Raw genomic sequence first — 57,671 nt, forward strand, 5'->3', positions numbered from 1 at the left:
CAGAATACATCAGTGACCCGGCTAAACCTGTTCCTTATACGGAAGATGTGCATTTCGGCCGCACCCGCGAATACATGACCGATGACCAGCGCTTCGCCAGCCGCCGGCCCGATGTGCTGGTTTTCCAGACGCCTGTATTGACGGAAGACCTGACCCTTGCAGGCCCCATTACCGCAGACCTCAAAGTGAGCATCAGCAGCACAGACGCCGACTTTATTGTAAAAGTCATTGATGTTTTCCCCGATGACTTTAAATATGCTGAAGGCAGTACTTACCCGATGGGTGGCTACCAGATGCTGGTCCGTGGTGAAATCATGCGGGGAAAATTCAGGAAAAGCTTTGAGAACCCGGTCCCGTTCAAACCAAACACGCCTGATGAGGTGAAATATTCCTTACCGGATATTGCCCATACTTTCAAAAAAGGGCATCGCCTGATGATCCAGGTGCAAAGCAGCTGGTTCCCGCTGATGGACAGGAATCCGCAGCAATTCATGAATATTTATGAGGCGAAGGACAGCGATTTCAAAAAAGCAACGATCAGGATTTTACACAATAGCGCGAATGCATCCGCTATATACCTGCCAATAATAAAATAGCAACAGATATTTCTCAGGCAAAATCCGGGAGCACTGCTTCCGGATTTTTAGTTTACTCAAACGATTGCCTCACTGCTACTGCTGGTTTTGTAGTATTTTCCCGTCCCGAACTGTTATTGTCAAAATACCCGATATGCGAAAAATCTTATTAGCACTTTCCATTTGTTGCGGCCTCTTTGCCCAGGCGCAGGAATCACCCATTGCTATTGTACCGGAACCGGTAAGTATTGTTATGCCTGCTACTGCCGGCAGGTATTTGGTCTCCCCTGCTTCCAAAATCGGCCTGGCAGGAAAGGGACTCGAAAATTCTGCTGACTTTTTTAATGAATACCTGCAGAAAAGTTTTGGTTACAAACTCGACGTTAAGAGTCCCGGCAAAAAAACGGATATCATCCTTACATTGTCAAGGACTTCCAACCCGGTTTCCGGCGCATACACCTTATCGGTAGATACTAAAGGAATTACAATTTCGGGGCATGATGAGCTTGGTGTCTTTTATGGTATCCAGACTTTACTGCAATTGATCCCGACTGCTGAAACCAACCATACATTACCAACGCCATTTGTAAATATCAGCGACTACCCAAGGTTTGCTTACAGGGGACTGATGCTGGATGTTGGCCGGCATTTCTTTGATGTAAATTTTGTAAAGAAATATATTGACTTCCTGGCCCTGCATAAAATGAATTATTTCCACTGGCACCTAACTGATGACCAGGGCTGGCGCATCGAAATAAAAAAATACCCTAAGCTGACAGAGAAAGGCGCCTGGCGGAATGGCACCATTATCGGCAACTATCCCGGTAAAGGAAATGACAATACCCGCAGCGGCGGCTTCTATACACAGGAAGAGATTAAAGACATTGTGAAATATGCAGAGAAGCGCTATATCACTATTATCCCTGAAATAGAAATGCCGGGACATGCTTCTGCTGCCATCGCGGCCTATCCTGAACTAAGCTGCTTCCCTGATGAAGCGACCAAAACCTATTACTTTAACCCCAATAGTGCCTGGGCAGGAGATTCCACCGGGAAACAGGTTCAGCAAATCTGGGGCGTATGTAGAGATGTGTTCGTGCCTTCAGAAAATACATTTAAGTTCCTGGAAGGGGTGCTCGATGAAGTGATCGCTTTGTTTCCTTCCAAATACATTCATGTTGGTGGTGACGAATGCCCAAAGGACAACTGGAAAAGATCTGAATTCTGCCAGCAACTGATGAAGGAAAAAGGACTTAAAGATGAGCATGCCTTACAGAGTTATTTCATCCAGCGGATGGAAAAATATATCAATAGCAAAGGCCGCAGTATTATTGGCTGGGATGAAATCCTGGAAGGCGGCCTCGCACCAAATGCTACCGTAATGAGCTGGCGCGGGGAAGATGGTGGAATAGAAGCAGCTAACTCCGGCCACAATGTGGTCATGACACCAAACACTTATGTGTACTTCGATTATGCGCAATCAAAAAAAGAAGATTCGGTTGTAATTGGTGGTTACCTCCCACTGGACAAAGTTTATAATTACGAACCCCTGCCAACTGCACTGCCGGCTGACAAACAAAAGTTTATCCTGGGTGCCCAGGCCAATGTGTGGACCGAATACATGGACAACCCTTCAAAAGTGGAGTACATGATTTTCCCGCGGATGAGCGCACTGAGTGAAGTGCTCTGGAGCCAGAAAGAAAAACGCAGCTTCGCAAACTTCCAGCAAAAGCTTCCGTTACAGATAAAAAGATACCTGTTGTGGGGCATCAATTACAGCAAAGCATTCTATGAACCCCAGGCAGACGGGGCATCGGTTAAATAAATAACATAATTTCGTTCACTCAACAAATAAATATAGCCATATGAGCATGGTCGATTCATTTGAAAAAATTCCTGTTAAGATTTTCGACAACATCAAACAGGGATCTGTTTTTATTGCAAGGGAAATTGCTGCCATCATCAGGCAGAAACAGGCGGAAGGTAAAAAATGTGTACTCGGACTGGCTACCGGTTCTTCCCCAAAATCAGTATATGCCGAATTAGTGCGCCTGCACCGCGAAGAAGGACTGAGCTTTAAAAATGTCATCACCTTCAACCTCGATGAGTACTATCCTATCGATAAGGATGCCCTTCAGAGTTATAACCGCTACATGAAGGAGCAATTGTTCAACCATGTAGATATCGATCCTGCAAATATCCACATCCCCAATGGTGAATGGCCGAAAGAATTTATCAAGAAATACTGCCATGAATACGAAAGCACCATCGAAGCAGCCGGCGGGATTGATGTGCAGATCCTTGGTATCGGTAATAACGGCCATATCGGCTTCAATGAACCGGGATCAAGCCGTTTTTCACGCACCAGGCTGATTACCCTTGACAATTCAACCCGGATTGCCAATTCTTTTGAATTTGCCAATATATCGCAGGTTCCCCGCCTTGCAGTTACGATGGGTATTGATACCATAATGAAGGCCAGGAAGATTTACCTGATGGCCTGGGGACCAATGAAAGCACCGGTTATCCAGAAAGCAGTGGAGGAGCATGTAACTGAACAGATCCCGGCTTCCCTGCTGCAACAACATAATGACGCTATATATGTGCTGGATGAGAGCGCGGCCAGTGAACTGACCCGTTTCCGTTCACCATGGCTTACCGGCGATATTGACTGGAACCCAAAAATGATCAAAAAGGCAGTGGTAAGCATGGCCCTGAAACTGGGAAAGCCAGTACTGGCCCTTACCAACAGCGATTATAATGACCATGGCCTGGGCGATTTGCTGGTTGAACACGGTGATGCCTATGAGATCAACCTGCAGGTATTTTACCTGCTCAGGGACAGCATTACCGGCTGGCCTGGTGGCAAGCCCGATGTGAACATCCCGACCCATCCTGAAAGGTCTTTACCGTACCCCAAGAGAAGCCTCATTTTCTCCCCCCACCCCGATGATGATATCATTAGCATGGGGGGCACCTTCATGCGTTTGCACGACCAGGGGCATGAAGTGCATGTGGCCTACCAGACCAGCGGGAACATTGCAGTAACTGATGAATTCGTAACCCGCTTTATAGACTTTGCGGTTGGCTTTGAAGAGATTTCAGGAATAGACTCCAGTAGGTCACGCGACATCCTGGCTGAAGCGCAAAAATTCCTTTCCAGTAAAAAAACGAGCGAAAGTGATACTGCGCAGATCAGGGCCATAAAGGGACTGATTCGCCGTGGTGAAGCAAAAGCTACCTGCCGTTATGTGGGCATAAAAGACGAACATATCCATTTCCAGAACCTTCCCTTTTATGAAACCGGGCGGGTAGAGAAAAAACCAATGGGTGAAGAAGATGTGCAGCTTACTGTTGAATTATTAAAGCAGGTAAAGCCACACCAGATTTTCGCTGCGGGCGACCTTGCAGACCCGCATGGCACACACAAGGTTTGCCTGGATGTTATTTTCGAATCTATGCGCAGGCTGAAAGCTTCCGGCGAAGAGTGGGTTAAAGATTGTTGGGTTTGGCTCTATAAAGGCGCATGGCAGGAATGGAATATTGAAGAAATTGAAATGGCAATACCCATGAGTCCGGACCAGGTGATGAAAAAGCGTTTCGGCATATTTATCCACCAGTCGCAGAAAGATATGGTTCCTTTTCAGGGTTCAGATTCGCGCGAATTCTGGCAAAGGGCCGAAGACAGGAATGGCAATACGGCAAAGCTTTACGCACAACTGGGATTAACACAGTATGCTGCGATGGAAGCTTTTGTAAGGTGGCACTATTGATTATCAATGCTTAAAATCGTTTAATTCGCAAATTCCGGTTCCGGGAATTTGGAAAATAAATGGGGTTTCCCTTATCTTTGCACTCCCTTAACGGGAACGGCTCCGTAGCTCAACTGAATAGAGCATCTGACTACGGATCAGAAGGTTTCAGGTTTGAATCCTGACGGAGTCACATAGAACAGGAAAGGCTTTCAAGAGATTGGAAGCCTTTTTCATTTCTAACTTTCCGGCACGATTCCGACATTTCTGCCATTTATTTCATTTTACAAATCCTGACATATACAATAAATGCCATCTATTTAAAGGTGTTTTCCAGGTAACCCTACCTGAAGCTTGCCTTTATAGATTCGAACTTATTATTTTAGATGATCTCTTATATTGCTTAAAACCTTAGCCATGTATCAAATCAACATCTATGCCGGTGTAAGATTTTCCACTGACAAGGGTATATGTGATGCGATAGAAGAGCATAGCGTAAAGGTAGCCATGCTTCTGAATTTGCCAGAAGAATGGTATCTTAACCTAAACCTAATTCCAAGCGTAAACTACTTACAACTGCATTGCTGGGGAGCTTCTTCTTTGTCTTTTTAAGTTGCTTTCCTGACCAATCACAGATTTCAAGATTGGAGTCTGAAAATGCCCAATTAAAGGAAAAAATTAAAGTTCTGGAGGATAAAATAGTCAAACTAGAATTTCCGCCTATTGCAAAAAAAGCAGCAGTAAAGTCAAAAAAGAAAAAAATAAAAGCCACTGATCCGCTATTTCTCGAAGCTTCCATTCCTCAAACTGAAAATAACGCACTTGTAAAAGATCCTGCCCTCAACCTTCTACTCCAGCAACTCAACCTACACCAAGGCAAGCTTCAGCAAGGTCAAGCCAATTATCGGGGCATTGCAATGCAATTACTAAAAAAGGAACAAGGTGTATCAGAAGCGCCAGGTCAGGAGGATATTGCTTGCTGGCAATATGGTGGATAAAAACAGCCTCAGGTGAAAACAGCCAGGCCATCAGGAAAAAATGAGTAATTAATATTCGTAAATGGCCTCCAGCAATAAAACCATGTTTCGCCCTACTTATATCACTGTCCTTACTTTTAACAAACTTGAGGTGTTCCCAATTGACATATATATGATTTTGGAATTTTGATGGCCGCCAATTATCTTGCCGGAATAAACCGTTCACTTGAAAATGCAATCCCCCGTATTTCTGGCCTTATTGTTTTTTTCTTTATCAGCCATGCTGGTCAGTTCCTGTAAGAAAGAAAAGCAACCTGCTATTGCAACACCGGGTATTTATATGAAACTAGATAGTCTTTATCGTGCTTTTCCTGATAACGATAGGGCAACTCGCAACGAGTTGGCAGGTGTTTACACACTTACCATTGCTGCAGCAGAAGAACCAAGGGAAATCAGCATCACCTTATATTCAAACCAGTGGAATTTTGATTCTGGAAAAGTGTATCATACTGCGGTCCCGGAGTTACCAGGTGTAACTAATTCTATCCTTTATTGTCCGGATGCCCCGGTGTACTACGATTGCGCTGAATCAGTTCCGCCATCCTGGCAGAAACCGCAGCTTACCGTCAGCATCACTGAATCAAATACTGAATATGTAAAAGGAACTTTCAGTGGATTTATATTCTTAAAGTCTTTAACTGGAACCAGAAAGAAATCAACAATCACTGACGGTCGCTTTTATGTGCGTTTCCCTCATTAATTAATTACGTATATTGTATATGAAAGCAGGATCAGGCTTGAAAGGCTAGTCCTTCTTTTCTATTTCACCCTACTTATAACGTCGACCGGTATCCGGTTTCTTGGGCTTCAATGCTGCAAGCGGTGAATGCTCACTGATCATCATACAGTCAAATTCCTTTATGTTATCCTGACCAAGCTTTTGGCATGCCAGAGCATAATAATGCTGGTGGGGCCAATCAATATCATCCACATTGAGCTGCTTTACGCCCCTGATCTCTTTGCCGGTGGAAAGGGTTATGGTGATGTAGCAGAGAGGTATAGGGTAAAGGTAGGATAATATGGCACTTAAATTGAAGACGGCGATGCTTTGGGGAATCCCTTATTTCCGGGGGTGGTAAATAGGGAACGAAATACTGTTAACCTGACGGAGTCACCAAATAGCAAAGGGTTTCATGAAAATGAAACCCTTTTTCTTTTGCAGGCAACCTCCTGTTGTTATTGTACGTTACCGGGTAGTACGACTTGTTTTATTTAATTACCTCCAATTTATTTTTATGAACAAGATTAATTATCCGGGGCTGGCTACTTTAATCCTTACCAGCCTGGTATTAGGATTATCCTGTAGCAAAAGCAGTGGCACTAACGGCTATAACAACACCCCTACTGGTGGTGGCGCAACCGGAGCTACTATTACAATCAGCGGCATGACATTTACACCTGCTTCAAAAACTGTTGCCAAGGGAACCGTTGTTAAATGGACAAACAGTGATACTTACGCACACACCGCAACGTCTAATGATGGAATGACTTTCGACAGCGGGAATATTGCAGGGGGCAGCAGTTATTCTTACACGGCAAATACTGTCGGCACATTTGACTACCATTGTACCATTCATGGCACAGCTATGGCCGGTACCCTCACAGTTTCACCTTAATACCTGCCATGAACCAAATAGTGCATACCTGTTGATGCCAGCCCGCTTTAAATATTTATTTAACTATTGATGAGTATGAAACAGAGGCCCCTTCCTCATAAACAGTATTACAACGATACATTATGGGAAAGCGGGACTTATATATCATATTATCATTCTTCCTCCTTATATCCGGGTTTAAGGAAAAAGACGGAGACAAAGGAAAGCCTGTGTACAGGGACCTTCCATACAGGCAGGAATATAGCGTTTCGTACTATCTGCCTGTGCATGAAAGATCCCTGCATTTAAAAGACATATCAGTAAACCGCGACGGCCAGGTCCGGATCCTTTCAGACAGCGGATTGATCGTTCCCGATAATGGAAACCAGTTTTACGCAGGAACATTTGTTGCAGATGTCTCCTATCCCGCAATTATCCCTAAAAAGATTTCTGCGATTGGCACTTACCATAACCAGACCATCTACCTGGATGACAAACAGTTATTCAGCAATGCCTGGGCAGGTAAACTCCAGGTCGATCATGGATTGCCCGGAGCCCGCCTTTTCGCAGGGGGAGATGATTTCCATTTCCTGGTTTCAGACGGTGACAGCCTGCTATACCTGGATATGGCAGGCAAACGGCTCTGGAACGGTTTATTCAGGAACCTCAAACAAATTCGTTTCCTGGAAGCCAGCCATAGTTTCCTGCTGGTGTCTCCCGAAAAAGTGGTTGAATGGAAACCTGGAATGGCATTCAAAGAAATATACAGCGGAAAGGGTATTACCTGCGCTACCGGTTTTGGCAATGGCGCAGTAAGAAAAATAGCTGTCGGCGCTTCAAAAGGATATGTAATGCTTCCCGGCACAGGACTTATCGACAAGCTACCCTGCCCCGATATCACCTGTATGGAATACATCGATGGACAATTATGGTTTGGATCCACCTGGGGGGCCTACCGCCTGGAGCCTGATGGGAAATACAACTACTACGCAGGGCAACGCTGGTTACCAGGCAACCATGTCCTCCGCATTGAAAAAGGTCCCCAGAACAGCATCCTGGTGCTTACCGAAAAGGGACTCGGACAGATTTGTTCCAGGAAAATGACGCTGGAAGACAAGGCTATGTTTTATGAACAGCAGGTCCGGGAAAAAAATATCCGTTACGGGATAAATTGCAGTGTGGTGAAATTACCGGAAAGCTATTCATCGGGGCAGACCGGCAACCAACCCAGTGATAACCTCTGGACAGGAATGTACCTGGTGAGCCAGTTGTACCGCTACAAAGTAACGGGCTCCAAAGAGGCCCGGGATAATGCTTACGAATCTTTTGAAGCCCTTGAAAGATTACACACTGTAACTGGTATTAAAGGCCTTTTTGCAAGGAGTTTTGAACGGGACTATAAAATTGAGTCCGCTAAAGACTCCGGGTGGCAGGAACGGGAACTGAAAACCGGTTCACCTGCCAGCTTATGGCTTTCCGCAGCAGACCATCACAACTGGACCTGGCGTTCTACAGCCAGCAGTGACCAAACCGTTGGACAGGTATTTGCACTGACCGCGATACTGGAACTCGTGGATGACCCATCCTGGAAGAAACGGGCCCTTGCCTGCCTGGATAACCTTATCGGATATATAGTTGACAACAACCTTTATATCATCGATGTGGATGGTCAACCAACTATGTGGGGCAAATGGAATCCTGAATATGTAAATGCCTTTCCAGAAAATGTAGGCGATCGTAAAATCACTTCTTCGAATATTATCGCCTTCCTGCAAACAGCTTATAAATTCACACATAAAGATAAATACAGGACTAAAGCCTATGAACTGATGGAAAAGTTTGGCTATCTCGACAACCTGATGCGGCCAATGGCAAAAATCGGGAGTGACAACAGCGGCGAGCTAAGCAAAGTCCTTTCTGAAGAATGGAATCATTCTGATGATGAAATGTATTTCCTGGCCTATTGGGGACTCTATCCCTATGCGTTTACTCCCCCCCTGCGCGAAAAATACAGGATTGCCATAAAGGACCACTGGAATATAGAAAGACCGGAGCAGGACCCCTTGTGGAACTTCACCTATGCCATGACAGGCACAACTGCATTCGACCTTAGCCCTTCTATCCGGTACCTTAAGAATTATCCCCTGGACCTGCGGAACTGGGCCGTGCACAATTCGCACCGTAAGGACCTGGAGCTGCTGCCGGAAAATTTCAGGGGACAAACAACCCGTGAGCTCCTGCCCCTGGGGGAAATTCCTATTTGCCGCCACAACAGCCAGGTATTCAGGCTTGATGCAGAAGGTGATGGGAAAAGCCTCGTAAGCGCAGGAGATACCTGGCTGCTGCCCTATTGGATGGGTCGGTACATGGGAGTAATCAGCGCGCCTGTCCGGGAAAAACAGAATTATTGATGATGTCAAAAACATCAACAGCGCTTATATTATTTTTTTGCAGGTCCTGGCCAGTTATGATTACCGGACAATAATCGGGTGAAACACCAATCCGTCCATGGGAACCTTTTATCAAATTGGCATCAAGTGGTATAACATCCATTACATACCTGAAGCCTGCTTTTTTCCGCAACAGTTTATATGCCGCACGCAATTTTGAGGTCATAAACATTTCAACCGGGTCATAACCGGGTTTCTTATGGATATCCACACACCTTGCATAATCCGGTGCCTTTGCATCGTCTGTCCAGAAATAATAAGTAAACCAGCTATCTGCGTCAGCCATCAAAACAATATCCCCTGCCCTTTCATGGTTAATGCCATATTTTGCCTGGTCCTTCCTGTCAAGAATTAATTCTATACCGGGAACTTTATCCAATAGTTTTTTGACTTGTCCGGTTACCGAAGCATCATTAATATAAACATGCGCCACCTGGTGGTCTGCCACCACAAATGCCCTGGAAGCGCCTGCATCCAGCAATTCCGTTCCCCGCTCAACCCTTACCTGCAACAATCCTTCTTCCCGCAATAAGCGGTTCAGGTGAATTGGTTTACTAACCGGTGCGATGCCATATTCAGAAAGAATAATAATTTTTGCACCCTTATTTTCATAGAAAGTCACCAGCTGCTCCACTACTTTATCAATCTCCAGTAAATCTGCCTTCACCTTTAATAGGTCAGGACCGAATTTCTGGAGACAATAATCCAGGTGTGGCAGATAAATTAATGTGAGCGTAGGATCATAACGATCATCTGTGAGCATGGAAGCATCAGCGATCCATTGGGAAGATTTGATATTTGCCCCGGGGCCCCAAAACTGGAACAGGGGAAATTGACCTAATTTATCCTGAAGCTCATCCCGCAATGCTGCCGGGTATGAATAGCAATCGGGAAGTTTACGGCCATCTGCAAGGTATTGTGGCCTTGGCGTTACTGAATAATCAGCAGTAGAATACATATTGTACCACCAAAACATTTGGGAACAGGTAAATGCCGGGTCCTTTTTTTTCGCATTGTCCCAGATTTTCTCAGCCAGTACCAATTTGTTTGACTGCTTCCAGAATTTTATTTCACAGTCAACCCTGTCGTACCATCCATTGCCAACGATTCCGTGTTCAGAAGGCCATTTGCCGGTAAGGTAGGTCGACTGGACAGCAGTGGTAACAGCAGGGAACATTGGAGTGATTGTAGCCAGGTTATTTTTTGCACTATATCCTTTAAGAAAAGGCATCTCGCCAACCAGGGAAGCAGAAAGTCCTACTACATCAATAACAACTGTTTTATTCATTTGTATGGATTCAATTTCCTTTACATTATAATTGTGGTACTACCCATTGCAATTCCCTTATGACCGACTCATGGAGTGGTAATTTCAATGATCCGGGAAGCACTTCCCAAGTATAGGTTTCCACCTCCAGGTGGCTGGTAAAATGTAACGCTTTCTGCAGCTGCAGTACTTCTTTAATATCTTTTTGGGTGGATTGTAATAATCCGAAATCTTCTTCAAAAATGGGTACATGAAAATGCGCACGCCATTCATTTACATCTGGATTATCATAATCGGATAAGGCTTCGGCAAGATCAGGATACCGCAATAAGTCCCCATTATTTTTCCTTGCAACAACCTGGTGCAGGTAGGTTGGTTCATTATATACAGAAAAACTTTCCTTTACATTTTGCCTTAGCCGGATGTCTTTATCCATTCTACCCTTCAGTGCCGCGCTGATCTGGATTTTACCAATCTTAATTCCTGATTGTAAAAGCTTCTGTATGATTTCTGCATGGGGCTCATAGCCAATAGCAAAGTGGCACACATCATAACATAAGCGCAGGTGCTCTTTCAATAACCGTTCTGCCTCGGGAATAGAAACATTAAATTCAGCAGCAATAGTTTTTGTCCCGTCAGCCAGCAATTCAGTTAAAAACCAGTGCATAAATTCCACTCCGCTTTCAAGCATGCCATCAGGTTCCGGTTCTATATCAAGGTGCAGGATCTTACCGGTTGCCCGGTGAATTTTTATCAGCTCTTCCACTACCAATACAATATTAGCAGTACTGGTTTTCATGGCATTTTTTAATGCATCCTCCTGTTTGAACCAGTATTTATAACTCAACGGTGATGTGGAAATGCCCCCCTCCATGCCGGCGGGTAAAAGCTCTTTTAAAATATGGAATAACCTGGTGGTATATGCTACCCTGTCGTGGGTAGTCCAGTCGGGGGCATGTACCTGGTCTTTAACCCGGGTATCATGAAAACTGCCGTATGGAAAGCCATTCATGGTAAACACATAAGCATCATTTTCACGTAGCCATTGAGTGAACAGGGCCATATTCTCCCCTTCAACCAGTTCAATGCTGGCAATGTTCGACAACCGCAAACCAATACCCATGGGACGATCCGGGGAGAGTTCCTTTTTTATGCCGGGGAAGTATTTTTTGATTTCATTGAAATGATCCTTCCAGTTTTCACCATGGTGAATATTCGTACAATAGGTCAGTTGGCCTGAATGGGTAAGCATAAAAATATTTAAACAGTAAAGGCTTTAGATGCAGCATACGCTGTTATTTTCCGCGACGCTTCAGAAAGTAAATCAGTGTCTATTTCATGGACTTCTTCACCTCTTCCTATATCACGCAGCAGCATAATTGTTAACCGGCCGCCAAGGTGTTCCCTGAATTCGTTCAAGCCCAGTAAAACAGGACTATTTTCATCAATCTGCATAAATGGATGGGAGATGTCAAAACCCAAAAGAATCAATAACCGGATAACCCTTTCAGCTTTCCCTGCAGGTAACCTTCCGGAAACAGATGAATACATGGTATCCAATGCAATTCCCATTGCGACAGCTTCTCCGTGCAGCACTTCGAAATCCGTAAGTTGTTCCAGTTTATGGGCACTCCAATGGCCAAAATCCAGCGGACGGGAAGAACCCATTTCAAACGGATCGCCACCGGCAATATGGTCCAGGTGAAGTTCAGCACATCTCCTGACCAGGTAATTCATGGTAGGAAGATCCCTGGCAACCAGTTGGCCTGCATGGCTTTCGATCCAGTCAAAAAAAACGGCGTCCTTTATTAAGGCCACTTTAATTGCCTCGGAAATGCCGGAGCGCCAATCGCGTGCTGATTGCGTAGGTAAAAACCGGTCATCATTAAAAACAGCAACAGGTGGGGCAAATGTGCCCAAAAAGTTCTTTTTATTAAAGTAATTGATACTATTCTTTACGCCAACACCCGAGTCATTCTGCGATAAGGTGGTTGTAGGGATCCTGATATGCCTGATACCCCTGTGCGATACAGCAGCAGCATATCCTGCCACATCCAATACGGAACCGCCACCAATGGCAGCGATGTAGGAGTGCCTGTCAATTTTATAGGAATTGACTGCATCCAGGATTTTATCAAATAAACTGAGGTCATTCTTTGATTCCTCGCCACCGGGTGTTACCAGTATATCTTCAATTAACTGAACGGTATCATATTTTTTAAAATAAGCAGAAATCTGCCCTGCAAGATGGGGATGGGCATTTGCTACATTCTGGTCAATAACAAAAAATATCTTCTGATTCCGGGCAGTGTTTTTTTGCTTTAGAAAATCATTTACAAGCGTATTTGAAAGATCAAAAAGTGCCGAAGTAAAATATACTTTATAATCAAACCTCACACTGAATTCCTGTTCTATGTAATCCATATATATATTTTCAAAAAATGGTTGGAAGTTTTAATCCGGAAATTATTTTTCCTCAGGTAACTGAAAATTTTTTAGCCAGGTATAAAGATACAGGCATTAGCAGCGTTATTAATACCGCAAATCCAGGCGAACCAAAAGCTGCTGACCATGAAGCATCAAGAAAAATCAAAGCCATTACCCCGGCTTTAACCGCTTTGCCGATATTCTTCCCGGCCGGCAGTTGAATAGCTTTAAGCAAAGGAATGAAGATCATCCCTGCAAAAGGAAGCAGGAAGACCAGGGTCAGTATTACCCTGTTATGCATAAAAGCAAGATATAAAATGGACATTGCCACGATCATATACAGAAAGCCTGCAAAAAAAAGAGGCTGGCTTTTTCCACCGTGTACTTCCCCCCTGCTGACCATTGTAATAGAAGCGATATAAATTACAGGAACAATTGCCAGGTACCAATACACATTGAGCTGGGACACCAAAATACTAACACCCAATAACAGGTTTAATCCGCGGCACAAGCCCATATTTAAAGGACCCAAAAAAGAATGGTGTTTTCCCCATTTATCATACACCACTGCAGCTACAGCAATAACAATGGAAAGGGCCCCGCATATGGGGTTTACCAGGAATGCTGCAATAATCCCCACCAGCAATAAGCAAATACCGAGGAAGGCAGCTTCTTTCACCCGGATGGTTCCCATGGGAATTGGCCGCTCCGGCCTTTCGATTTTATCCAGCTCGGCATCAAATACATCATTAAAAACAACCCCGCCGCCATATAGCCCGAATGTGGAAATGCACAACAATACAACAGGCCAGGTTTGACCGGTGATAAATTCCCTGTTTAAAAAATATCCTGAAATAGCCACACCGGCAAGAACATCAGCGATGGAGGTCACAATATTTGCGGGCCTCATCAATTTCAAAAACGCAATTATTTTTTCCAAGAATTTGCTTTAACTGATGATGATAGAGGAAGTATCGATCCGGGGTTGCTGGCCGCCACGAAGCACGGTATTGCCTTCAAATCTTTCCGACTGGTCGATAGTTTGAACCATAACAAAATCCTTTTCATCAATCTGGCCACTCTGGGCGAAAGCGGTGATAGCATTCTGGTAAGTGACCAATTGTATGTCTGCATCACTGATGCCCCGTTGTTTCATAAGGGCGGCGGTTTTAGGAACAGCAAGCGGGTCGCTGATACCCCAGTCAGCCGCAGAGTTGATCATTATACGTTCCGTACCATACTGCTTTACTATTTCCACCATACGTTCGTTACCCATTTTGGTAAAAGGGTATATTGTAAATGCAGCCCAAAAGCCCCTGTCCAGCACATCTTTAACTGTTTCTTCATTATTATGGTCGATTATAACCATATAGGGATCAAGCCCATGTTCGAGGGCTATATCCATACTGCGCTGGGTTCCTTTTTTCTTGTCGCGGTGCGGGGTATGAACCTGAACGGGCAAAGCAGCTTCTTTGGCAAGATCCAACTGGAGCCGGTAATATTTTTCTTCAAGGGCCGTCTGGTCATCAAACCCTATTTCACCCACACCAACCACACCTTCTTTATAGATAAACAACGGAAGCATTTCCATAACCTGTTCAGACAGTGCCTCATTATTTGCTTCCCGTGAATTTAAACCGATGGTACAATAATGTTTAATGCCAAACTGTGAAGACCGAAACCGCTCCCACCCGATTAAACTACTGTAATAATCCCTGAAAGTATCGGGACCGGTACGTGGCTGCCCGAGCCAGAACGCAGGTTCAATAAGGGCCACAACCCCTGCATCCGCCATTGCCTGGTAATCATCTGTAGTGCGGCTGGTCATATGGACATGCGGGTCAAAAAATTTCATCCCGCGGATACTTTGCAGGTCAACAGGAATGGATTCCCTTGTCTGAACCTCTTTTTCGTTTAAAGAATTATTACAGCACATACATTCAGGAGTTTAGATTTAACCAGTTCAATTTGTTTTCAATAATATCATTTCTGAGGTCCGGCACCTTATCCAACAAATTCCTGGCAGGCGCGTATTCGCTCTGGGAACAAGTTAATGCCGCAGCCTTTCGGGTAGTAAGGTCTTCGGAAGCAGCTATCTTTTGAATGGCGGGAAAATTAGTTGCATCAATGAACTTAGCCACCAATCGCCAAAGCTGGTTATTGACCTGGCGTTTAGCCGCCCACCGTTCATGGGCATAGTCTATCAGTGTTGAAGCCAGTTTCGGGTTTGCCCTGTTATCCAGGCCAATGATGCGATTGACATCCTTATCCGTAAAAAAAGCTTTCAGGACCAACTGGTTCCAGGATGCCTCATCCAGGAATTCAGCGGGGTATGGATTATCATACATGATCGCTTCGAGCACAATCCCAATATTACTTCGAATCCCTTCTGCACAACGATTCACCCACATGCCCGGATAAGCAAATACCGGCAAAGCGGCATATAGGTCTGCCAATTCATTCATCTCCGCATTTTTAAACAGGCCCCCTATTTTATTGCAGTAATTATCCTGATCACCAGGATTCACCTGCAGCAGTATCCAGGTCCTGCATAACCTGTGCAAAGGCCAGCCATCAACAGAAAATCCCGGAAGGATGACGCTGACCTGCTTCTTTTGATCAGCATTTAACCTGGTATCTGCCCGCCCAGTTTTTCGTGAAATGGCAGCAAAAGAAAGATTCAATTGGGCAGCATTATTTTCCGAGGCTACAAGAGCGGCTTTTTCCTCAAGCCAGGAATAATTTTCGACCGTTACATATTGCCTGATAAAAGTTGATAACAATTCCGACAACGCCCTCACATCATACAAATAAATCTGATTTTTCACACTGTTATGTATTAAGCTGCGAAATAGTTAATTACTAAAGCAGCACTGATAATAAGTAACCCGAAAAATTCCCGGGTTTGTTCGATATATGGTTTTGTCGCCTGCATACTTTGCACTAAACTTTCCTTTTTATACTTGGTTATCCAGTCCCGGACACCGTCTTTTGCGAAAAAAAGTTTAGCAGCATAAGCCAGGTAGAAAACAATAGCCACCAAATAAATGGTAGGGTAATATTTCTGAAAAGCTGCCAATCCACAACATACAGCGGCCACCATATAAATACTAACCCACAGGAAGGCATCCTTATCGTTCAGGTTTACATAGGCAAAACCTATAAATGAAAGGCAAAAAATGACATTTAAAATTATCAGGAGCATAAATCTGCATTAACGGTTTAAGCGTAAAAAAAGCAAGTTATCTAATTTTATGATTTAATTTGGACACAACCTGCTAATCCTGAATTAACCAGCCAATTTTAATATCCGACAAAATTAATATATATAATACTCCGCATATTTTAACAAAGCTTATGAGTACCAAACTTTCAATTTTCCCCGTGCTTTTTTTCCTTATTGCTGCAGTAAGCTGCAAGGAACATAAAACCACCGTAAGTGAGAGCGCCCCTGTTTCTGAGCGGGAAAAGGAAAAAAGCAGGGATATCCATTTACCTTCTACCGATGACCACTACAGGCAGGTTAAAAGCTTCGTGGAAGAAATCCCGGACGCTGATTATAAACACGCCCCTGAGGACGCCTATGAATCGTTCAATGACATGAAATTTGGCATTCGCATCCATTGGGGAATTTATTCCATCTGGCAGATGGACCATGAATCATGGGGTTTCTTAAAACTAACGAACGAGAAAAAACAAGAATACCAGAATTTATATAAATCATTTAATCCAACCGGGTTTAACGCAGAGGAATGGATGTCTTTTTTTGATTCAGCCGGATTAAAAGTGTTTGCTTTTACCACGAAACACCATGAAGGGTTTTCCATGTTCGACACGAAAGCACATGTTAAGCAAAGGGCCAATTATACTGCTCCCGGTGGCCCTAAGATAGAAGACTGTGACCTTGCTTATAGTATCATGGAAACACCCTTTAAGCGGGATATCGTAAAAGAGTTATGTGATGCTGCGCATAAGCACAAGATTAAAATAGACCTTTATTTTTCCCATCCCGACTGGTATGATGCAGATTTCCGTCCTTACAATTTCCATCCGCTGCAAACCGAGGACTCAAGGCTTAATCCACTAAGGAATTATTGCGACAGCAATAATTTCAAGGAGAGCTTTTCCAATATCATAACGCCACAACCTACAGCAGAAGCCACTGAAAGGATGATGGCAAGGCACAGGCAACAGCTTACAGAGTTGCTCACCAATTATGGCAAGATAGATATGCTATGCCTTGACCAATGGTTTGGGCCAATGGTTTGGCCGCAAACAAAAGCAACCATAAAAGAACTACGTAAGATACAGCCCGATGTGATGTTAAGATGCCGGGGAATAGGCAATTACGGGGACTATTATACGCCGGAAGGTTTTACCCCTGGCGACAAGGAAAACACACATATGCCCTGGATGGTCATCAATACCCTGGGCAATACATTTTCCTATGATAAAGTCAGTGCGCACTACAAGGGAAGTCCGTGGATCATCCGGAATTTAGTGGATGCTGTTGCGAAAGGCGGCAATTTCATGGTTGGTATTGGCCCGGACGGAACCGGCAAATTCCATCCGACAGCTGTCAAACAATTGCTGGAAGCCGGCAAATGGCTCAAGATAAACGGGCAGGGCATTTATGCCACCCGGCCGAGGGCAGCTGCCTGGAAAGAAGGTGAAAATATCCGCTATACTACAACAAAAGATAAAAAATACACTTATGCATTTACGTTATCCTGGCCAGGCAAACAGATGACCTTACAGACAGTAAAGCCGAAAAAAGATTCAGAAATATACATGCTGGGCTATGAAAAACCACTGCAATGGAGCTATACAAAAAATTCGCTGGTCATCAATATCCCGGAACAGTTTCAAAACGCAGCGTTAAGGCCTTGCCAGACTGCCTGGGGCTTTAAAATCGAAGAAGGTAATAACTGAAAAGCAGCACGATTAATAAGTTTAAGCCAGGCAAAGAATTGAAAGCCAATTAAAGGTCAGGTCTTACCGACGGACCGGAGGTTTACCGGCAATGGCTTGCCCGCCGCGGTTACGAAAAACGACCTGTTTTCCAAACGGGCCACTCCTTTTACGAGTGATCAGGCTACCACTCACCCTTGACATTTTGTCATTTTTCACGTTTTACAAAAAGTTGATGGCCTGTTGTTTGCGGGCAGCGGGAGCGCATTTCGGTGCATTTTCACGTGGTCTTCATGTGGTCCTTAACTGGTCCTTAAGTGGTCCTTAAAAACACACATCAAACTCCCACAATTAGCCAGGTTAACCGCCAGGCCATTAGCCGTCAATCTGGCATAACGGGATAATGATGCGCTGGTTAAGGGGGCCGCTCCGTAAGGTTTGCCGGGCAGGCAGGCGCTAAGGATATGAACCGGTTAAAGAGTAAGTCTCTAAATGACAAAAAAACATTGCTATTCCGGTTTATCAATTTTTTTTCCTTCCCAGTTTGTTATAATCGGCTGATGAATGTTATACCAATGTTTTACAAAAGAATTAATATTATTTAAATCGCTTTCGATCAAATCGCTTAACTCTTCTATGCGTTTTTGGAATCCTTTTTCTGAATAAAAAGACCTTATTCGGTATTCTACGGTTCTAAAAAGAGGCATACCCTTATAATCATCTATACGCAGACGCATCCTGGTAACACTATTTGGTGGCAGATGAAATTGCATTTCACTGAGGCCATGCAATTGAGTTTGTGAGTTCAAAGCCGGTTTCAATTCAAAAATATTTAAATATACATTTATCCACCTATCTCCCTTTGAAATATATGTAGTAATAAACTCCAAATGAGAATGTGAATTCAATCTGCATAAATCATATGCATATACTCCCGCGACAACTTTCCCAAAGCGCATTCCTGTGTATGGCGATTCTACGAAACCACTTTTTTTTAGTGCAGGAATTCCATTTTTTACAAATATTTCATTTCGCACTTCAAAAAGTTTCTTGGGCGATACTTTGTAAAACAATCCCATATTAATCATTTTTTACTTGCCCGCTACTACCTGTTACAATGCTTTGTGTCGCATTGCCTAATTGCAGGCTTGTTGTCCGGTCGACTATCAAGCCTCCTGAGGTTGTTACATTTCCCTGGGCTGCTTTCTGGTTGTTTGTCAGATCGGAAGCGTTAAATTTACTTTCAACTGTTAATTTTTTCCCCGTAAACACATTTTCCATATTATGATCATATCGAGCAACCTGAACTCTACCAGTTGGTGTAGTACCTCCAGTTTCAACTACAGCTTTACCGGTACTGCGGTAACCTCGCGCGGCATATTTGATCTCGGTAACAGCTTCTCCAAGAACTCCTTTTGAAGAATTTGACAATTTGTCTAGCCCATTTTTAACTAAAACTCCCGCCCCTTTGCCAGCAGCAGCAAGACTTCCGCCTAATGATCCGTCTACAACGACATCACTCAATGTTGTTCCTTTCCCTTGAATAGCTCTATTGACGGCTCCTCCAACAACATTTGCTCCAGCATTTGCGCTAACGGTAACAAGTAAACTAGCACCACCAGTCAGCCCTGCTACACCGCCCGTTATTCCACCTTGAACTGCTGCTCCTCCGACAGCACTCCAATTATCTACTCTACCATTTTTATAAAGCTGCACTCCTGCTTCAATTGCACCACCAACGACAGCACCAATTCCAGCTCCTACTACTGCACAAAAAGGGCAATCTCCTTTGGGGTCATCATACCGAATCGGATTATTTAACATGGAGCTATACGGCGAAAAGCTTTCTTGCTCCTCTTCGATCTTCGGATCTATCTGCCACCATCTACCTATTTGTGGATCAAGGTCTCGATAAAATGCTTCATAGGTATTTATACCAAGGTCATTGTCAAACTCTATCCCGTTATACTTCTTTTTGTTTTCTAATCCACCTACTGCCTTACTGCTTATCCCTGCCATTGTTAACCCGAACGGATAGTAATTCAATGTCTATTTTTTACTATCCCGCCACTCTTGCTGGAACTCTTGTTTCAGCCATCTCAAAGAACTGCTTAAAGCATCCAAAATAGACATTTCTTTTTTTCAAATATTTAAAATTTCTTACCCCCTATAATAAAACGCAAATAAGTATTATAGGGTCAGCTTTACATCTTCCCGAGTTGAACTTAATCTTTTCTCGCAGTCCAATATTTCAAGCCTAGCCTTATGGTGATTGGGCGATATTTTCAAGCACTTTTTAAAATATGTCAATGCAAGACTATCGTTATCGTAAGAGCTATTAATACCAGCATTAAAGTATGAATCAACAATACGAAAATTCAAATCAATTGATTTCTGAAAGTCTGTAATGGCTTCCTTTCGTTTTAAAAGCATACTATTAGTATAACCTCGCTTGAAGTAATATTCACCATTTAATGTATCCTTACTTATCAATTTATCAAGGTATATTTTTGCATCTTTATAGCTACCCTTATCGTACAATGAATCAGCAATCTGCTTAAGATTATCCGACAAAATATTGCTCGAGTCAAATTTAGTAGACAATTTGTTTTCAATATTGACGGCGTGCTTAGAGTCTATATTTTCACATGAAATGAATAAAAGACTAATCAAAATACAGCACCTCAGCATTCTCATTATCGGCATTATTTAGCTAGTTTCATATTAAGCAAATTGTTTCGTATGGCTTCGTATTTTGCAGCTTCATTGAAATAGGAATTTGCCAACTCATTATCTCCATTTGCCCTGGCTGCGGAACCCGCCATTAAATAACTGGTCATGGTTTGATTTGCCTCAAAAGCGGCTTGATTCAAGGTAAAATCAGAAGTCAATACCGCTTGTGCAGTTTGAAATACAAATACATAAGGATTTAACTTTGTCAGACTCAATGCACCAATACCAGCATCTATATAATTCCCATCAGCTATATTTAGTCCAATTCCGGTAAGTGTAAATCCAGTACCCATGCGACCAAGGATATTGGCAGTTTTATCATGGCCACCAATCTGCGATATTTTCTCTCCATAATCTGCCAGGTTTCCACCTACTTCAACCAGGTTTTTAAACATATCGTCTCCCGCGCTTCCTTTTGCACCGACATATCCCCTTTTAACTAAGGTATTATCACCAACAGCAGAAGATGAAATTCCCTTTAGCTGCGGACACTTACATTTGCCGGTAACTGTAACATTATCAAGATCACTTGCAGGTATGTAACCACTATTTTTATAGTTAATAAAGTTTTGACCGTACTTGTTTTTTTTGTAGCAGGCTTACCAGGTTCATTTGAAAAGAATCCAATTTCCCCATTTCTAATTTTATCATTAAACTTATCCTGAATGGGATCGCTGGTTTCCTCCAAATTAAATCCATATGACATCATACCATCAGGATCAATAAACCGAATCGGATTATTGTATGCATAGGTATAAGAAGACAACCTTCGGGCCCATTTCTGCTAATGGATCAATCACATGCCACCGGCCAATTTGTGCGTCATAGTTTCTTTCTCCATAATCATACAATTCTAAACCACCTCCGTCAGAGAACTCTTTCTCATTCTTCTCCTTGCCGCTATATTCGTATTTGTTATCGAGTTTCCCTGCTGCCTTGGTGGATATGCCAGCCATGGTAAGTCCGAACACCTTTCCATTCGCTATACATTACACTGTCACAGATGCACAGATAATTATCCTGCACGTGTTTAATTCCTACCAGAAATCGATGGCGTAACTCCGTGAGCAAGCAAATACTATAGATTAAAGCCTATAACTCAAATAAGCCTCCCCGAATCCAATGCATTTTGCAATACCATAATTGTAAATGTGGTATGCTTATGTCTCTTAGCAATTTTTTTTACATATTCTGATTCCCTTCCTAAAAAAAAGGACATAACAGCAACTAAAGACGAGCCTACTGGATAGCCATATTTATTCCAATTAAAGCTAGAATAGTCAATATTAAACTCTTCTACAAAACGGCTAATAAACAAATCAGCATCTACATCAAATATATTCAACTCGGTTTCTATATTCGTATTTAGACTCAATGGCTCAACGTATTTTATTTTTTGCTGTTTGCAGAAATTACGAATAAATAATTCCAACTTAGGATTAACGAGTTCCATTTATTACTATTTACCCAGTCTTATTAACCACGGTTCTATTTTATTTGCATATATCCACATCATCGGGTTCGATCCAGAATAATGTTGCTCAATCTGGTTTACTGATTGCCCTTCGTTAATGATTTTATTGTAATAGTATGCATTATCTATTGTCTCTGTTGCAAAAGAGACTCCGCTAAGAGCACCTCCAACAATCCGCCCACCATGTTGCCATCCTAGTCGGCGCAATTGAATGGAAAGAAAGCTGGTATATGGCTTTGCTCCTGGCATTGCAATTCCTCGTCCATAATTCCCAACTAACCATGTTGGTACATTTGCTAATCCCTTTTTATCAAAATAAAAATCTGTCACTGCCAGACCTAATGCACTCCAATCTCTGATGGTTGAGTTAACATCTTCAAAAGAACTCTCCCCTGTTTCAGGTTCTTTTAGCCATGACCAACTTGCATTCTCTCCTAACTGAACTACCCGACCACCTGATTTATATGTTCGCTTGTCGCTCCCATTTCCCCAATATTCTAAGTCGTCACTTTTCAGATCAGACGCTGATTTCACGTTGGGATCCCAATACACGCGACCATCTTTTTTGTTATGAACCCAATCATTTAGCCCTGCATTCGATGTGAAGCCGCGAGAACCATCATTGTGTGATTTAGCCTCCACCATTGCATCCCAACTCGATTTTTTTGTTCGACCTTGGCCGGCATCAACCCACAATGGTTCCATACCCTTAGGATCAACAAATAACAGAGGATTATTGAATACATAATTGTAAGGAGAATGATTATTCATCTTATCCGCCAATGGATCTACCACATGCCACCTTCCGATCTGCTGATCATACATCCGCGCACCATAGTCGTACCAGTCGAGACCGCTGTTGTCGCCGAACTCTTTCTCCTGCTTTTCCTTGCCGTTGTATTCAAACTTGTTATCTAGTTTCCCCATGGCCTTGGAACTAATCCCCGCCATTGTTAGCCCGAACGGATAGTAATCAAAATTCATTTTTGGCTAGGATTACCATTTCTCCGGCAACCACTTTTCAGCTATCTCGAAGAACTTCTTACCGCTTCCAAAATATTTCATTTTTTTTGGAAAGAAAAAAAATGATTCATTTTCAGGACTTAAGGAATGAATTGACTCTTCACACTGTTTTTTAATATTTGGCTTGGCAACCTTAATTGAACAACGGGAACAAGAACCCACCACCGGCACCGAACTCGGCAACAACTGCTACAAAATACGCCTAGACATTACCTCCCAAGGAAAAGGAAAATCCGGTGGCGCTCGCTTCATCACTCATGTGCGTATCACTTGCAATACCGTCTACCTGCTCTCCATCTATGACAATGACAAGAACGAATTGGAAAATATCGCAGATAATATCATCAAAAAATGATTGAAAAAATTAGATTGATACCCACTCTAATTGGAACACACCATTAAAATACTCATTTAACAATCGCATGATTATTGCTATCTGAAATCAGTGAAGGTCCAACTCTATTAGGTACTGGTGGCGTTAAATGATTATCCTCTACAATTTTTTTTGCGCCATCTTTAAAGTATTCAACTTTCTTGTCAAGCTTGCCCTCCTCAGTATAATATTCCCAAATCCCTAGTTGATACCCGTTTTTATAGCTCCCCTTTTGAGCAATTTTATCTTTATCATAATAAATAATCCATTTTCCTTCACGTTGTCCATTTTTTAAGTTCCCTATTGACGATATTGTACCGTCTTCAAAATAACCAATCGATTCACCAGTAAGGCTATCGTTGATGTAAGTATCATGCGACGTCACCCTTCCGCTATCATCATAACTAACCCACAAGCCTTGCTTCTTGTCATTAATCACAGCGCCAATAACTCTTGTACTCCCATCAGGCATTTCTTTAACTACCAATTTGCCTTCTGTTTTGGGTTCCTTCTGATTACATGAGGCACTAACGCCAATAATAAATATTAGACAGACCGCAACTATAATATTATCATTTATTCTTTTTCGCATCTTGCTTATAATGTTCTGTGTATTGGTTAGTGTTTTTCAATTTATCAAGCTGCGCAGAAATGTTTATATATTTTGAGTTCTGACCTTGACCTAATACATCATGATCTCTTGCTGCACTATTCCTAACCATTTCCAATTGCTTTCGGTAGGCTTCTGTTCCAGGTTTTAATGTGCCGTCCACTGCCTGCTTTTCAATATTTTGAACACGGTTAACATTGGGATCCACATGAACTGTCAGTTCATGTGCCAGCGTATTGGTAGATGATGATTCCGAACGACTTTCATCCAGATTTACCAAATAGGTTACACCTTTTCTTATATCATAATCCTTATTATCGCCAATCTCATTATCATAATTATCTCTTTCATACTCTCTGGTAAGCCCCTCTCTAGGAAGGCCTCCCGCCCCAGGGCTTTCAGGATTTATTTCCTCACTTTTACTACTCGCAAGCACCAAATTATCTTTGGCCCTTGATCCCTCTTTATTAAAGTTGAATGTAGTGGTCTTTCCATCAACTGTGACCTTAATACTTTGACCTTTATGCATGAACTGAGCAATAAGCTTATACCCATCTTTGGTCGACAATAAATTCTTTAACGCATTTACATTGTCTTTACCCTTCAATCTACTTGGGTCGACATCTCGTCCATCCATATCATTAAATAACACTGGGTTATTGAGTGAATAATTATAGGGCGTTTGAGAGTAGTATTTTTCGACTAGTGGATCTATTACATGCCACCTTCCAATTTGCGGATCGTACATCCTGGCGCCATAGTCATACATTTCAAGGCCACCGCCATCACTAAACTCTTTCTCCTGTTTTTCCTTGCCGTTGTACTCAAACTTGTTGTCGAGCTTCCCTGCAGCTCTGGAACTGATCCCCGCCATTGTTAGCCCGAACGGATAGTAATGATTTCCGTTACGACTTGAGAGCGGATTGTCTTTCAAAGATCTTCAAGAGCTTTAAAAATAGCATATTTAGGCAATATTAGTATGTGTTTGAGCCGGGGTATTTATCCAAATAACTTATCCTGTGCCTGGGATATTTCTCGATTGGAATAGTCTTGAGCTAAAGTAACAGCCCAGTAATTTTCATTACTACCGCAGCATTGCATAATAATTTCCGAACTATTATTTGGGGAACTCACATGGCAAGTAAACACTTAATGAAATCCTTCGCATACTGCAGAAAGTCATATCGTAGCACAATTGAATGTTTAGTAATTTTTCACAATAACTTAAATTCAAATAAAAAATTAATTTTTAAACACGGTACAGCTACGACAATATAATTTAGAAGGATTACCTTAACTATATAATATTTAAAGACAAAAATTCGTCAAAGAGGTCTAAATTCATTTTTTGCAACTAAAACGATTACTCCATTGATTTCAATTGGCTCAACAACTACAAAAGTGCCTGGGAGAAATTCCCAGATTTCATCTTCTGGATTATAAATATCTAATCCCTCAACTTCGTAAACATTTTTTTCTAATTCAGTAGCAGGCACGGGTCTATATACTATAGTCCCCTCATTTAACAACCGTATATATATATTCATAGGCTTAATATAAAAAATCAAGTTTGCCGACATGAAGAAGTTCCTTTGTGACATCATCAATAACCACTGATTGGCCCGTTGTTGGATGCACATACCTTGAAGCAGGGTTACCTTTATGTACTAAATTCACAGCATCAAATCGTTTGCCTTTCGTTACAGCTTCAGTGATCTGTTCTGGAGTCCATCCTCTCTCTGAAAGTTGACTGGCCCATTTGGCGTCTGTTTTAAACGCACCATAAATCCAACTACTTCCACCATTTGCTGCTGTTTTAGTGGCAATTGCTTCAGTATGACTTGAAATCAAATATTCTTCAACTGTTCCAAGGGATATGCCAAAAGCACCCATTCTCCAACCCAATTTATCATTCTGATTGAACCTTCAATGTAATCACCATTTTCGAATGCTGCATATGCTTTACCGGATTGATACCAGCCGGGAATTAGGTAATCTGAAGTACCATTTGCTGCCTCCTTAACTGAAAGTTTGTTTTTTCGTGCTGAAGTATTTTCTTTTTTAGATTGATTCTTATTCCTTTTTTCCGGATCGCCGGCTTCACCTGATTGCTCTAATTCATTCCTTGCATTACTTAAAAAATTCGAAATCTCATTAAGTTCACTAGTGACTGCACCTCCATTTGCATTCATGGTCCATTTGCCATCAGGATCAATAAATCGGAGCGGGTTGTTTAAAACATAATTATAAGGCGACCATTTTCTACCTAATTCAGCCATTGGATCAATTACATTCCATCTTCCAATCTGCGTATCGTACATCCTTGCGCCATAATCGTACAAATCCAATCCCCCGCCATCACTGAACTCTTTATCCTGTTTCTCTTTTCCATTGTACTCAAACTTGTTGTCGAGTTTCCCTGCGGATTTAGAACTGATCCCTGCCATGGTTAACCCGAACGGATAGTAATGCGTATGCTATTTTATAAATAGCATACCTTTTTCTATTTCAAACTTCCAATCATTTTTAAAATATGAAATTTCATATTCCAACTTTGTTTCGTTTTGAAAATAAAAAAAATCAATATTAATTCGTGCATAAGAAATATTTCCTTTTAAGCACCAAGAATACTTAAAAAAATGTGTGTCAATAAAGTGATGAAATAAGGATTCCAAATCATTCTTTGGGTTATTATTAATTCTTGTTATAATTTTTCCAGTTTTGTCTTTTTTGATTTCTACATTTACAAGCACTCCATTAGTTATACCATCTTCATTGCAAAGTTTCACATATTTCAATACATCATTACTATTAAGTAAATCTGACTTTAATTGAGGCCCGCTTAAAAATAATATTTTTTTACTTTTTGAAACTTTAGGTAAAATATTTATTTGTGCGCCTTGGATTAATTGATCTGTTTTTTGAGCATAAATATTTTCCGGAAAACAAATTATTGACAATATATAAAATTGTATCACATAGGAATACTTCATACCAAAAACTATTTATTAGATGTAATAATTTTTACTGGCTGATCGGCACTATAACTTAGTACAATATCCCGTATTCTTGCGACACCGCTGCTATTTGCTTTTAGCCAGCCAGGGTTCCCAGGGCCATTTAAAGAGTGGTTAACATTTATAGCTTTACCAGTAGACCAAATATTATAAACAGTTCTTGCATATCCAATTGGCAAGAAAACATTCCGATTTCCATTATACAATTCGGAAAGATACATTGCAGTTCTTTCCCCGATTTCATCTTTCCCCGTGTAACAAAAAGCCCAAATTAGATTACCCCCCTTTTTAACTTTTTGTCCTATATTTTTAAATAGTTGAACCTCTCTATTACTAGTTGTCATTTCATCATTTGGATTTCTATTTAAATAATTTCTAAACTCGTTAGTTGATACTGACTCATCATCCCTATTTACATTTCTAATATCATAAATGTTAAACCAAGACTGTCCTTTTGCGCTTGCTCCATGATTCGAAATAACTAGATTATCCAATGAATTATCTTTAAAAGCTTCGAGAGCGTTTGAGGCAAGGTTTAGATTCGCAACCGAAAATACAGCCCACGCACCATAGGATGGCTTTTTATCATCTGCGTTTATGGAAAGTCTATCTTTTTCATTTTTATTTACATCAATAATGACATTTTTTGCTTTACCTGAGAGTACTAATAAGGCTGATTTAGCATCTTCATTTGTAAATTTCACACCATCCCCAATTTCAACAACTTCCATACCATTTGGATCGTATAATCGAATTGGATTATTCAATACTGAAGCATAGCATGAAATATTATCGTAATCATCCGCTAGAGGATCAATATTTTGCCATCTTCCGATTTCTGCATCGAAGTTTCTTGCACCGAAGTCATAGGTTTCTAAACCTGTTCCATCACTGAATTCTTTATTGTTGAGCTCCTTACCATTAAACTTGTATTTGTTATCAAACTTACTTGCCGCCTTGCTGGATATCCCCGTCATTGTTAGCCCGAACGGATAGTAATGCGTCTCCTCCAGAATCGGACCCGGCGTATGGGTAACTACAAGATTGTCAAAGAACACATTGATATTGCTCTCGTTGCTGACGTAAATATAAATATATCCGCTCTTATTTATGGTAATTGGTGTTGTCGTGAATTTTGAGTGGGTCTGGGTTACGGCATTGCTGCCAACAGGGTCAATATCTCCGCTCACGTATTTCCACTGGTCATCAAACAACATGTAATTCAAAAAGGCCTTTGGCTTTCCTGAGCCTGCATTATTATTTGTGAGGAAAGTATTGATGCCCGATACATTTCCGCTGATTCCGGTCAGGCCTGAAGCATCGATCTTTCCTGCGGGGAATCCTGATCCAGCCAAAAGGGCGGTTATGATATCGGCTGCCACCAGTGGATAAAGGGTACTTGGTGTAGTGCCACCGGTATTGTAAAAAGACTTAGCCAGGATTTTTATACTATCACCAGCCATTACTTTCAAAACAATTCCCAGACCACTGTTCTGTCCGGATATGGCACCGCTGACTTTGTAGAATTTCTGGTTAAAGTCAGTTTGTGAAGCGCCTGAAACTGAACTGACCAGGGTACGACGGCTGTCGGTTATGCTGTAATATTTTGACTCGTTGGCAACGGTTGAATCTTCTAAAGTTGCCATTGGGTAACACATGGCTTCTTTTTGCTCGGTAAGTACAGACCTTGTATTGCCCAGATGGTCCTTCAGGAAATAATCATAAATAAAGCGGATGGGCTGGGCTGTACAAGTGGCTGTTGTTGCCTGCTCCAGTCGAATCCGGCCCTCTTCAAATCCAAGGTACAGCAAACGGTCACTGTAATTCATGGCACTAAGGCCTGAAGCAGAATACAACTTGCTTTCATATGCCGCAGCTCCCAGGTAGAGGGTGGTAGTAGTTATATTACTTATAACATTACCCGTTGGTGTTGGTACTGAAACAGCGGAATCAAAAGTCACTTTCTTCAATTTGGTACCCATAGCGTCATAGCTATAGGTAATTGATCCCTTGGTTGTAGTAAAGTCATCCTTCTTTGCACTGATCACCAGGGGCAAATTCAAATAGTTATAGGTGATATTGCTGATCCTTTTGTTTTTATCTATTGTAAGGTTACCGTTTACGTCATAGGCGTAGTCATCTGAACCTGTATTCTTGTCTGACAGGTCTCCCTGGTTGGCATTGGCCATCCCGGCATCAGTAACCGAAGCCAGCCGGTTGCTGTTATTGGAAATATATGCGTATGTAATATTATCAATGGTGGTACCATTCGCACCATTAGCCCAACCTTTCTGGATCATGGCTTTAATGTTTCCATTATAATCGTAGGCGGTGTTGGGATCGGTACCATTGCCCATGGTTACGGAATAATCTTCGCCGGAGTTTCCTGCAAATCCTGCAGACATTATCCGGTTTACAGCATCATAGCCATAACTGAAGGAGCGGGTAACTCCATCGCCCTTGCTGCGCCAAACTGCGCCTTTAATGTTTCCATTGTATAACCCGGTGCCAAAGTTCTTATCCGGAGAAGCTTTATCATAGCCCAACTCCATCCCAAACCACTTGCCGGTTATATTCGCCGCGGAGGGCACGAAGTCCTTATTGATTGAAAGTAACCAACCCCTGATATTGTATTGGTAATCGTTAATTGCCAATGTACCGCCAAGCGTTTTTTGGCTTGCCTGGCCCAGTGCATCATATTTCACCTGGCTAACTGTTTTCCAGGCACTGTAGGCAGCTCCATTGACCTGCGGATGTTTCAACATTTTGTCTGTTTGCGTCACCCGCCATAAACTGTCGTAACTATAACGTGTCCATATTTCATGTTCCTGCCCGCTTGTTCCATTTTTTTGTACCAGGGCCTGGACTGCCGGGCTGCCATTGTAACAATAAAGCGTGGTGAGTATGTCGGTTCCGGTAGTGATGTTAATGGATTTGGTTTGAATGACTCTTCCTTTTTTGTCGTACAACTGTGCACTGTAGATGGCCGGACTGGTATTCTGCCAAACCCCGGTTACCTTGCCCGAAGTTTGAAAAGACTGGGCGATTGTGTCTGGGAAACTGGCCTGGATGCTGCTGTTTAATAAAGCTGAATAAGTGGTAGTCAATGTCTTGAATCCGCTATTTAGATTGGTTGTCCAGTCGTAGGTATCGTAGTAGGTTGCCGTTAATACTGTAGCAGTTGTGACAGAAGGGAAGCTTAGGCTGAGTGAATATTGCGGCTGCGTAGCGCCTGGAGTGAAATTCTCAAACCTTGCCAGTTTCGCATACGTAACCAGTCCCTGCATCGCCGATTGTGTAGTGGTACCAGTATTGGTATAAAGTCCAGTTATAATAGGACGATTCAGTGCATCGTATTTGGTGTACAGCCATTGACCGGATGGTCTTTGGTTGCCATCCTGGGTCAAAATCAGCCGGTCCCACTGATCATATACCATAGCCACATAATCAGCACCAGGAACTTTCTTCAAGATCATCCGCCTGCGGCTATCATATTCATACCTGAAACAAAATTCATTTTTAATAGTGCCGATACTTGTACTGGCCGGCCATGCATTGGATTGCATATAGTCCACACCATTAGGCTGAATAACTACCCGCAGCAGGTTGAGATCATCATACAAATAATAGGTGCACAACCAACCAGCATGTGCTGACCCGGTTATACTTGATAATAATCAATTAAGGATTTTGGTTGAGGATGCGGAACTTATGCGTAAGCTAACAGTGCCTTTAAGAAAAAGTCTGGATATATTCATTATTGGCTGTATCGCTGGGTTAAGGTATACGGACTTGATTAATTTAAAAAAAACGAATATCCGGCGTTTCAATCATGGTTTCTATTTAGAAGTAGCGACCACAAAGACAGGGGCATTTGTGACCATACCGCTACCAGGATTTGCCATGGCAATCATAGACCGGCAGAAAAAACTAAAGAGCAACTTAATATTTGCGAAAATCTCCAATGTCAACTTTAATATCCACCTGAAAAAAATCATGGAAATGGCTGGATTTACCGAACTAAGGCCCAAATTCAGACACCAGAATGGCAAACTGGTAGAAATCAAGGCAAAATCTGGGGCAAGATACAGGTTATGCGATCACATAACCTCACACAGTATGCGAAGGATTGCCATTACCAGTTTGCTTACAATGGGGGTTCCTGAACAAATAGTCCGGAAATTATCAGGTCATGCTGCAGGCAGTAAGGAATTTTACCGTTATGTCACTCTGGCCCAAGACTATTCCAACCGTGAAATATCCCAGGCACAGGATAAACTATTTGGGTAAATACCAAGGCTTAAACTCATACCAATATTGCCTAAATATGCTATTTTTAGAGCTCGTGAAGTTCTTTGAAAGGCAATCCCCCTGTTAGTTGTGCTGGAAATCATTACTATCCGTTCGGACTAACAATGGCAGGGATCAGTTCCAAGGCGATGGGGAAACTAGACAATAAGTTCGAGTATAACAGCAAGGAAAAGCAAGAGAAAGAGTTTAGCGATGGCAGCGGATTAGAAGAATATGATTTTGGTGCAAGGATCCAAGACCCACAGATTGGCAGATGGTGGGCGATAGACCCTAAATCTGAATTAGATAGAAAGTGGTCGCCATATAACAATGCTATGGACAATCCTATTAGGTTTGTAGACCCTGATGGTATGTGGTCATTTGATGCAAATGGAAATGCAAGCACCAATGTTAGTGGTGAGATAGCAGAATTTATTCAGCAATTTCAAGATGGTGAAAAGCAGGATATACAAAAGCCTAAAAAACAGGATGGAAAAGAAAAAAAGGGTAATAAGGGTAAATCTTCTACATTAGCAAAGGCTACAAAGGATATACAAACAGTTGTCATCGCTTTAGCTGCTGATGATATGACTGGTATAGGCGCAGTAGATGATATTGCTATTCCTGTTTTGGAAGCTGTTAATGGGGCACTTTGGTTATATGATGTATTTTCTTCTGGAAGTTCTTTAACCGATGGCTCGGAATCCATTGGCCCCAAAGTTCCTTTGTATACACCTCTCACTAATAGAAATAACTCAATTGTTACAGGTGATTATTCCCAAGAGCCACCTGGAAATTTGACTAAACTTAGAAACGGTCAGGGATGGAGAGACGATGAGGGAAATGTTTGGAGAAAAGACCAACTGCATAAAGATCATTGGGATGTTACAAATCCGAAAACGGGAAAGAAAATAAAGGAAATTGATTTCGGTGGCAATCAAATTTGGCCTGATGGCCCTAAAAATAAAAACAAATAAAGTTATGAATCATCCGTATGTTCAGTATGAAGATACTTTTTTATGGAATACCATAAAAGATGCTATAGGCCAACTGAAAACAAATAAGGATATTGAAATAATCACAAATGAAAAATATATAATTGGTTTTTTATGCAAATCTCTTCAAGATAATGGGTTAATTCCTAAAGGCAATTAAATCCCATTAAGATTGAGGCGAGATTATATTCGGAGTTGTAATAGGCCGAAGTTTTTTTGCGCTCGCTCAGGCATGGATGTTATAATTAAAGTGAATTAATATGTTAAATAAAATAAGACCCAGGCGCATTCGTGAAAAATAGTTGGCAACAAGTATTAAAAAATCTGCCAAGACAGGCTGATTAACCCCCGCATTTAAAATTTTGTTTGCAAATTATATCTCTATAGCCTACCGTCTTCAAGCATCTCAACTAGGTTCTACTTAAAAATTTATTGAACCATTTGGGCTCATTTTAAGGAATTAATAATTCTTTAAAAATTAAGTTGGCCTATAATTTATATGGTATCCATTATTATCCGTTCGGGCTAACAATGGCGGGGATCAGTTCCAAATCCGCAGGGAAACTCGACAACAAGTTTGAGTACAATGGAAAAGAGAAACAGGATAAAGAGTTCAGTGATGGCGGGGGATTGGATTTGTACGATTATGGCGCAAGGATGTACGATCCGCAAATAGGCAGATGGCATAGAACTGATGGTAAAGCCGAATTATACTTTGCTACCTCTCCTTATGTTTATGCATTAAATCAACCTACTAATGCAATTGATCCTGATGGAAATCTTGTAATATTTATTCAAGGGAATCATTTTGGTGAAAAAGGTCATGAATACTGGACAGCTAAGAATTATTATACCACTACAGGCCCGGCCGGCCAAACACCTGCAGGATACCGTCCAATAAATGGAAGGGGGGCAACAATGGCTTATGGGAAAGACAGATATTTTGATAATGAAGTGATGGATCAATTAAATGACCATCATACTCCCAGGTATTATGACGGTTCTGGCGGCGGTTGGCATCCATTTGGTGATGGGACCACTGAGTATCCGGGTAGGCAATCTGCGACAGCCGCAGGTAGAGATCAGATGGGATATGACAAGGGTAATGAGGATGCAGCAACTATCATAGCCAATCTTGAAAGAGACCCCAGTAATAATATTATCGAGACAATTAAAATCGTTACTCATAGCATGGGCGGTGCTTATGGCAAGGGTTTTGTCAGGGCATTAAGAGAGTATATTGCAACTTTGCCGGCAGAGCAACAACAGCAAATTAGAATTTCTTTTGTATCTGATTTTGATCCTTATGAAGGAAGTGATATGACTGCAGATGGTGTGACCCCAACATTTCAATTTATACATTATGGTTTGTTGGCAAATGAAAAGGAGAATGGCAAAGTAGAGCAAAAGAAAAGTAACAGTAAGAGTAATGCACATAGTATATTTTCATTCTTTGCAGATATTAACCAGATGCAGGAAGGCACATATACCTGGAACGAACAAACCCAGAAATGGGATTTACAGCCGAAGTGATTAATTTTTAATAATAAATTATGTTCAGAAATATAATTTTATTTCTTTTTACTTTGAGTTCTTGTAATGGGAATAGCCAAAGACTTGAAACACCCAAAGAGTTTATCAATCAGGTAACCATTGATAATTCTGTTTATTCAAAAGACAGTGTAGCAATACTTGCTGATATGTATTCGAAAATGAGAAATCGTGAAGCCTCTTTTACAAACCCGGAATATTTTGATTCTACAGTTTTGACGATTGATACAATTATGTATGATTCTTCATCGAATAAGATAGCAGTATTTGTAATAGCGAAAAACCCTACTTACAGGAACCCTCATTCAGATTCTAAATTGCCTTATTATTATAATGCTAATTGTTACTTAGGGAAAAGGATAGAAGCTGACTCAAGTATTTTTGAATTAAAATGTTTGTGCAGATTTTCTGAAATAAATTTTGATGATAAAGAAACAATAGTAAAAGCTCTGAAGGAAGATTTCTTTTTGGAATTAGCAACAGTACTTGATGAAAAGAAAGAACCAGTTTTTAAATATAATTTGAATGATAAAAGATTTTGGGAAAGTCCAACGGGCTGGAGAAGAATGTTTGAATAAGGATTTGAGACAATAAAGCCTGGTACAGCCAGGCTTTATTGTCTCAAATAGCTTTAAGTTTTACATTTTTTGGAAGAGCATCGAGAGTATAAAAGATATGCTTGTTATCTTCATAAATGTATAGCATAACCGTGTGCCTGCTTATCCGTTGCCTTTTAAGAGCCGTTACATCCTTTAAAGCCTGCAGCAGCAGTTATATTTTACTTTTTAATTGAAAAGAAGAAAGGCTATTTTGGGAGATGTAAGCAGTTCTTTGAGATGGCTGAAACAAGAGTTCCAGCAAGAGTGGCGGGATAGTAAAAAATAGACATTGAATTACTATCCGTTCGGGTTGACCATGGCGGGGATCAGTTCCAAAGCGGCTGGCTTGATGGCCCTAAAAATAAAAACAAATAAAGTTATGAATCATCCGTATGTTCAGTATGAAGATACTTTTTTATGGAATACCATAAAAGAAGCTTTAGGCCAGTTACAAACAAATAAGGATATTGAAATAATCACAAATGAAAAATATGTAATTGGTTTTTTATGCAAAACTCTTCAAGATAAATGGTTAATTCCTAAAGGCAATTAAATCCCATTAAGATTTAGGCGAGATTATAATACGAGTTGGAATGGGTCGAAGTTTTTTTGCGCTCGCTCAGGCATGGATGTTATAATTAAAGTGAATTAATATGTGAAATAAAATAAGACGCAGGTGCATTCGTGACAAATAGTTGGCAACAAGTATTAAAAAATCTGGCAAGACAGGCTGATTAACCCCCGCATTTTAAATTTTGTTTGCAAATTATTGCCCAATAGTTCAATTCAATTAAAACAGATTAAGTGAAAGATGTTATTATATTAGCATTAGTCTATTGCGTGTTTCTCGTCGTATCCTTTTTTTTGTATCGGAAAGCTCTTTCAGTAAAGAAGAAGTACTTGTATTTGGCAATAGCAACATATTTGTTACTCATTTATGTATATTTTGAGTTGATAAATTATGTTCATATTTTATTGCGTGAGCGGGGATTTTACTTTGAATTTGGTCATTCTAGCATTTGGCTTATACTTCTTCTGGGGTTGGCATATTTAACTGCTACGATTTTAATAGTTACTTTAATTATTAAAAGAAGAAGCTATTTTGGAGCAGATAGCAATTAGCACAATACGTATTTACTTACCGGGGTTACCTCCCTTTCTTTTGAATTGTATTAAATACCCGTAGGACGATGATCTGCGACCCTCTGAAGGTATAATGAATTGTAAACGGAAATGTATCCACAGGCTTAACGCGAACGGCATCATAGCGGATAGCAGAAGCTGTTGGCAGCTGTTGTATTTTAGAGAAGTACCGGTCGATGGTATCAGTGAACTCAAAGCCCAGCCTGCTGCAGCCGATCAGCAGTAGAATAGATCCAGGCAATAGGAACGGCTTTGACTTGCACTTGGCAGCCAGCCGATAAGCCCCGGCAGTGAATAGATCTCAACTTCAAAGCACAAGATCAACGTTTGAATATAACACAGCTGTATAGCTGCTTATCGGCTAACTTCCAGGCTCCGTTACATCCCTTGCAGACTGCAGCAGGAGTAGGCTTTTCTTTTTTCTACTGAATTTTTAATTGAAAGGATCAATTGAAAATAGAAATGTCTATTTTGGATGCTGTAAGCAGTTCTTTGATATGGCTGGGAAGTAGTTGCCAGTAAAAAAGGAAACCTAGCCAAAAATGGATGTTGATTACTATCCGTTCGGGCTAACAATGGCGGGGATATCTTCTAAGGCAGCGGGGAAACAAGAGAATAAATACAAGTACAACGGTAAAGAACTTAACAACAAAGAGTTCTCCGATGGTAGTGGATTAGAGATGTATGACTTCGGTCCACGTAATTACGATCCGCAAATCGGCAGGTGGCATACAATTGATCCGCTTGCTGAAAAAATGCGTAGATGGTCTCCTTATAATTATGCGTTAAATAACCCGATTAGGTTTATAGATCCGGATGGCATGGCACCTCTTGACCACGTTTATTATGACTATGGAGGTAAGGAAGTTCATAGAATTCCGGATGGTAGTACAAGAATAACACCAGTAATAATTTCCGAAAAAAATCAAGCTGCATTTAATGAGGCTGTTAAAAGTGGCAATGCGACTATCGAAAGCCTTAGTGGTTATGGCAATACATATGATACGAAATCAATTTCAAAATTTTATACGGATAATAAAGATAAGTTCACTGCCACATCAATAGGAGATCAAACAACAATAACAAGTAACTCACAAGTGACGGTTGATGGCAAGGCGGTTGCAAGCAACAGCTTAAAAGCTGAGGCAGTTGGAAATACTGTACTTAATGATGGAGTCGTCTCTATTGGTAACAATCCAGCGACCTCCAACGGTTCTGTAACAGGTGCTGATTCAAGAGGCCCTGGCGATGAGCCAGGACGTGCTGGGAGCATACATCTTCATCCTACAGATAGAAATATGACGGTTGAAGTCACAAATCAAGTAGGTACTTTTTCAACAACATCGGTAACGAAAATTTCTGGAGGTGCTCCATCGGGAGGTGACTATAGGGAGCACCAAAGAGCGTTTGAAAATGGCGAAACTAAAGGGGGTGTTAGATCAATAATGGTAGATGCCAAGAATATTTATCTCTACAATTCTAGCCCTAATCAAACTATTAAAATACCAAGGCAATGAGATTTATTTTTATACTTGCCATAGCTGCATTGGGTTGTAACTCCAATCAGCAGCAACACAAATTAAATGAAGTACATGGCAAGGCTGAGAAATGTTTTGAATATCCTTCAGCAGTTGATAGTTTGCGGATAAATGATTTATATGATAGCGCCAGGTGGTTTATTTATACATGGCATTGTGATCAAGTCTATAAGGCCAAAGAAGATACCTTAACGAATGTTACGTTTGGAGAGTTGCCATTAAGATTTACCAACTTAAGTATTAGGCATGACACCTTGGAGCTGAACTTCGATTTTATTGATAAAGGAAAGGCAATACTATCCGGTATGACAAGGGACTTTAAGCAGCTAAGTACTGGTGTTGGGTTTAACATTAAGTCAAAGAAAAAAATTTACATGTTATCTCCAAATGGCTTCTCTACTACCATTAAAGGCGGTCCAAATCGTTACGAAACCCCTTTGCAACCGGAAATATTGGAATACTTAGAAAGTAATAAACTTAAGTTGGACGAATGCTTTAAAGAGCTAGTAAAACGAAAAGGCATGCTAAACTAAAAGCTACTCTCAAGCAGTATTACTCCATCATTTGGATAAAAAGCCCCGCAAATCTCCGGGCTTTTTTATGCGACAAATATTGAACAGTTTATCTGTTAGGCACTGCGGGTTTAGTTTGTCTTGCAAGGCAATTAGAAAGGGCTGAAAGAATAGCAAAAGAAAATCCCAGAGTTAGTAGAATATTGAAAACTGCACAAGCTCAAAGGAAATTGGATAACTATGTTGGAAAAAGAGCTGCTGCAGCTGGCGTATCTTCTTCAGAGGTTGCTTCTAAAACTATAAAGGAAATTGTAAAGGAAAATGATGTTAAAAAATGAAAGAGTCAATAAATTATTTTGGAAAAATCCTCAATTATATTTTTGATACGAAAAATCTATTTAATATTTTATTATATTTCTTGACATTTATTGTTGTAGGATTACTTTATGGAGTTATAGTAGGATTATTGTTGATTTTATTCGTAGTCTCATTTTTATTCATTTCAATTTCTATACTTAATATTTATTTTCACTTCCGAAAGACAGAAATAAGTTGGTGGGCCATAGTATTAAATCTTTTATTAATAATTATAATTACCCTCGTAAATTTTCAATTTATCAATAACATAGTTTTAGGATTTATAGGATTTTTAAGTTTGGCAATTTTAATATTGGGATTGAGTTCCAAACAATAAATAGCCTTAAGGTGGCATAAGTTATTTGCCAAAATGCGTTATTTTTAAATTGATTGGAGTTCTTTGAAAGGCAATCTATTTACTAGATGTGCTGGAAATCATTACTATCCGTTCGGGCTAACAATGGCGGGGATCAGTTCCAGAGCTGCAGGGAAGCCGGAGAATAAATACAAGTACAATGGCAAAGAACTTAATAACAAAGAGTTCAGTGATGGCGGGGGGCTGGACTGGTACGATTATGGGTTCAGGATGTATGATCATCAGATAGGAAGATGGTATACTGTTGATCCTCTTGCCGATAGGATGCGCAGATGGTCTCCGTATAATTATTCCTTTAATAATCCGTTACGATTTATAGATCCGGATGGAATGGGGCCAACAGATGTTATTATAAATGGACCTGAGAAGGAAAAAGCATTTTCAGAGCTACAAAAGTCTGTAAGCGGTCAATTAAATTTATCAATGAATGCAGATGGTAAAGTAAGTTATACAACCTTTGAGGGTGCTACACCAAATGCAGATGCTAAGCAATTGACGACTGCAATTGACGATAAATCAATTACGATTAATGTTAATGCTACTAATGCAGTTAAAAATTCGGCAGGCGAAGTAGTTGTAGGTGGAGCATTTCTGGGAAATACAGTTACGCCAGCACCGTCCAAAGATGGTGTCGCTACAGTTGAAGCTAACCAACAAGTAAACCCTTCACAACTTAAAGCACAAAGTGATTATTATGGAAAGCCAGGGGCGGATATACTGCATGAGGTAACAGAGGCTTACCAAGGTGCTAAAATGTCACAAACTTCTGGAGTTTCATCACCAATAGCAGGTCAACCTGGAAGTGTTTATGAAGCAGCACACAGCCGTGCTTCGCCACAATCGGGAGAGCAATATTTTGATACGCAGGATGCAAAAGGAAAAAGTGTTGGAAAGCAGGTTCCGGGCGGAAAACTTGTTTACTTTGTTGATAATGGTGTTAAAGCACCTTTAATACTTTTCACTTTTCCTATTCCAAAGAAAAAATAATCACTAATGAAAATTCTGTTTTTTTTCTTCGCAATATATTTTTTATTTGCTCAGAATGACATAGCACAATCAAGAGAAAAGCAGGATAGTATAGTTGTATCCAGTAGAAATATAGATACTGGATACAAGTTTGAAATTTGGAACATTGACTCTGTCCAATCGGTATACCTTATTTATGCTAAACGAAACGATTCGATTATAAAGATTGTTTCAAAAAAGGAAATATTTAATGATTGCAAGACTATTTTAAAGGGACAATTTTATGATTTGAAAGTAGAATCTCTTCTTAAACATACTTCCAGCAAACGGCATATCGGAGGCGTAAAATACAATGACATTATTGTAAAATTGGAAGGTGGGGAAGTGATATGGGACTTGTTTATATGTGAAGATTTTAAAGGTCTCTGCTATACCCCATCAACTTTAGCTACATGTAAAAAAAAGAAGAAAAAAAAAGCCTGAGTCTTTCAGCAACTTAAACAGAGGCCGTCTAAAAAAATCTGAAGCGGCCTCTTTTCTTTTTTGGGTTTAAGGGTTACTGGCCTGCCAAATCTCGGGCATAAGAAAGTTTACAATTACCATTATGACCAGTTATAATTAGTAGTGCTGTATGTGTTCAATGGGTTATGTCCAACTGCCAGCACTTTACGGCAGCGATATCAACGGAATACCGGGTGCTGGTTTGTTATGGCCCGATTGGCAATAAATAAATTATCAAATATAATTTTGAGTTTACTAGATAACTGTGTCGATAATACATCTGAAATAAAAATGAAATCCGAAGCTTCCGGTGTCTTTGGTTGTCTGATCAAGTTTTATTGAGGTGGAAAGGTATCTCATATTTGGCCTCCTTCTTTGTAAAAGAAAACCAGTTAGAAAAATTCAGGGACGTTAACAAGGAGATAATGTTCAGCATTATGTTTAAGTAATCGACCTAGCTAATTGTTGGTTTATTTAAGTCGAATTCAAATTCGATTTCATATTGGATAAAAAATGTACTTCTTACGGAAGCCAGCGTAGTGAAAATTTGTTTTTCTTTTTCGAAAACCACTTCCAGGAAATACTCCGATCGAGCCATTGAGTTATCCATCGTTGTAAATTTTTCCCATAATCCATGTTGGGGTTCACGTAAAATAAATGTTTTAGAGGTCTTTTTGAAGGAGATTAACCTACATCCTTTTTTCGCTAATTTTTGTCGAATGATAGTATTGATTTTTTTTGTAGCGTACAAATAGGAAGTGATAGATAAGAGAATAAACAGGACAGGTATTAATATAAAAATAGCCATAGAATTTTTGAGTATTTATTTTAAGATGCCAATTTTTTTTGCAGATCGGCTTTGAAAATAAATGCATCCAGAAACTCTTTGACGAGTTTCTTCTTTTCTGCTGGCAGTTTTTCAATTTTCCGGAACTGCGAGAGCAGTTCTTCGTCGCTAATGGCTTCAGCAGATTTGTCCTGAAGGGTGCCATTGAGTAAATAATCCGGAGATACTTCCAGGGCTTTTGATATTCTGTTTAAAATATCTGAGGCCGGAGTGGCTTCCCCACGTTCGTACTTCCCTACATTGGTGAAATGCACTTTTACCAGCTTGGCCAGGTCTTGCTGTGAAATCCTCTTACTTTTTCTGGCCAGTAACAGCATGTCGGATAGTTCCTGCTTCATAGTTAAAAGCATTATTGATACTTCAAAAGTAGCAAATAGGGTATGGTTATTCATTTATTGGATATTTTCATCAGGGATAATTTTGCTTTGGACAGAGATGGCAAAAGATTATAACCAACTTCCTCCTCCAGGAGCTGGAATTTGACCTTTATCTCGCTGAAATCCCGGCTTCATCCTAGCTTGATCCTAGCTTCATCCTAGCTTCATCCACTTCCAGGTTCTGTGTCAACGCCTTCCGGCTTTCCGGATTTGCCCGATTTCATCATCAATTTTCCTAACCTAAGAAAACCATGCACAATGGCCAGAACAATCAAGAACGGCTTTTCAATGAAATTTCGATTGGTTTTTACCATCTGGATTAGTTTTCATGTTAGGAATTGGCTTAAAAAATCAGCAACCGGGTATCCGGAAAAAAACGGAGATAAAAGACCATTTGATGACACAGCACTTGTCGTTGGCGCAGGTATAGCGTTGCAGTTGGCGCAGTTTTGGCTAGGTTTTTTAGCACTTTTCAGGCAGTTTCTACTAGGTTTTGCGTAGGTCTGGAGGCTTATTGCGGCGCTTTGTTATCAGTTTTTAGGCAAATTCACGGCACTATCCCGGCTCTTTCCCTATGGTTACCCTGCTGAATGGATCGTTCCCTATTTGCGGTGTTGAAGAATACCTCATATTAATTCTGTGCTGGGTGCTTTTTTCTTTCAATAGTACGTAGTTATTTTTCATAAAAAATTTTGCTATAATTATACCTCCCCGAAAATTAGCCACCAAGTTTTTTTAACAATCTGGCAAAATATGGTAATAATCTGCATTGATCAGGTAATAATCTCCATTTCACTACCCCCAAAAAACAAAGCGGCTTTAAAAAAAAGCCGCTGCAGCAATCGGAAAATCGCTCCCGGATTTTCCTTTTTCGCTCCCGTTTTTTCTCTTTTGGAAATTTTGTAACTATCATGCACCGCCTCAATCAATGCTAAATAAAGTTCCTGGCTGTTGGGACTGTAAATTGGTTGCAGCGGAAGATTTCATCAATCCACCGGATATGCCTAAGCGTAAACCAGGCCCAAAGCTGAAGCTGCTATTGCTAAAAAGCCCTTACCGCCCGCACAGCATTTGCATAGGCTTCTGAATTGCTGACCCGTTGCTGCCCATCACCAAAGCCCTGGATCCAGACACTGTTTGTTTTGTATTCTGTGGAACTCCAGTAACTCCCGTATGTAAAACCGCCTACCCGCTTTTTTTGCTGGTAGAGTAAATTGAGTTCAAATTTAGACGGTAAAAACCAGTCGTCATAGGTAATACCGCCTTGCTTTACCGAATAATCGGCACAGGACCTTGCTGCAAAATTCCCCTTTTCATCATCAGGCAGCAGCTTGCTGACGATGGCTTCGGTGTTCTTTGCACCTGCCCCCAATCCATCTGCTGGCGTGCCAGCCAGCCTCGTCAAGCCATTGTACCAGGTTATACCCTGATTTTGGTCCGCTGTCGCGGCTATCAGTCCATGTTGGCCCTTATCATCTACATAAAATACTATGCCCCCGCCATAGTGCTCCCCAATATAGTGGCCACTGTTGGAAATGACTGGTGCATGGATTGTTACGACGGGTAACAAAAGGTATAAAAGAAATTGGATGGGTTTCATTTTTAAAGGGGTGTTCCTTTTCTGAATATAGTCAAATTTCTAACTGGTTTGCCGGAATACAAAACATGTATCGTAAATTAACCATCAACAGGGAAGTTAACCTCAACTATTATGAAGAAAAAACTGATCAATCGCGGTGATTTCATTAAGAAAACCGCACTGGCAACTGCCGGGTTCTATATTCTTCCGCGTTTTGTCCTGGGCGGGAAAGGCTTTGTTGCGCCCAGCGACAAATTATACATTGCTGCAGTGGGCTGCGGCGGCGAAGGCGTGAATGATATCCGCCATTTTGCCACTGCTCCCAAAAAAAATGCAGAGATCGCTTTCCTCTGTGATGTTGACGACCGGGAAGCTGCTGACCGCCGCAAGGAATTCCCAAGGGCTAAATATTATAACGACTGGCGCGAAATGTATGATAAAGAACACAAGCATTTCGACGCGGTTACGGTGGCCATCCCTGATCATAACCATGCGGTTGTTGGCCTCGGTGCCATGCAGCTGAACAAACATTTATACCTCCAGAAACCCCTCACCCATGATATTTATGAAGCACGCATTTTAACCCAGGCGGCTAAAAAATACCAGGTGGTTACCCAAATGGGCGACCAGGGCGCTTCCAGCGATGGTATGCGTACCATGCGGGAATGGTTTGAAGCGGGACTTATCGGCGATATTGAAAAGGTTTTTTGCTGGACGGACAGGCCGGTATGGCCCCAGGGAATACCCTGGCCTAAAACGAAACCACCGGTTCCTAAAGGGCTTCACTGGGACCTTTTCCTGGGTACCGCCAAACAGGTTAATTACATTGACAACCTCACTCCTTTTAACTGGCGGGGCTGGTGGCAGTTTGGCACAGGTGCCCTGGGCGATATGGGCTGTCATATCATCGGGCCTCCATTCAGGCTGCTCGGCCTGGGCTACCCTACCGAAATTTCCGGCAGCGCCAGCACGGTCTACAGCGGCATTTTTACAGAAGGCGTTTATCCCGATAGCGGTCCCGTTTCCAGCTCACTGAAATTTTCCTTCAAACAGCAGAATGGGAAGGACCTCGACCTGTATTGGATGGACGGCGGCATAACCCCCGAACGCATTAAGGAACTGGATCCTGATGAAAATTTTAATGTGGCATTGGGCGACTGGCCTAATGAACATGACTTTGAAGGAGGCACTTTGTTTATTGGCACCAAGGGAAAAGTTTCCTGCGGCTGGGGCGGTAATAATCCGAGGCTGCTGCCGCTTTCATTGAATAGCAGCGTAAACATTCCAGCAAAATATCCGCGCGTCTTTGGCGGCATGGACGGCCACTGGTGGCAATGGATTGATGCCAGCATTGCCGGTTATGGCAAACTGGAAGTGGACTCCCCTTTTGTGGGTTATGCCGGTCCGCTTACTGAAACAGTTTTGCTCGGCAACCTCTTGCTGCGCAGTTTCAACATCCGTGAAAAAATACAAAAAAACGATCCCGTTTATGGAAACGCCGAAGGATATAAATTCAGCGGAAGGTATAAGGCGCTTAAATGGGACGGCGAGAACATGCGGGTCACCAATTTTGATCCGGCTAACCAGTTCATCAAACGCGAATACAGGCAGGGCTGGGGTACCCTTGCGCTTTAAATTAACCAACCTACATGCTATATAAAAAATACCAGCAGGTTATTGCCGCTCTTTTGCTGAGCTGTGTTTATGCCTGCCATCCTGCTGAGGACAATCAGCGTTTCAGCGAATGGCGGGTTGCAGGGGGCACCAACGAGTCGATCCACTATTCAACGCTAACGGAGATCGATACCGGAAATGTACAGCAATTGCAGCCGGCCTGGACCTATCATTCCGAAAATGGGGACAGTACAAGATTTGGCACTATCGAAACCAATCCTATTATTATTGGAAATACCTTATACGGGGTTTCACCGAAAATGAAACTATTCGCCCTTGATGCAGCTACCGGTAAGGAACAGTGGCATTTCGATCCGGCTGATTCCATTGCCAATAAAACCTGGCACCGGAAGAGTGTTAATATGAACCGCGGTGTCGCTTATTGGGAAGAAGGAAATGACAGGCGTATAATCTATACTGTTGGTTCCGTCGCGTACGCGGTTAATGCCATTACCGGTAAGCTCATCCCCTCTTTTGGCAAGGATGGCGGTATTAACCTTAACCTTGGGCTTGACAGGAATGAATATGAAACCTTTGTTGCGCCTACTTCCCCGGTTACTGTTTATAAGGACCTGTTTTTCCTGAGCGGACTGGTTGGGGATGAAACCCCCGGGCATATCCGCGCATTCGATATAAAGACCGGGAAACAAAAATGGATCTTCCATACCATCCCCTATCCCGGTGAACCCGGTTTTGAAACCTGGGAAGACACAACCGCTTATAAATATTTAGGTTCCACAAATAGTTGGGCGGGATTTAGCCTGGATGTAAAAAGGGGAATCCTGTTCGCACCTACCGGCAATCCTACCAATGATTTTTATGGTGGCAACAGGCTCGGGCAAGGGCTCTACGGCAATTGCCTGGTTGCCCTGGACGCAGCCACCGGGAAATTACTATGGCATTTCCAGACGGTCCACCATGATGTATGGGATATGGATTTACCGGCTCCTCCGGCGCTTATTACGGTGATGCACAATGGAAAATCAATCGATGCTGTTGCACAAACCACAAAGACAGGTTTTGTGTTTATGTTTGAAAGGGAAACCGGCAAACCGATTTTTCCCATAGAAGAAAGGCCTGTTGCTGCAATCAGTCCCCTGAAAGGGGAAAAGCTATGGCCCACGCAACCTATGCCTGTGCTGCCCAAACCATTCGTGCGGCAGGTGTTTACCGAAAACGAACTGAACCCGGTGCTGGGTGATTCTACCTACCAGGAGATAAAGGGCCGCTATAAAAATTATCGTTCGGGCAATATGTTTACCCCGCCGTCTGTGGAAGGCACAGTTATTTTACCTGGCTATGATGGCGGTGGCGAATGGGGCGGACCGGCTGTGGATCCGGCAACGAATTTAATGTATGTAAATGCCAATGAAATGGCCTGGGTATTGAACATGGTTGTGAACAAACCGGACACGACAAAAATCCGCACCAATATAGAAGCAGGCAAAGCATTGTACACACAGTATTGTATGGGCTGCCATGCACCGGACCGGTCGGGTGGCGGGGATTATCCGTCAATTATTGGCGCTGAAAAAAAATACAACGCGCTGCAATTACTTGAACTGCTTTCCACCGGCAGAAGGATGATGCCGGGCTTTAATAACCTGTCGAAAGAAGAAAAAAATGCGATAGCTTCTTTCATCCTGGATATCAAATCCGAACAGGATAAAACCTATACCGGGTCAGTGCAGAATATCAAAAAGCCCATGGCTTCAGCCTATAATTTTACCGGGTACAATAAATTCCTCACCAAAGAAGGTTATCCAGCAATCAGTCCGCCCTGGGGCACCTTAAATGCAATCAATTTAAATACCGGTGACCTTGTATGGAAAATTCCCTTTGGTGAATTCAAGGAGTTAAAGGATAAGGGCATACCCACAACAGGCCGCGAAAATTATGGCGGTCCCCTGGTTACAGCCGGCGGTGTCCTTTTCATAGCGGCTACAGCCGATGGAAAATTCAGGGCCTTCAATAAACGGACAGGCGCCTTATTATGGGAAACGGATCTACCGGCACCTGGCATTGCAACACCTGCAGTTTATGAAGTGCAGGGAAAACAATTTGTTGTCATTGCCTGCGGCGGTTCTAAATGGGGCGGCAAGTCCGGCGATTCCTATGTAGCCTTTGCTTTGCCCGGTAAATAAATATCGCTGCGGTCCTTCTACCCTGCTGTTTTTTGCAGTTATCAAACTGGAAATAATAGCATTATCATTTGTCAATTTACCATCACTGGTATGGTACCAATATATTTAATTTTAGTTCAGTTGCAATCCAATTGCCATTGCATAAATCATGGAGCTAATAAAACTAGGAAAATCAGGTATTGCTATTTCCCCAATGACCATTGGTTGCTGGTCATTCGGAGGGGGCGCCTACTGGGGTAACCAGTCCCAGAAAGATGTTGATGAAGTGGTGCACGCAGCCATTGACATGGGCATTAACTGTTTTGATACAGCAGAACTGTATAATGGCGGCGAGAGTGAAAAATCACTTGGACTTGCCATACAGGGATACAGGCCCAAAATTGTTATTTGTTCAAAGATCAGTCCATCGAATTGCAGGAATGTCCGCAAGCATTGTGAAGAAAGCCTCCAGCGTTTAAAAACCGACTACATTGATATTTACATGGTGCACTGGCCATTGCATGCACACTCCCTCAAACACTTTACAAAAGATACCGGTATAATTAATAACCCACCAACTGCAGCAGCTGTTTTTAACCAATTGAACGAACTGAAGAAAGCAGGGCTTATCCGCTCAATAGGGATCAGCAATTTCGGGGTAACCCAAATGAAAGAGGCAGTTGATACTGCAGTACAGGTTGACGTGAATGAAATGCCCTATAATATCCTGTCGCGGGCTATTGAGCTGGAGGTTGCCCCTTTCTGCCTACAGGAAAAAATAAGCCTGATCGGCTCAATGGGTTTGCAACAGGGACTATTAACCGGGAAATATAGATCAGCAGGTGAGGTTCCCTACAACCAGGCACACTCCCGTCATTTTGCCAACCAAAGGGGGAATGGCACATCAAGGCATGGCGGAACCGGTGAGGAAGCTGAGGTATTTAAAATCCTCGATGAATTAAGGGTGCTATCTGAAGAACTGCAGATCAACATGACCCAAGTTTCAATAGCCTGGATAATGGCAAAGCCATTCATAGCTTCTACACTTGTGGGGTCAAGAACAATTGACCAATTAAAAACAAATGTAGCAGCCTGTTCAATAGAACTATCAAAAGATGTTGTAGCAGAAATTGACAGGATCAGCCAAACGCTTTTAACCAAATTAGGGCCCAGTCCCGATTACTACGAAAGTCCTGCAAACAGCAGAATTTTTTAATCATGGTATGAAAAATAAAAACGCACTGATTAGTCCCGGGTATTTACTGACCTTTTCACTGGTCACCTGTTTATTTTTTTTATGGGCCCTTCCCAACACCATGAATGATGTGCTGATTTCGCATTTCATGAAATCGCTGGAATTGTCGCGGTTAAAAGCCGGCCTGATACAATCTGCATTCAAGCTCGGCTATTTTACATTCGCACTGCCAGCAGGACTGTTCATGCAACGCTTCGGTTATAAACACGGGCTTGTAACCGGGCTCATTTTATTTGCATTAGGCTGCTTTTTATTCTGGCCCGCAGCTGTTGCCGGTAAATATATTTTCTTCCTGGGGGCGTTGTTTGTAATTGCCAGCGGACTGGCATTCCTGGAGTTGGGCGCCAATTCCCTGATTGTTAGCCTGGGCGATCCCAATTTGTCGGAACGGCGCTTAAACCTGGCACAGGCATTCAATCCTATCGGTGCCATGACGGGCGTTGCTATCGGTACCATATTTATTTTCTCCGGAAAAGAATTGAGCCCGGAACAGGTAGCAGAAATGAAAACAGCCGGCACTTACAAAGCCTACCTTGCTGAAGAGACCATGCGTGTTGGTCCGCCATATATTACTCTTGGGATTGTTGTCCTGGTATTTGCCTTTATACTATCAAGGGTAAAATTCCCACAACAGGAAACAAAAGGTGAACCCATAGTAAAAGGCAGTTTCAGGGAATTAAAAAAATACCCGCATTGGTATAAAGCGATCATGGCGCAGTTCTTTTATTTAGGCGCGCAACTGGGTACCTGGAGTTTCTTCATACAATATGTAAAAGAGAATGGCGCCTTAAGGGAAAAGATGGCGGGAGGTTTCCTGGTGGGAACTTTGGCAGCATTTATGGCGGGCCGTTTTTCTTCGACATTCTTTATGAAATACATTAAACCAACCCGGCTAATGGGTTTCTATGCCATCGCCAATATTTGCCTTGTTTCGGTTGGCATACTATTCCCGGGCTGGATCGGTATCTGGGCTATTTTCTGCACCAGCTTTTTCATGTCCGTTATGTATCCTACAATTTTTGCTTCAGGGGTAAAAGGGCTTGGTCCCAATGCAAAGCTGGGTGCATCCTTCCTGGTGATGAGTTTAATCGGTGGGGCTGTCCTCACACCTTTCATGGGATTGATTGCAGACAGGACCCATGCAATTGCCCCTGCCATGGTGATACCCTTGTTTTCCTATTTCGTGATCCTCTATTATTCATTCATCGGCTCTAAACCAGCCGGACCACTATATGGACTGTAAATTTTGAAAGCACAACATTTTTTAAATACGCTATTTTTTTCGTTTATCCTGTCGCTTACAGCAGCAGGCCAGGCCAGTTTTCCGTTCAGCTATACCCCGCTGACCGAAAAGACTGATTTCTCCGCAAAGATGGTGGACGGTGCGGATCATTTTTTAACCCGTGAAACAGAGCGGGTGAAGCAATTACGGTCCGGTGTATGGAAAAGGGATTTTTCTTCTGGTGCAGCATTTCAAAAATCAATAACGGCAGAACGCAATTTATTGGCCCGCCGCCTTGGCGTTGTGGAAGAACGGGTTGCACCACAGGTGCAGCTGCTGACAAATCTACATGCAGCGGGATTGAAACCATATTCGGTTGAGCTACCCCGTTGCAGGATAACTGCCGTACGCTGGCAGGTACTGGATGGATTATCAGCGGAAGGGATCCTGCTGAAGCCCAAAGGCAAAATCCTTGCACGAATTGTAATGGTCCCCGATGCTGATGTACAGCCCGAAGTTTTGGCCGGGCTTCAGCAAGCCAATGACGCCGGATTCGGCGCAGCACAGGAATTAGCCAATGCAGGCTGTGAAGTAATCATTCCCGCATTGGTCAGCCGTGATGACCGATATTCTGGCAGCAAATCGCTGAACCGGTTTACCAACCAGCCACACCGGGAATGGATCTACCGACAGGCTTATGAAGTAGGCCGCCATGTGATCGGCTACGAATTGCAGAAAATATTTTCAGCCATTGACTGGCTGGAGTCAGAAAATTCCCTGGAAGGAAATAAAGTACAGATCGGTGTAGCAGGTCATGGTGAAGGTGGATTGCTGGCATTGTATGCGGCGGCACTGGACCAACGAATATCTGCAACATTGGTAAGCGGTTATTTTGATAGCCGGGAACAACTCTGGCAGGAACCCATCTACCGAAATGTATTCGGGCTGCTGAATCATTTTGGTGATGCTGAAATTGCGGTGATGGCCTGGCCCAGGAAACTAATCGTGGAATATGCCAGGGGCCCTGAAGTGACTGGTCCGCCCGCTCCTTCAGCTAATCGTTCGGGTGGTGCTCCCGGTATAATTACAACGCCGGTACTACAAAGCGCTAAGGCGGAATGGGACAGGGCAAAAGCCATAGTCCCGGATGGGCGCAATCACCTTCTTTGGGTGGCAGCGAAGCCCGGCAATGTTGCAGGCAGCCCATTGTCTGCAACCGCACTAAAAGATTTCATGAAAGCATTGCAGGTTGAATTGCCTGTTAAGCCAGCAGCAATATTAATACCACTAAAACCCAACGAATGGGTTGACGCCGAACAAAGACAGGAACGCACTGTAAGGGAAATGGAAGCGCATGTTCAACGGGTGGTGGATACCTGCTATCGGAGCAGGGATGAAAATTTCTGGCAGACGCTCAAAGGTGATATACCGGCACAGCAACCCATTAAAGCAGCACACCGTAAAGAACTGGGGCAAGTGCTGGGTGAACTACCAACACCATCTATTCCGGCAAACCCAAAGGCAAGGCTGCTGCAGGAAACGGACAAATGGACAAGCTATGAAATCACCCTTGATGTTTATGCGCCCGATGTATTTGCCTGGGGAATCCTCCTTATCCCAAAGGGCATCAAACCAGGTGAAAAAAGGCCCGTTGTTGTATGCCAGCATGGCCTCGAGGGACTTCCTTCAGATGTGCTAACCACAGATACCAGCTCTGATGCGTATGGTTATTATAAAAGCTTTGCGGCAAAACTGGCAGAGAGAGGATATGTAACTTTTGCCCCCCACAATTACTACCGGGGCGAAGATAAATTCAGGGTATTGCAAAGAAAAGCCAATCCTGTCGGGCTGACCCTTTTCTCCATTATTACCAGCCAGCACCGCCGTATTGTTGAATGGCTGGGGCAACAGTCCTTCGTTGACCCGGCAAGGATCGGTTTTTATGGTTTATCCTATGGCGGCAAAACGGCCATGCGTGTACCTGCACTGGTTGAAGGCTATTGCTTATCAATTTGTTCAGCCGATTTCAATGAATGGATCATCAAAAATTCAACCATCGATTATCCGCTGAGTTACCTGTTTTTGGGAGAATACGATATGCCCGAATGGGATCTTGGGCATACATTCAATTACGCTGAAATGGCGACATTGATAGCCCCTCGCCCATTTATGGTGGAACGCGGCCATGATGATGGTGTTTCGATTGATGAATGGGTGGACTTTGAGTATGCTAAAGTACGCCGGCATTATGCAGAACTGGGCATCCCGGAAAACACTGCCATCGAGCATTTTAAAGGTCCGCATACGATACACGGCGTTGGCAGTTTCGAATTCCTTGACAGGCATTTAAAAAAAATTCACCAATAATGGGCTCAAAATATATTTTATTGATACTGGTTTCCATAGCTTCCATTTTCCATTCCCGGGAACAAACGAAAAGCATAACCCTTCGGCTTGAACGGATTGATCCCAAAACAAGCCATCTGCAACACGCAACCGAAAATGTTGCCTGCGATAAAGTTGCTATTATCGTTATGGACATGTGGGATAAACATTGGTGCAAGTCCTGGACGGCGCGTGGTGCTGCCATGATCCCAAAAATGAATGCCGCGCTGGCTGCTGCCAGAAAATCAGGTATCCAGGTCATATTTTCCCCCTCGGCAGTTGCTGATTTTTACAAAGACTATCCGCAAAGAAAAGCGGTTCTTGCCATGCCTGCTACCGGGGAATTTATATTTCCTTCAGTAGATGAATTAAAAAATATGGGAACAAAAGAAAGGGCGGAATATACCAAAAACAAAAAAAGCTATTTTGAAGGAAGCATATACGAGGCAAGGAATATTGCTGGCCAGGCCTATGCAGGTTATCCTCCTTTGCCGCCCTTTGAATCCACGGGTGGTTGCGAATGCAAAAAAAGGGATTGCAAAATGGAAAACGTTTGGACCCGGCAAAATAAAGACCTGGTTATTGAAGCTAGTGACCTTATTGTGGAGGGCAATAATAGACCTGAACTGGTCAATATCTGCAAAGCCAGGGGCTATACCCATTTGCTGTATATGGGTGGTGCGGGCAATATGTGCCTCACAAGTTCGCGTGAAACATCAACCATAAATATGGCTAACCGGGGACTAAAATGCATATACATTGAAGACATCATGATCTCTATTTCCGGAAATGGCTATAATCCCGATACTAAAAAAACAGACCCTTCCTTCACCCCTGAAAAAGGAGATAAAATGGTTTTGGAACATCTGAAAAAATATATAGCCCCTTCAATAAAATCTAATGAACTTTTTACTTTTTAAAAATAAATTCCAGTATGGCTTTATAGCTTTCATCACTTTGTTTTGCAACGCTTGCAAGCATGATGAAAAACCTTTGTTTACCCATGAGGAGGTAATGGCATATGTACCCAAGGGACCGGCAAAATGTTTCCGGCAAATATGTTTAGAGACCAACTCAAATGTAAGGACCACCAATAATACAGTATTCCCTCCCGACTCCGTTTTTGCTACTTTTCTTTCCGAAACGGATCCTGTTAAGTATGCCGACTTTTGCGAAAAAATAAACCTTGATGCAGCCCTGCTCCTGGCAGTTCCTGAATCGGGTTATGCAACTTATCGCCAGACAAAAGAAACAAATGTTTATCCCGGTATGAAAGGCGACTTCTTTGGCGAAACACTTAAAGAATTACACAAAAGGAAAATTTCAGGATTTGGCTATATCTGTATTGGATGGCAGAAAAAATACTCCATGGCTCATCCTGAATATACAGAATACCCGGGCGGAGATAGTGTACATCCCCTTATTTGCCTTAATTCACCGTACCGTGATCACATAATGGAGTTATCGAGGGAAGTCCTTGGCAATTACCCTGTTGATGGCCTGCGGTACGACATACTTGACCAGCAATCAAAGTGCAGGTGTGCAGGTTGCCAAAAATTATATGCAGAAATGTACCATGAACCTATGCCGGTGGAATGGCCAGATTGGCAGCACCGGCAAAAATTCCGCCTCGAAAGTATCAGGCGTATAGTGAAGGACCTGTACCAGGTTTGTAAGTCAGTTAAACCATCTGTACCGGTATGGCAAAATTGGTATGACGGCACTGACTATGCTGATATCACTGATGTAAATTCAGTGGATATGGCCTACCTGGAATTTGCTAATCCTTTCCGGGAACTTTTCTTAAATGGGGTATTTGAAAAGGAAGGCATAATTACCGGGAAAGTTATTGAGAATCCCAAAACACGTTGGAAATGCCTGGCATTGGGTGGCAAATGTTATTCATATTTCTTTACTGATGATAAAACTGGATTACCTGTAGATGATAAAATAAATAAACAATGGCTTGAAAATGACCTGGCGAAATTTTATGCCCAGGTTAGGGATGCTGAAGAATATTTTAAGGACACAAAACCGGTTACGAACATCGCCATAATCTACAATGAGCAAACCCGTTACCATTATGATGATTACAATCGTGCGGACTACATGAAAGCGCTTCGTGATATCACCGAACCACTCCTGGCTTCAGGTAACCCGGTTCGTTTTATTTCTGCCCAGAATCTCCCAAAAACGCCTTTGGAACCTTATAAGGCCCTGGTTATTCCGGAGACCTCGGGGTTTTCAGATGAGCAACTTGCTGTTGTTAAAAATTTTGCAGAAAAAGGAGGACATGTTATCATAACAGGCGACGCCCTTTCTTATAATGCTGAGGGCAACCCATTACCTGATTTCGCGCTGGGTGAATTGATGGGTGTAACCAGGAAAGAAAAGCCGGAGGCTATTAAAAAAGTTATTTCTGATAAAAACATTCCTGGTGATATCCTCAAGGATGGAATTTTACCAGCCAATCTCTATACAATAGAAAAACCTTTTACGCCGGTTGCCACAAAGTCTGGCCAGACCATCAGTTTTATTCAGATACCCAATGATACCAGGCAACCGTTAGTCCAGGTTAACCAATTTGGGAAAGGTGTATTTTACTATGTATCTTCTTCGCAAATGCCGGAAGTGACTGCCGCTGTCCTCAATTATGCAGGGGTCCTCTCCCCTGTTAAAAATGATGACCCATTACGGATGGCAATATTGTCCAAAAAAACAGGTAAAAATGAATGGATACTGCACCTGTTAGATAAAGGTGAATATTTTTTGAGGATTGATAAAAAATACTGCCCGGCTACAAAATCCACTTCAACATATCCGGCCAACTTAAAAAATTTACACATAGAATATACCAATGAGTCCATCATCATTACCGTGAAAAATGATAATGATTACGCCGCTGTCGTATTAGATTAAATTCATTTGGTGAAAAACAAAACATAAAGAAGATGAAAAAAAGAGTTCCTTTTTATTCGCTGTTGTTACTGCTTTTATTACAGTTTTTTATTTACCCTGCTGATGCACAAAAAAAGGACGCCCCACCCAAAATGAGGATGTCGCTGCAAAAGAGGATCCCCTCTGATTCTGTAAAAGGCGCCATGGTCATTACTACAGACATCCAGGAATGGAATCCCAATGAGACCGCCATCATCATCTGCGATATGTGGCAGCAGCACTGGTGCAAGGGAGCTACAGCAAGGGTCGCTGAAATGGCGCCTGAGATCAATAATGTGATCACCATCGCCCGCAATAAGGGTGTGCTGATCGTTCATGCGCCAAGTGACTGCATGAACTATTATAAAGATTATCCTGGCAGGAAACTCGCACAAAAATATAAAAGCAAGAAAGCGCAAAGCCAGATCATCAGTGAGGATAGCCTGGTAACGGAGAAAGGCAATCAATGGCCAATTGACCAGTCTGATGAAGGTTGTGACGATTTTCCGGAATGCAAGCAGGGCAGCCCCTGGACGCACCAGATCGATGCCATTCAAATTAAGGACAATGATGCGATCAGTGATTCGGGCGCCGAGATGGCCGGGCTTTTCAACCAGAAAAAGATTAAGAATGTGATCCTGATGGGTGTCCATACCAATATGTGTGTTATCGGCCGGACTTTTGGCTTGAGGAACATGAAGCGGCTGGGCATGAACGTTGTCCTGATGCGTGACCTCACAGATGTCATGTATGATTCAAAGCAGTGGCCCCGGGTATCACACTTTACCGGAACCAGTTTAATGGCAGAGTATATAGAAAAGTTTGTTTGTCCAACGATGCTGTCCACCGATTTTACAGGACAAAAGCAATTCAGGTTTAAAAATGATTCCCGAAAGGTTATTGCTTTTATTACCGCAGAGAATGAATACCGCACCAACCAGCGTTTCCCGGAATTCGGCCATGAATTAATGCTTACCAGGAATGTGACCTGTGAATATGCGGTAGGATTGCCAATTGCTGAAGGCGCCGGGGTGCATAATATTGAGAACCTCCAGATCCTGGAAGACGCTGACCTCGTAATTACCTGCATTCGCCGCAGGGCGCTTGAGCCGGAGAAAATGCAGCTGGTAAAAGATTACATGAACTCCGGAAAACCCCTGTTGGCTATAAGGACTTCCAGCCATGCATTTGATGCCAAAGGAAATGTTTCGAGGTCAGGAGGCGGTGTGGTTGCTTCAAACGTACCGGTATCTGACCAGCTGGCCCAATGGCCTGAATTTGATAAGGAAGTGCTGGGCGGCAATTACCAGGGGCATTACGGGCACCTGCAGAAAGGAACAGCCATCACTATCGTTCCCGGCATGGAAAGCCACCCCTTGCTGAAGGGTGTTGATTCACTGGGATTTGTCAGTCCCTCCTGGCTGTATATTAACCGTCCGCTTCGTGGAGAAAATATGCAGGTCCTGTTGCAGGGAACAATACCCAATGAACCTGTCCAGCCGGTGCTATGGGTTAATAACCGGGAAAAAGGCAAAGTGGTGTATACTTCCCTTGGCCATTGGGATGACTGGAAAATTGAAAGCTATAAGAACCTGATGGTAAATGCAGTTGATTACCTCCTCGAAAAAAAATAAACTAACCAGATATGAAAAGACGTGACTTCCTTGAAAAAGCAATCATGGGAACAGCCGGAATATCACTGATGTCGTACACGCTTCCCTTCGCTCCTTCTGTTAAAGGGGCCAACGATAAAATTGTACTGGCCCTTATTGGCGCAGGCAACCGGGGAACAGGCACCATAATAAGCACCTGCAAGATCAATGCGAATGTTGTGATAAAAACAGTTTGTGATGTCAATGACCTCAAGGCTGCAAAAGCAATAGCTGAGATAGAAAAAGAACTTGGCTATAAACCGCAGCATGCAACAGATATGAAAGCGGTCTTTAATGACAAGGACATTGATGCCGTATGGATATCAACACCAGAACACTGGCATGCGCTGGCAACAGTCTGGGCCTGCCAGGCAGGAAAAGATGTGTATGTAGAGAAAAACCCCACGATCAGTATCTGGGAAGGCCGTAAAATGATTGAAGCGGCTGAGAAATACAAAAGGATTGTCCAGGTTGGCTTCCAGAACCGCAGCGCACCCTATGCTTTTTCTGCAAGGGAATATATTAAAAGCGGGAAGCTGGGACAGATCGTAACGGTTAAGTCATACAATATGCTGGGAGGATCAAAATGGAATCCCCAGCCAGACAGCGCAATACCAGCTGGACTGAATTGGGATGCCTGGCTCGGGCCAGCGCAATATGTTCCTTATAACCCCAATATACATGATATGGAAAGTCGCGGTGGCTGGGGGAATTACTGGGCCTATAGCGGCGGTGTGCTGGCAGATGATGCCAGCCATGTAATGGACCTGGCGCGTTTTGTACTCGGTGATCCGGGGCATCCAAAATCGGTATATGGATGGGGTGGCAACTATGCATGGGGCTCAAAGAAGGAAACACCCGAATTCCAGTCCATCACCTACGATTTTGAAAAGTTTACGCTTACCTGTGACAGTGGGAATGCTACCAATTACATGAAGAAAACACCCAACAATATCCGCATGGATCCAAAGCTGTTCCCGGACTGGAGGACCAATGCAACCAGGACGGAAATATATGGCACAGAGGGACTGATGTACCTTGGCCGGCATGGTGGCGGATGGCAGGTTAAGGGCGAAGATTCTGTACTGATCGCAGAAGGTGGTGGAGTATTCCCCGACCCCGATCACCAGAAAGATTTTATCGAATCGCTCAGGACACGAAAAAAACCAAATGGTGCTGTAGAGCAGGGGCACCTGAGTGCTACCCTTGTACACTTAGGAAATATTGCCTATCGGGCAGGGAATAAACAACTGTTCTTCGACGGGAAATCCGAACGCTTTATCGGCAATGATGAAGCCAACAAATTCCTGAAGACAGCCTATCGCGACAATTACAGGATACCGGAAAAAGTGTAACAGACCCTTTAAGCAACCAATATGAAAATAAAAAAGTTAGAACTGTTTAAAGTCCCGCCCCGGTGGCTCTTCTTAAAGATCACCACCGACAATGGCATTGAAGGCTGGGGCGAACCAGTTGTGGAAGGCAAGGCCGATACGGTTAAAGCAGCCGTAGAAGAAATGGCAGGGTATATCATTGGCAAGGATGCCC

Annotated in this window: 52 protein-coding genes, 1 tRNA gene and 1 pseudogene (2 of these 54 only partly in view); 32 read left to right on the forward strand and 22 right to left on the reverse strand. The window is 42.4% G+C overall.

All coding sequences use genetic code 11. The annotated features are described in order from the left end of the window. The 8 genes from LAQ65_RS04615 to LAQ65_RS04650 form a co-directional block, all read left to right on the forward strand. A protein-coding gene (locus LAQ65_RS04615) for a CocE/NonD family hydrolase (RefSeq protein WP_224115767.1) crosses the window boundary here: on the forward strand, positions 1 to 596 show its 3' portion. Its footprint begins 1,276 nt before the window's first position; only the last 596 of its 1,872 coding nucleotides appear in the window; the start codon falls outside the window, past its left edge; it ends in the stop codon at positions 594 to 596. Positions 597 to 729: 133 nt separating this feature from the next. After that, positions 730 to 2,400, forward strand: a complete 1,671-nt coding sequence (locus LAQ65_RS04620) for a beta-N-acetylhexosaminidase (protein ID WP_224115768.1) — start codon at positions 730 to 732, stop codon at positions 2,398 to 2,400. A gap of 40 nt (positions 2,401 to 2,440) precedes the next feature. Continuing rightward, positions 2,441 to 4,348 (forward strand): glucosamine-6-phosphate deaminase, encoded by a 1,908-nt coding sequence (gene nagB / locus LAQ65_RS04625; protein WP_224115769.1) that lies wholly within the window; start codon positions 2,441 to 2,443, stop codon positions 4,346 to 4,348. 98 nt (positions 4,349 to 4,446) lie between these two features. After that, positions 4,447 to 4,520, forward strand: a tRNA-Arg gene (locus LAQ65_RS04630). A gap of 388 nt (positions 4,521 to 4,908) precedes the next feature. Further along, a complete protein-coding gene (locus LAQ65_RS04635) occupies positions 4,909 to 5,325 on the forward strand; it encodes a hypothetical protein (protein ID WP_224115770.1) in 417 nt (138 codons plus the stop codon). A 211-nt stretch (positions 5,326 to 5,536) separates the two neighbouring features. Beyond that, entirely contained in the window at positions 5,537 to 6,064 is a 528-nt protein-coding gene (locus LAQ65_RS04640; RefSeq protein ID WP_224115771.1) for a hypothetical protein, read from the forward strand. A gap of 535 nt (positions 6,065 to 6,599) precedes the next feature. Then, complete coding sequence (locus tag LAQ65_RS04645) at positions 6,600 to 6,980, forward strand: plastocyanin/azurin family copper-binding protein (RefSeq protein WP_224115772.1); 381 nt, start codon at positions 6,600 to 6,602, stop codon at positions 6,978 to 6,980. Between the two features lie 122 nt (positions 6,981 to 7,102). Next, the gene (locus LAQ65_RS04650) at positions 7,103 to 9,370 is read left to right on the forward strand and encodes a ligand-binding sensor domain-containing protein (RefSeq protein ID WP_224115773.1); all 2,268 of its coding nucleotides are present in this window, start codon (positions 7,103 to 7,105) and stop codon (positions 9,368 to 9,370) included. Here LAQ65_RS04650 and LAQ65_RS04655 read toward each other — a convergent pair. From LAQ65_RS04655 to LAQ65_RS04685, 7 genes are read right to left on the reverse strand one after another with little or no spacing between them, the layout of a single operon-like run. Then, a complete protein-coding gene (locus LAQ65_RS04655) occupies positions 9,336 to 10,697 on the reverse strand; it encodes an alkaline phosphatase family protein (RefSeq protein ID WP_224115774.1) in 1,362 nt (453 codons plus the stop codon). The genes LAQ65_RS04650 and LAQ65_RS04655 overlap by 35 nt on opposite strands. A gap of 25 nt (positions 10,698 to 10,722) precedes the next feature. Then, complete coding sequence (gene eboE / locus LAQ65_RS04660; RefSeq protein WP_224115775.1) at positions 10,723 to 11,928, reverse strand: metabolite traffic protein EboE; 1,206 nt, start codon at positions 11,926 to 11,928, stop codon at positions 10,723 to 10,725. A gap of 8 nt (positions 11,929 to 11,936) precedes the next feature. Then, complete coding sequence (locus tag LAQ65_RS04665; RefSeq protein ID WP_224115776.1) at positions 11,937 to 13,100, reverse strand: 3-dehydroquinate synthase; 1,164 nt, start codon at positions 13,098 to 13,100, stop codon at positions 11,937 to 11,939. Between the two features lie 52 nt (positions 13,101 to 13,152). Beyond that, positions 13,153 to 14,043 carry a UbiA-like protein EboC gene (gene eboC / locus LAQ65_RS04670; RefSeq protein ID WP_224115777.1) on the reverse strand — a complete coding sequence of 297 codons (891 nt, stop codon included), beginning with the start codon at positions 14,041 to 14,043 and terminating at the stop codon, positions 13,153 to 13,155. A gap of 9 nt (positions 14,044 to 14,052) precedes the next feature. Then, entirely contained in the window at positions 14,053 to 15,039 is a 987-nt protein-coding gene (locus LAQ65_RS04675) for a TatD family hydrolase (RefSeq protein WP_224115778.1), read from the reverse strand. A gap of 4 nt (positions 15,040 to 15,043) precedes the next feature. Next, entirely contained in the window at positions 15,044 to 15,931 is an 888-nt protein-coding gene (locus LAQ65_RS04680; protein WP_224115779.1) for an EboA domain-containing protein, read from the reverse strand. Positions 15,932 to 15,942: 11 nt separating this feature from the next. Beyond that, on the reverse strand, positions 15,943 to 16,308 hold the full coding sequence (locus tag LAQ65_RS04685) for a transmembrane 220 family protein (RefSeq protein WP_224115780.1): 366 nt from the start codon (positions 16,306 to 16,308) through the stop codon (positions 15,943 to 15,945). A gap of 152 nt (positions 16,309 to 16,460) precedes the next feature. On the opposite strand from LAQ65_RS04685, the gene LAQ65_RS04690 reads away from it, so the two are divergent. Continuing rightward, a complete protein-coding gene (locus LAQ65_RS04690; RefSeq protein WP_224115781.1) occupies positions 16,461 to 18,035 on the forward strand; it encodes an alpha-L-fucosidase in 1,575 nt (524 codons plus the stop codon). Between the two features lie 488 nt (positions 18,036 to 18,523). Here the strand turns inward: LAQ65_RS04690 and LAQ65_RS04695 are convergent, their stop codons facing one another. From LAQ65_RS04695 to LAQ65_RS04720, 6 genes are all read right to left on the reverse strand, one after another. After that, positions 18,524 to 19,093 (reverse strand): hypothetical protein, encoded by a 570-nt coding sequence (locus tag LAQ65_RS04695; RefSeq protein ID WP_224115782.1) that lies wholly within the window; start codon positions 19,091 to 19,093, stop codon positions 18,524 to 18,526. Between the two features lies 1 nt (position 19,094). Continuing rightward, the gene (locus LAQ65_RS04700) at positions 19,095 to 20,060 is read right to left on the reverse strand and encodes an RHS repeat-associated core domain-containing protein (RefSeq protein WP_224115783.1); all 966 of its coding nucleotides are present in this window, start codon (positions 20,058 to 20,060) and stop codon (positions 19,095 to 19,097) included. Between the two features lie 659 nt (positions 20,061 to 20,719). After that, complete coding sequence (locus tag LAQ65_RS04705) at positions 20,720 to 21,142, reverse strand: hypothetical protein (RefSeq protein ID WP_224115784.1); 423 nt, start codon at positions 21,140 to 21,142, stop codon at positions 20,720 to 20,722. Between the two features lie 342 nt (positions 21,143 to 21,484). After that, on the reverse strand, positions 21,485 to 21,703 hold the full coding sequence (locus tag LAQ65_RS04710; RefSeq protein WP_224115785.1) for a hypothetical protein: 219 nt from the start codon (positions 21,701 to 21,703) through the stop codon (positions 21,485 to 21,487). Positions 21,704 to 21,846: 143 nt separating this feature from the next. Next, positions 21,847 to 22,200 (reverse strand): DUF1493 family protein, encoded by a 354-nt coding sequence (locus LAQ65_RS04715; RefSeq protein WP_224115786.1) that lies wholly within the window; start codon positions 22,198 to 22,200, stop codon positions 21,847 to 21,849. A gap of 6 nt (positions 22,201 to 22,206) precedes the next feature. Further along, positions 22,207 to 23,205: an RHS repeat domain-containing protein gene (locus LAQ65_RS04720; protein WP_224115787.1), complete on the reverse strand. Its 999-nt coding sequence runs from the start codon at positions 23,203 to 23,205 to the stop codon at positions 22,207 to 22,209. 163 nt (positions 23,206 to 23,368) lie between these two features. Here LAQ65_RS04720 and LAQ65_RS04725 point away from each other — a divergent pair, with 163 nt between their 5' ends. Beyond that, positions 23,369 to 23,599 carry a hypothetical protein gene (locus LAQ65_RS04725; protein WP_224115788.1) on the forward strand — a complete coding sequence of 77 codons (231 nt, stop codon included), beginning with the start codon at positions 23,369 to 23,371 and terminating at the stop codon, positions 23,597 to 23,599. A 52-nt stretch (positions 23,600 to 23,651) separates the two neighbouring features. On the opposite strand, the gene LAQ65_RS04730 is transcribed toward LAQ65_RS04725, so the two are convergent. The 7 genes and pseudogenes from LAQ65_RS04730 to LAQ65_RS04760 form a co-directional block, all read right to left on the reverse strand. Then, entirely contained in the window at positions 23,652 to 24,209 is a 558-nt protein-coding gene (locus LAQ65_RS04730) for a toxin-antitoxin system YwqK family antitoxin (RefSeq protein ID WP_224115789.1), read from the reverse strand. Next, complete coding sequence (locus LAQ65_RS04735) at positions 24,190 to 25,161, reverse strand: RHS repeat domain-containing protein (RefSeq protein ID WP_224115790.1); 972 nt, start codon at positions 25,159 to 25,161, stop codon at positions 24,190 to 24,192. Before LAQ65_RS04735 ends, LAQ65_RS04730 begins: the two co-directional genes overlap by 20 nt. A 391-nt stretch (positions 25,162 to 25,552) precedes the next feature. Continuing rightward, positions 25,553 to 25,774, reverse strand: a complete 222-nt coding sequence (locus LAQ65_RS04740; RefSeq protein ID WP_224115791.1) for a hypothetical protein — start codon at positions 25,772 to 25,774, stop codon at positions 25,553 to 25,555. Between the two features lie 4 nt (positions 25,775 to 25,778). Then, positions 25,779 to 26,120, reverse strand: coding sequence for a colicin E5-related ribonuclease (locus tag LAQ65_RS04745; protein ID WP_224115792.1), 342 nt, complete (start codon positions 26,118 to 26,120; stop codon positions 25,779 to 25,781). Next, positions 26,075 to 26,683 (reverse strand): annotated as a pseudogene (locus tag LAQ65_RS04750) (RHS repeat domain-containing protein); the annotation flags it as partial. The pseudogene LAQ65_RS04750 and the gene LAQ65_RS04745, both read right to left, overlap by 46 nt. 21 nt (positions 26,684 to 26,704) lie before the next feature. Then, positions 26,705 to 27,220 carry a hypothetical protein gene (locus LAQ65_RS04755; protein WP_224115794.1) on the reverse strand — a complete coding sequence of 172 codons (516 nt, stop codon included), beginning with the start codon at positions 27,218 to 27,220 and terminating at the stop codon, positions 26,705 to 26,707. Between the two features lie 8 nt (positions 27,221 to 27,228). Then, positions 27,229 to 30,867 (reverse strand): RHS repeat protein, encoded by a 3,639-nt coding sequence (locus tag LAQ65_RS04760; protein ID WP_224115795.1) that lies wholly within the window; start codon positions 30,865 to 30,867, stop codon positions 27,229 to 27,231. Positions 30,868 to 30,955: 88 nt separating this feature from the next. On the opposite strand from LAQ65_RS04760, the gene LAQ65_RS04765 reads away from it, so the two are divergent. The 11 genes from LAQ65_RS04765 (at position 30,956) to LAQ65_RS04810 (ending at position 40,054) form a co-directional block, all read left to right on the forward strand. Then, positions 30,956 to 31,534, forward strand: a complete 579-nt coding sequence (locus tag LAQ65_RS04765; RefSeq protein WP_224115796.1) for a tyrosine-type recombinase/integrase — start codon at positions 30,956 to 30,958, stop codon at positions 31,532 to 31,534. Between the two features lie 65 nt (positions 31,535 to 31,599). Continuing rightward, complete coding sequence (locus tag LAQ65_RS04770; protein WP_224115797.1) at positions 31,600 to 32,511, forward strand: RHS repeat domain-containing protein; 912 nt, start codon at positions 31,600 to 31,602, stop codon at positions 32,509 to 32,511. Next, complete coding sequence (locus tag LAQ65_RS04775; RefSeq protein ID WP_224115798.1) at positions 32,486 to 32,689, forward strand: hypothetical protein; 204 nt, start codon at positions 32,486 to 32,488, stop codon at positions 32,687 to 32,689. Before LAQ65_RS04770 ends, LAQ65_RS04775 begins: the two co-directional genes overlap by 26 nt. Before the next feature lie 323 nt (positions 32,690 to 33,012). Then, positions 33,013 to 34,062, forward strand: a complete 1,050-nt coding sequence (locus LAQ65_RS04780) for an RHS repeat-associated core domain-containing protein (protein WP_224115799.1) — start codon at positions 33,013 to 33,015, stop codon at positions 34,060 to 34,062. 20 nt (positions 34,063 to 34,082) lie between these two features. Further along, entirely contained in the window at positions 34,083 to 34,658 is a 576-nt protein-coding gene (locus LAQ65_RS04785) for a hypothetical protein (RefSeq protein WP_224115800.1), read from the forward strand. A gap of 337 nt (positions 34,659 to 34,995) precedes the next feature. Then, positions 34,996 to 35,232, forward strand: coding sequence for a hypothetical protein (locus tag LAQ65_RS04790; protein WP_224115801.1), 237 nt, complete (start codon positions 34,996 to 34,998; stop codon positions 35,230 to 35,232). Between the two features lie 1,132 nt (positions 35,233 to 36,364). Next, positions 36,365 to 37,339: an RHS repeat-associated core domain-containing protein gene (locus tag LAQ65_RS04795; protein WP_224115802.1), complete on the forward strand. Its 975-nt coding sequence runs from the start codon at positions 36,365 to 36,367 to the stop codon at positions 37,337 to 37,339. Then, positions 37,336 to 37,893 (forward strand): hypothetical protein, encoded by a 558-nt coding sequence (locus LAQ65_RS04800; RefSeq protein WP_224115803.1) that lies wholly within the window; start codon positions 37,336 to 37,338, stop codon positions 37,891 to 37,893. Before LAQ65_RS04795 ends, LAQ65_RS04800 begins: the two co-directional genes overlap by 4 nt. Before the next feature lie 182 nt (positions 37,894 to 38,075). Further along, complete coding sequence (locus LAQ65_RS21040) at positions 38,076 to 38,210, forward strand: hypothetical protein (RefSeq protein ID WP_262901400.1); 135 nt, start codon at positions 38,076 to 38,078, stop codon at positions 38,208 to 38,210. A 419-nt stretch (positions 38,211 to 38,629) separates the two neighbouring features. Beyond that, a complete protein-coding gene (locus tag LAQ65_RS04805) occupies positions 38,630 to 39,592 on the forward strand; it encodes an RHS repeat domain-containing protein (protein WP_224115804.1) in 963 nt (320 codons plus the stop codon). A 6-nt stretch (positions 39,593 to 39,598) separates the two neighbouring features. Continuing rightward, entirely contained in the window at positions 39,599 to 40,054 is a 456-nt protein-coding gene (locus LAQ65_RS04810) for a hypothetical protein (protein WP_224115805.1), read from the forward strand. Between the two features lie 846 nt (positions 40,055 to 40,900). On the opposite strand, the gene LAQ65_RS04815 is transcribed toward LAQ65_RS04810, so the two are convergent. After that, entirely contained in the window at positions 40,901 to 41,311 is a 411-nt protein-coding gene (locus LAQ65_RS04815) for a helix-turn-helix domain-containing protein (RefSeq protein WP_224115806.1), read from the reverse strand. Between the two features lie 243 nt (positions 41,312 to 41,554). On the opposite strand from LAQ65_RS04815, the gene LAQ65_RS04820 reads away from it, so the two are divergent. Beyond that, positions 41,555 to 41,797 (forward strand): hypothetical protein, encoded by a 243-nt coding sequence (locus tag LAQ65_RS04820; RefSeq protein ID WP_224115807.1) that lies wholly within the window; start codon positions 41,555 to 41,557, stop codon positions 41,795 to 41,797. A 541-nt stretch (positions 41,798 to 42,338) separates the two neighbouring features. On the opposite strand, the gene LAQ65_RS04825 is transcribed toward LAQ65_RS04820, so the two are convergent. Next, the gene (locus tag LAQ65_RS04825) at positions 42,339 to 42,896 is read right to left on the reverse strand and encodes a DUF1566 domain-containing protein (RefSeq protein ID WP_224115808.1); all 558 of its coding nucleotides are present in this window, start codon (positions 42,894 to 42,896) and stop codon (positions 42,339 to 42,341) included. 111 nt (positions 42,897 to 43,007) lie between these two features. Between LAQ65_RS04825 and LAQ65_RS04830 the strand changes: the two genes are divergently transcribed. The 10 genes from LAQ65_RS04830 to dgoD form a co-directional block, all read left to right on the forward strand. Continuing rightward, the gene (locus LAQ65_RS04830) at positions 43,008 to 44,510 is read left to right on the forward strand and encodes a Gfo/Idh/MocA family protein (protein ID WP_224115809.1); all 1,503 of its coding nucleotides are present in this window, start codon (positions 43,008 to 43,010) and stop codon (positions 44,508 to 44,510) included. A gap of 14 nt (positions 44,511 to 44,524) precedes the next feature. Next, a complete protein-coding gene (locus tag LAQ65_RS04835) occupies positions 44,525 to 46,693 on the forward strand; it encodes an outer membrane protein assembly factor BamB family protein (protein ID WP_224115810.1) in 2,169 nt (722 codons plus the stop codon). Positions 46,694 to 46,841: 148 nt separating this feature from the next. Further along, complete coding sequence (locus LAQ65_RS04840) at positions 46,842 to 47,888, forward strand: aldo/keto reductase (protein WP_224115811.1); 1,047 nt, start codon at positions 46,842 to 46,844, stop codon at positions 47,886 to 47,888. A gap of 7 nt (positions 47,889 to 47,895) precedes the next feature. Beyond that, a complete protein-coding gene (gene fucP / locus LAQ65_RS04845) occupies positions 47,896 to 49,170 on the forward strand; it encodes an L-fucose:H+ symporter permease (RefSeq protein ID WP_224115812.1) in 1,275 nt (424 codons plus the stop codon). A gap of 3 nt (positions 49,171 to 49,173) precedes the next feature. Continuing rightward, entirely contained in the window at positions 49,174 to 51,516 is a 2,343-nt protein-coding gene (locus LAQ65_RS04850) for an alpha/beta hydrolase family protein (protein ID WP_224115813.1), read from the forward strand. Beyond that, positions 51,516 to 52,454 carry a cysteine hydrolase family protein gene (locus LAQ65_RS04855; protein WP_224115814.1) on the forward strand — a complete coding sequence of 313 codons (939 nt, stop codon included), beginning with the start codon at positions 51,516 to 51,518 and terminating at the stop codon, positions 52,452 to 52,454. Before LAQ65_RS04850 ends, LAQ65_RS04855 begins: the two co-directional genes overlap by 1 nt. Then, positions 52,435 to 54,453, forward strand: a complete 2,019-nt coding sequence (locus LAQ65_RS04860) for a beta-galactosidase trimerization domain-containing protein (RefSeq protein ID WP_224115815.1) — start codon at positions 52,435 to 52,437, stop codon at positions 54,451 to 54,453. Before LAQ65_RS04855 ends, LAQ65_RS04860 begins: the two co-directional genes overlap by 20 nt. A 32-nt stretch (positions 54,454 to 54,485) precedes the next feature. Beyond that, positions 54,486 to 56,105, forward strand: coding sequence for an isochorismatase family protein (locus LAQ65_RS04865; protein WP_224115816.1), 1,620 nt, complete (start codon positions 54,486 to 54,488; stop codon positions 56,103 to 56,105). 11 nt (positions 56,106 to 56,116) lie between these two features. After that, on the forward strand, positions 56,117 to 57,478 hold the full coding sequence (locus LAQ65_RS04870; RefSeq protein ID WP_224115817.1) for a Gfo/Idh/MocA family protein: 1,362 nt from the start codon (positions 56,117 to 56,119) through the stop codon (positions 57,476 to 57,478). Between the two features lie 21 nt (positions 57,479 to 57,499). Beyond that, on the forward strand, positions 57,500 to 57,671 hold the beginning of the coding sequence (gene dgoD, locus LAQ65_RS04875; RefSeq protein WP_224115818.1) for a galactonate dehydratase. It continues 977 nt past the right edge of the window; 172 of the gene's 1,149 nt are visible here — the first part of the coding sequence; the start codon lies at positions 57,500 to 57,502; its stop codon lies beyond the right edge, outside the window.

The sequence above is a fragment of the Flavihumibacter profundi genome (assembly GCF_020076305.1).
GTDB lineage: Bacteria > Bacteroidota > Bacteroidia > Chitinophagales > Chitinophagaceae > Flavihumibacter > Flavihumibacter profundi.

Coding starts and splice junctions, on each gene's coding strand:
- LAQ65_RS04810 (WP_224115805.1), top strand. CDS start 39,599: ATGAAAATTCTGTTTTTTTTCTTCGCAATATATTTTTTATTTGCTCAG.
- LAQ65_RS04645 (WP_224115772.1), top strand. CDS start 6,600: ATGAACAAGATTAATTATCCGGGGCTGGCTACTTTAATCCTTACCAGC.
- LAQ65_RS04695 (WP_224115782.1), bottom strand. CDS start 19,093: ATGGGATTGTTTTACAAAGTATCGCCCAAGAAACTTTTTGAAGTGCGA.
- LAQ65_RS04710 (WP_224115785.1), bottom strand. CDS start 21,703: ATGGCTGGCATATCCACCAAGGCAGCAGGGAAACTCGATAACAAATAC.
- LAQ65_RS04665 (WP_224115776.1), bottom strand. CDS start 13,100: ATGGATTACATAGAACAGGAATTCAGTGTGAGGTTTGATTATAAAGTA.
- LAQ65_RS04870 (WP_224115817.1), top strand. CDS start 56,117: ATGAAAAGACGTGACTTCCTTGAAAAAGCAATCATGGGAACAGCCGGA.
- LAQ65_RS04790 (WP_224115801.1), top strand. CDS start 34,996: ATGGCGGGGATCAGTTCCAAAGCGGCTGGCTTGATGGCCCTAAAAATA.
- LAQ65_RS04865 (WP_224115816.1), top strand. CDS start 54,486: ATGAAAAAAAGAGTTCCTTTTTATTCGCTGTTGTTACTGCTTTTATTA.
- LAQ65_RS04855 (WP_224115814.1), top strand. CDS start 51,516: ATGGGCTCAAAATATATTTTATTGATACTGGTTTCCATAGCTTCCATT.
- LAQ65_RS04715 (WP_224115786.1), bottom strand. CDS start 22,200: ATGGAACTCGTTAATCCTAAGTTGGAATTATTTATTCGTAATTTCTGC.
- nagB (WP_224115769.1), top strand. CDS start 2,441: ATGAGCATGGTCGATTCATTTGAAAAAATTCCTGTTAAGATTTTCGAC.
- LAQ65_RS04620 (WP_224115768.1), top strand. CDS start 730: ATGCGAAAAATCTTATTAGCACTTTCCATTTGTTGCGGCCTCTTTGCC.
- LAQ65_RS04650 (WP_224115773.1), top strand. CDS start 7,103: ATGGGAAAGCGGGACTTATATATCATATTATCATTCTTCCTCCTTATA.
- LAQ65_RS04840 (WP_224115811.1), top strand. CDS start 46,842: ATGGAGCTAATAAAACTAGGAAAATCAGGTATTGCTATTTCCCCAATG.
- LAQ65_RS04675 (WP_224115778.1), bottom strand. CDS start 15,039: ATGTGCTGTAATAATTCTTTAAACGAAAAAGAGGTTCAGACAAGGGAA.
- LAQ65_RS04830 (WP_224115809.1), top strand. CDS start 43,008: ATGAAGAAAAAACTGATCAATCGCGGTGATTTCATTAAGAAAACCGCA.
- LAQ65_RS04720 (WP_224115787.1), bottom strand. CDS start 23,205: ATGAATTTTGATTACTATCCGTTCGGGCTAACAATGGCGGGGATTAGT.
- LAQ65_RS04745 (WP_224115792.1), bottom strand. CDS start 26,120: ATGGGTGCTTTTGGCATATCCCTTGGAACAGTTGAAGAATATTTGATT.
- LAQ65_RS04785 (WP_224115800.1), top strand. CDS start 34,083: ATGTTCAGAAATATAATTTTATTTCTTTTTACTTTGAGTTCTTGTAAT.
- LAQ65_RS04640 (WP_224115771.1), top strand. CDS start 5,537: ATGCAATCCCCCGTATTTCTGGCCTTATTGTTTTTTTCTTTATCAGCC.
- LAQ65_RS04755 (WP_224115794.1), bottom strand. CDS start 27,220: ATGAAGTATTCCTATGTGATACAATTTTATATATTGTCAATAATTTGT.
- LAQ65_RS04835 (WP_224115810.1), top strand. CDS start 44,525: ATGCTATATAAAAAATACCAGCAGGTTATTGCCGCTCTTTTGCTGAGC.
- LAQ65_RS04860 (WP_224115815.1), top strand. CDS start 52,435: ATGAACTTTTTACTTTTTAAAAATAAATTCCAGTATGGCTTTATAGCT.
- LAQ65_RS04825 (WP_224115808.1), bottom strand. CDS start 42,896: ATGAAACCCATCCAATTTCTTTTATACCTTTTGTTACCCGTCGTAACA.
- eboE (WP_224115775.1), bottom strand. CDS start 11,928: ATGCTTACCCATTCAGGCCAACTGACCTATTGTACGAATATTCACCAT.
- LAQ65_RS04815 (WP_224115806.1), bottom strand. CDS start 41,311: ATGAATAACCATACCCTATTTGCTACTTTTGAAGTATCAATAATGCTT.
- LAQ65_RS04685 (WP_224115780.1), bottom strand. CDS start 16,308: ATGCTCCTGATAATTTTAAATGTCATTTTTTGCCTTTCATTTATAGGT.
- LAQ65_RS04705 (WP_224115784.1), bottom strand. CDS start 21,142: ATGTTTAAAAACCTGGTTGAAGTAGGTGGAAACCTGGCAGATTATGGA.
- LAQ65_RS04730 (WP_224115789.1), bottom strand. CDS start 24,209: ATGCGAAAAAGAATAAATGATAATATTATAGTTGCGGTCTGTCTAATA.
- LAQ65_RS04765 (WP_224115796.1), top strand. CDS start 30,956: ATGCGTAAGCTAACAGTGCCTTTAAGAAAAAGTCTGGATATATTCATT.
- LAQ65_RS04795 (WP_224115802.1), top strand. CDS start 36,365: ATGGATGTTGATTACTATCCGTTCGGGCTAACAATGGCGGGGATATCT.
- LAQ65_RS04690 (WP_224115781.1), top strand. CDS start 16,461: ATGAGTACCAAACTTTCAATTTTCCCCGTGCTTTTTTTCCTTATTGCT.
- LAQ65_RS04740 (WP_224115791.1), bottom strand. CDS start 25,774: ATGAATATATATATACGGTTGTTAAATGAGGGGACTATAGTATATAGA.
- fucP (WP_224115812.1), top strand. CDS start 47,896: ATGAAAAATAAAAACGCACTGATTAGTCCCGGGTATTTACTGACCTTT.
- LAQ65_RS04655 (WP_224115774.1), bottom strand. CDS start 10,697: ATGAATAAAACAGTTGTTATTGATGTAGTAGGACTTTCTGCTTCCCTG.
- LAQ65_RS04800 (WP_224115803.1), top strand. CDS start 37,336: ATGAGATTTATTTTTATACTTGCCATAGCTGCATTGGGTTGTAACTCC.
- LAQ65_RS04820 (WP_224115807.1), top strand. CDS start 41,555: ATGGCCAGAACAATCAAGAACGGCTTTTCAATGAAATTTCGATTGGTT.
- LAQ65_RS04775 (WP_224115798.1), top strand. CDS start 32,486: ATGGCCCTAAAAATAAAAACAAATAAAGTTATGAATCATCCGTATGTT.